This is a genomic window from Streptomyces sp. NPDC058284 (assembly GCF_042881135.1).
Taxonomy (GTDB): Bacteria; Actinomycetota; Actinomycetes; order Streptomycetales; family Streptomycetaceae; genus Streptomyces.
Genome location: NZ_JBHVYE010000020.1, coordinates 1 through 56,431, shown reverse-complemented (window position 1 = coordinate 56,431; position 56,431 = coordinate 1). Strand labels below are relative to the sequence as shown.

The 56,431-nt window shown below is 70.8% G+C and carries 54 protein-coding genes and 4 pseudogenes (1 of these 58 cut by a window edge); 41 read left to right on the top strand and 17 right to left on the bottom strand.

The window, feature by feature from the left end; genetic code table 11:
• Both ACFVYR_RS25865 and ACFVYR_RS25860 read left to right on the top strand, forming a co-directional pair.
• Positions 1-156, top strand: partial view of a hypothetical protein gene (locus tag ACFVYR_RS25865; RefSeq protein WP_384254217.1) — the end only. 450 nt of this gene lie to the left of the window's left edge; the window shows 156 of its 606 coding nt (coding positions 451-606); its start codon lies beyond the left edge, outside the window; its stop codon occupies positions 154-156.
• A gap of 143 nt (positions 157-299) precedes the next feature.
• Positions 300-1,496 (top strand): NAD(P)-binding domain-containing protein, encoded by a 1,197-nt coding sequence (locus ACFVYR_RS25860; RefSeq protein ID WP_384254215.1) that lies wholly within the window; start codon positions 300-302, stop codon positions 1,494-1,496.
• Positions 1,497-1,541: 45 nt separating this feature from the next.
• Here ACFVYR_RS25860 and ACFVYR_RS25855 read toward each other — a convergent pair whose 3' ends face one another.
• Positions 1,542-2,129, bottom strand: coding sequence for a TetR/AcrR family transcriptional regulator (locus ACFVYR_RS25855; protein WP_384254213.1), 588 nt, complete (start codon positions 2,127-2,129; stop codon positions 1,542-1,544).
• A gap of 134 nt (positions 2,130-2,263) precedes the next feature.
• Here ACFVYR_RS25855 and ACFVYR_RS25850 point away from each other — a divergent pair, with 134 nt between their 5' ends.
• Positions 2,264-3,106, top strand: coding sequence for a class I SAM-dependent methyltransferase (locus ACFVYR_RS25850; RefSeq protein WP_384254211.1), 843 nt, complete (start codon positions 2,264-2,266; stop codon positions 3,104-3,106).
• A gap of 77 nt (positions 3,107-3,183) precedes the next feature.
• Here ACFVYR_RS25850 and ACFVYR_RS25845 read toward each other — a convergent pair whose 3' ends face one another.
• The gene (locus ACFVYR_RS25845; protein WP_384254373.1) at positions 3,184-3,822 is read right to left on the bottom strand and encodes a hypothetical protein; all 639 of its coding nucleotides are present in this window, start codon (positions 3,820-3,822) and stop codon (positions 3,184-3,186) included.
• A gap of 177 nt (positions 3,823-3,999) precedes the next feature.
• Between ACFVYR_RS25845 and ACFVYR_RS25840 the strand changes: the two genes are divergently transcribed.
• From ACFVYR_RS25840 to ACFVYR_RS25830, 3 genes are all read left to right on the top strand, one after another.
• A complete protein-coding gene (locus tag ACFVYR_RS25840; RefSeq protein WP_384254209.1) occupies positions 4,000-4,599 on the top strand; it encodes a DinB family protein in 600 nt (199 codons plus the stop codon).
• 77 nt (positions 4,600-4,676) lie between these two features.
• A complete protein-coding gene (locus ACFVYR_RS25835) occupies positions 4,677-5,081 on the top strand; it encodes a hypothetical protein (protein ID WP_384254206.1) in 405 nt (134 codons plus the stop codon).
• Between the two features lie 246 nt (positions 5,082-5,327).
• Positions 5,328-5,927 carry a DUF3105 domain-containing protein gene (locus ACFVYR_RS25830; RefSeq protein WP_384254371.1) on the top strand — a complete coding sequence of 200 codons (600 nt, stop codon included), beginning with the start codon at positions 5,328-5,330 and terminating at the stop codon, positions 5,925-5,927.
• A 97-nt stretch (positions 5,928-6,024) separates the two neighbouring features.
• On the opposite strand, the gene ACFVYR_RS25825 is transcribed toward ACFVYR_RS25830, so the two are convergent.
• Complete coding sequence (locus tag ACFVYR_RS25825) at positions 6,025-6,297, bottom strand: hypothetical protein (protein ID WP_384254203.1); 273 nt, start codon at positions 6,295-6,297, stop codon at positions 6,025-6,027.
• 145 nt (positions 6,298-6,442) lie between these two features.
• Here ACFVYR_RS25825 and ACFVYR_RS25820 point away from each other — a divergent pair, with 145 nt between their 5' ends.
• Positions 6,443-7,060 carry an ArsR/SmtB family transcription factor gene (locus ACFVYR_RS25820; protein ID WP_384254200.1) on the top strand — a complete coding sequence of 206 codons (618 nt, stop codon included), beginning with the start codon at positions 6,443-6,445 and terminating at the stop codon, positions 7,058-7,060.
• Positions 7,061-7,196: 136 nt separating this feature from the next.
• On the opposite strand, the pseudogene ACFVYR_RS25815 reads toward ACFVYR_RS25820, so the two are convergent.
• The 4 genes and pseudogenes from ACFVYR_RS25815 to ACFVYR_RS25800 form a co-directional block, all read right to left on the bottom strand.
• Positions 7,197-7,298 (bottom strand): annotated as a pseudogene (locus tag ACFVYR_RS25815) (transposase); the annotation flags it as partial.
• 71 nt (positions 7,299-7,369) lie between these two features.
• A complete protein-coding gene (locus tag ACFVYR_RS25810) occupies positions 7,370-9,268 on the bottom strand; it encodes a DUF4157 domain-containing protein (RefSeq protein WP_384254198.1) in 1,899 nt (632 codons plus the stop codon).
• Positions 9,262-9,972 (bottom strand): BTAD domain-containing putative transcriptional regulator, encoded by a 711-nt coding sequence (locus ACFVYR_RS25805; protein WP_384254196.1) that lies wholly within the window; start codon positions 9,970-9,972, stop codon positions 9,262-9,264. Before ACFVYR_RS25805 ends, ACFVYR_RS25810 begins: the two co-directional genes overlap by 7 nt.
• A 200-nt stretch (positions 9,973-10,172) precedes the next feature.
• Positions 10,173-10,376: a hypothetical protein gene (locus ACFVYR_RS25800; RefSeq protein ID WP_384254193.1), complete on the bottom strand. Its 204-nt coding sequence runs from the start codon at positions 10,374-10,376 to the stop codon at positions 10,173-10,175.
• 177 nt (positions 10,377-10,553) lie between these two features.
• Here ACFVYR_RS25800 and ACFVYR_RS25795 point away from each other — a divergent pair, with 177 nt between their 5' ends.
• The 24 genes and pseudogenes from ACFVYR_RS25795 to ACFVYR_RS25680 form a co-directional block, all read left to right on the top strand.
• Positions 10,554-10,850 (top strand): hypothetical protein, encoded by a 297-nt coding sequence (locus tag ACFVYR_RS25795; protein ID WP_384254191.1) that lies wholly within the window; start codon positions 10,554-10,556, stop codon positions 10,848-10,850.
• Positions 10,851-10,914: 64 nt separating this feature from the next.
• Positions 10,915-12,861: a phage tail sheath family protein gene (locus ACFVYR_RS25790; protein ID WP_384254189.1), complete on the top strand. Its 1,947-nt coding sequence runs from the start codon at positions 10,915-10,917 to the stop codon at positions 12,859-12,861.
• Positions 12,862-12,896: 35 nt separating this feature from the next.
• On the top strand, positions 12,897-13,397 hold the full coding sequence (locus ACFVYR_RS25785) for a phage tail protein (RefSeq protein WP_384254186.1): 501 nt from the start codon (positions 12,897-12,899) through the stop codon (positions 13,395-13,397).
• 2 nt (positions 13,398-13,399) lie between these two features.
• Positions 13,400-14,269 carry a hypothetical protein gene (locus ACFVYR_RS25780; RefSeq protein WP_384254184.1) on the top strand — a complete coding sequence of 290 codons (870 nt, stop codon included), beginning with the start codon at positions 13,400-13,402 and terminating at the stop codon, positions 14,267-14,269.
• A 997-nt stretch (positions 14,270-15,266) separates the two neighbouring features.
• Positions 15,267-15,440, top strand: coding sequence for a hypothetical protein (locus ACFVYR_RS25775; RefSeq protein ID WP_384254182.1), 174 nt, complete (start codon positions 15,267-15,269; stop codon positions 15,438-15,440).
• Positions 15,437-16,276: a DUF4255 domain-containing protein gene (locus tag ACFVYR_RS25770; RefSeq protein ID WP_384254180.1), complete on the top strand. Its 840-nt coding sequence runs from the start codon at positions 15,437-15,439 to the stop codon at positions 16,274-16,276. The genes ACFVYR_RS25775 and ACFVYR_RS25770 overlap by 4 nt, the downstream gene beginning before the upstream one ends.
• The gene (locus ACFVYR_RS25765; protein WP_384254178.1) at positions 16,273-18,429 is read left to right on the top strand and encodes an ATP-binding protein; all 2,157 of its coding nucleotides are present in this window, start codon (positions 16,273-16,275) and stop codon (positions 18,427-18,429) included. Before ACFVYR_RS25770 ends, ACFVYR_RS25765 begins: the two co-directional genes overlap by 4 nt.
• Entirely contained in the window at positions 18,423-20,663 is a 2,241-nt protein-coding gene (locus ACFVYR_RS25760) for a DUF4157 domain-containing protein (protein ID WP_384254176.1), read from the top strand. Before ACFVYR_RS25765 ends, ACFVYR_RS25760 begins: the two co-directional genes overlap by 7 nt.
• A 5-nt stretch (positions 20,664-20,668) precedes the next feature.
• Positions 20,669-21,388, top strand: coding sequence for a hypothetical protein (locus ACFVYR_RS25755; protein WP_384254174.1), 720 nt, complete (start codon positions 20,669-20,671; stop codon positions 21,386-21,388).
• A gap of 7 nt (positions 21,389-21,395) precedes the next feature.
• A complete protein-coding gene (locus ACFVYR_RS25750) occupies positions 21,396-21,980 on the top strand; it encodes a hypothetical protein (RefSeq protein WP_384254171.1) in 585 nt (194 codons plus the stop codon).
• A gap of 9 nt (positions 21,981-21,989) precedes the next feature.
• On the top strand, positions 21,990-23,144 hold the full coding sequence (locus ACFVYR_RS25745) for a phage late control D family protein (protein ID WP_384254169.1): 1,155 nt from the start codon (positions 21,990-21,992) through the stop codon (positions 23,142-23,144).
• On the top strand, positions 23,141-23,836 hold the full coding sequence (locus ACFVYR_RS25740; RefSeq protein WP_384254166.1) for a phage baseplate assembly protein V: 696 nt from the start codon (positions 23,141-23,143) through the stop codon (positions 23,834-23,836). The genes ACFVYR_RS25745 and ACFVYR_RS25740 overlap by 4 nt, the downstream gene beginning before the upstream one ends.
• Positions 23,837-23,840: 4 nt before the next feature.
• Entirely contained in the window at positions 23,841-24,329 is a 489-nt protein-coding gene (locus ACFVYR_RS25735) for a hypothetical protein (RefSeq protein WP_384254164.1), read from the top strand.
• Positions 24,330-24,368: 39 nt separating this feature from the next.
• On the top strand, positions 24,369-24,731 hold the full coding sequence (locus ACFVYR_RS25730) for a GPW/gp25 family protein (protein ID WP_384254161.1): 363 nt from the start codon (positions 24,369-24,371) through the stop codon (positions 24,729-24,731).
• A 33-nt stretch (positions 24,732-24,764) separates the two neighbouring features.
• Complete coding sequence (locus tag ACFVYR_RS25725) at positions 24,765-26,339, top strand: baseplate J/gp47 family protein (protein ID WP_384254159.1); 1,575 nt, start codon at positions 24,765-24,767, stop codon at positions 26,337-26,339.
• Positions 26,340-26,345: 6 nt separating this feature from the next.
• On the top strand, positions 26,346-28,385 hold the full coding sequence (locus ACFVYR_RS25720) for a hypothetical protein (protein ID WP_384254157.1): 2,040 nt from the start codon (positions 26,346-26,348) through the stop codon (positions 28,383-28,385).
• A gap of 56 nt (positions 28,386-28,441) precedes the next feature.
• Entirely contained in the window at positions 28,442-29,989 is a 1,548-nt protein-coding gene (locus ACFVYR_RS25715; protein WP_384254155.1) for an IPT/TIG domain-containing protein, read from the top strand.
• 13 nt (positions 29,990-30,002) lie between these two features.
• Complete coding sequence (locus tag ACFVYR_RS25710; protein WP_384254153.1) at positions 30,003-33,215, top strand: hypothetical protein; 3,213 nt, start codon at positions 30,003-30,005, stop codon at positions 33,213-33,215.
• A gap of 1,013 nt (positions 33,216-34,228) precedes the next feature.
• On the top strand, positions 34,229-34,774 hold the full coding sequence (locus ACFVYR_RS25705) for a hypothetical protein (protein ID WP_384254151.1): 546 nt from the start codon (positions 34,229-34,231) through the stop codon (positions 34,772-34,774).
• Positions 34,771-34,974, top strand: a complete 204-nt coding sequence (locus ACFVYR_RS25700) for a hypothetical protein (RefSeq protein ID WP_384254149.1) — start codon at positions 34,771-34,773, stop codon at positions 34,972-34,974. The genes ACFVYR_RS25705 and ACFVYR_RS25700 overlap by 4 nt, the downstream gene beginning before the upstream one ends.
• Positions 34,975-35,023: 49 nt before the next feature.
• A complete protein-coding gene (locus ACFVYR_RS25695) occupies positions 35,024-36,463 on the top strand; it encodes an MFS transporter (RefSeq protein WP_384254147.1) in 1,440 nt (479 codons plus the stop codon).
• Positions 36,460-37,332, top strand: a complete 873-nt coding sequence (locus ACFVYR_RS25690; protein WP_384254144.1) for a sulfotransferase domain-containing protein — start codon at positions 36,460-36,462, stop codon at positions 37,330-37,332. The genes ACFVYR_RS25695 and ACFVYR_RS25690 overlap by 4 nt, the downstream gene beginning before the upstream one ends.
• Before the next feature lie 133 nt (positions 37,333-37,465).
• Entirely contained in the window at positions 37,466-37,603 is a 138-nt protein-coding gene (locus ACFVYR_RS25685; protein ID WP_384254142.1) for a hypothetical protein, read from the top strand.
• Between the two features lie 234 nt (positions 37,604-37,837).
• Positions 37,838-37,969, top strand: a pseudogene (locus ACFVYR_RS25680) (two-component sensor histidine kinase); the annotation flags it as partial.
• Here ACFVYR_RS25680 and ACFVYR_RS25675 read toward each other — a convergent pair.
• On the bottom strand, positions 37,913-38,044 hold the full coding sequence (locus ACFVYR_RS25675; protein WP_384254139.1) for a hypothetical protein: 132 nt from the start codon (positions 38,042-38,044) through the stop codon (positions 37,913-37,915). The pseudogene ACFVYR_RS25680 and the gene ACFVYR_RS25675 overlap by 57 nt on opposite strands.
• 101 nt (positions 38,045-38,145) lie before the next feature.
• On the opposite strand from ACFVYR_RS25675, the gene ACFVYR_RS25670 reads away from it, so the two are divergent.
• Entirely contained in the window at positions 38,146-38,766 is a 621-nt protein-coding gene (locus tag ACFVYR_RS25670; RefSeq protein ID WP_384254137.1) for a sensor histidine kinase, read from the top strand.
• Here the strand turns inward: ACFVYR_RS25670 and ACFVYR_RS25665 are convergent.
• Entirely contained in the window at positions 38,727-39,806 is a 1,080-nt protein-coding gene (locus ACFVYR_RS25665; protein WP_384254134.1) for a sodium-dependent transporter, read from the bottom strand. The two genes, ACFVYR_RS25670 and ACFVYR_RS25665, sit on opposite strands and share 40 nt — an antisense overlap.
• A gap of 169 nt (positions 39,807-39,975) precedes the next feature.
• On the opposite strand from ACFVYR_RS25665, the gene ACFVYR_RS25660 reads away from it, so the two are divergent.
• Positions 39,976-40,806 carry a hypothetical protein gene (locus ACFVYR_RS25660; protein ID WP_384254133.1) on the top strand — a complete coding sequence of 277 codons (831 nt, stop codon included), beginning with the start codon at positions 39,976-39,978 and terminating at the stop codon, positions 40,804-40,806.
• A gap of 153 nt (positions 40,807-40,959) precedes the next feature.
• Positions 40,960-41,859, top strand: coding sequence for a hypothetical protein (locus ACFVYR_RS25655; protein WP_384254130.1), 900 nt, complete (start codon positions 40,960-40,962; stop codon positions 41,857-41,859).
• Here the strand turns inward: ACFVYR_RS25655 and ACFVYR_RS25650 are convergent.
• Genes ACFVYR_RS25650 through ACFVYR_RS25630 form a run of 5 tightly spaced genes read right to left on the bottom strand, consistent with a single transcriptional unit; the run spans position 41,840 to position 45,821 of the window.
• Complete coding sequence (locus ACFVYR_RS25650; RefSeq protein WP_384254128.1) at positions 41,840-43,213, bottom strand: sensor histidine kinase; 1,374 nt, start codon at positions 43,211-43,213, stop codon at positions 41,840-41,842. The genes ACFVYR_RS25655 and ACFVYR_RS25650 overlap by 20 nt on opposite strands.
• Positions 43,210-43,872 (bottom strand): response regulator transcription factor, encoded by a 663-nt coding sequence (locus tag ACFVYR_RS25645; RefSeq protein ID WP_384254126.1) that lies wholly within the window; start codon positions 43,870-43,872, stop codon positions 43,210-43,212. Before ACFVYR_RS25645 ends, ACFVYR_RS25650 begins: the two co-directional genes overlap by 4 nt.
• Entirely contained in the window at positions 43,826-44,554 is a 729-nt protein-coding gene (locus ACFVYR_RS25640) for a phosphatase PAP2 family protein (protein ID WP_384254124.1), read from the bottom strand. Before ACFVYR_RS25640 ends, ACFVYR_RS25645 begins: the two co-directional genes overlap by 47 nt.
• Positions 44,551-45,156: a phosphatase PAP2 family protein gene (locus tag ACFVYR_RS25635; protein WP_384254122.1), complete on the bottom strand. Its 606-nt coding sequence runs from the start codon at positions 45,154-45,156 to the stop codon at positions 44,551-44,553. The genes ACFVYR_RS25640 and ACFVYR_RS25635 overlap by 4 nt, the downstream gene beginning before the upstream one ends.
• Entirely contained in the window at positions 45,153-45,821 is a 669-nt protein-coding gene (locus ACFVYR_RS25630) for a DedA family protein (protein ID WP_384254121.1), read from the bottom strand. Before ACFVYR_RS25630 ends, ACFVYR_RS25635 begins: the two co-directional genes overlap by 4 nt.
• A 116-nt stretch (positions 45,822-45,937) precedes the next feature.
• Here ACFVYR_RS25630 and ACFVYR_RS25625 point away from each other — a divergent pair, with 116 nt between their 5' ends.
• Together ACFVYR_RS25625 and ACFVYR_RS25620 are read left to right on the top strand one after the other, a co-directional pair.
• Entirely contained in the window at positions 45,938-46,306 is a 369-nt protein-coding gene (locus ACFVYR_RS25625; protein ID WP_384254119.1) for a BlaI/MecI/CopY family transcriptional regulator, read from the top strand.
• Complete coding sequence (locus ACFVYR_RS25620) at positions 46,306-47,238, top strand: M48 family metalloprotease (RefSeq protein ID WP_384254118.1); 933 nt, start codon at positions 46,306-46,308, stop codon at positions 47,236-47,238. Before ACFVYR_RS25625 ends, ACFVYR_RS25620 begins: the two co-directional genes overlap by 1 nt.
• Positions 47,239-47,418: 180 nt before the next feature.
• Here the strand turns inward: ACFVYR_RS25620 and ACFVYR_RS25615 are convergent, their stop codons facing one another.
• Positions 47,419-48,831 (bottom strand): ATP-binding protein, encoded by a 1,413-nt coding sequence (locus tag ACFVYR_RS25615; protein WP_384254115.1) that lies wholly within the window; start codon positions 48,829-48,831, stop codon positions 47,419-47,421.
• A gap of 1 nt (position 48,832) precedes the next feature.
• Positions 48,833-49,528: a response regulator transcription factor gene (locus ACFVYR_RS25610; RefSeq protein ID WP_384254113.1), complete on the bottom strand. Its 696-nt coding sequence runs from the start codon at positions 49,526-49,528 to the stop codon at positions 48,833-48,835.
• 167 nt (positions 49,529-49,695) lie between these two features.
• Here ACFVYR_RS25610 and ACFVYR_RS25605 point away from each other — a divergent pair, with 167 nt between their 5' ends.
• The 3 genes and pseudogenes from ACFVYR_RS25605 to ACFVYR_RS25595 all read left to right on the top strand — a co-directional run.
• Positions 49,696-50,949: a glycosyltransferase family 4 protein gene (locus ACFVYR_RS25605; protein WP_384254111.1), complete on the top strand. Its 1,254-nt coding sequence runs from the start codon at positions 49,696-49,698 to the stop codon at positions 50,947-50,949.
• 1,772 nt (positions 50,950-52,721) lie between these two features.
• Positions 52,722-53,035, top strand: a pseudogene (locus ACFVYR_RS25600) (sensor histidine kinase); the annotation flags it as partial.
• Positions 53,032-53,265 (top strand): annotated as a pseudogene (locus tag ACFVYR_RS25595) (response regulator transcription factor); the annotation flags it as partial. The pseudogenes ACFVYR_RS25600 and ACFVYR_RS25595, both read left to right, overlap by 4 nt.
• Positions 53,266-53,546: 281 nt before the next feature.
• On the opposite strand, the gene ACFVYR_RS25590 reads toward ACFVYR_RS25595, so the two are convergent.
• Positions 53,547-54,611, bottom strand: coding sequence for an alpha/beta hydrolase family protein (locus ACFVYR_RS25590; RefSeq protein ID WP_384254108.1), 1,065 nt, complete (start codon positions 54,609-54,611; stop codon positions 53,547-53,549).
• Positions 54,612-54,725: 114 nt separating this feature from the next.
• Here ACFVYR_RS25590 and ACFVYR_RS25585 point away from each other — a divergent pair, with 114 nt between their 5' ends.
• A complete protein-coding gene (locus tag ACFVYR_RS25585) occupies positions 54,726-55,370 on the top strand; it encodes a GNAT family N-acetyltransferase (RefSeq protein ID WP_384254106.1) in 645 nt (214 codons plus the stop codon).
• On the top strand, positions 55,367-56,242 hold the full coding sequence (locus tag ACFVYR_RS25580; RefSeq protein WP_384254104.1) for a PaaX family transcriptional regulator C-terminal domain-containing protein: 876 nt from the start codon (positions 55,367-55,369) through the stop codon (positions 56,240-56,242). The genes ACFVYR_RS25585 and ACFVYR_RS25580 overlap by 4 nt, the downstream gene beginning before the upstream one ends.
• Positions 56,243-56,431: the final 189 nt, after the last annotated feature.

Sequence of the window (56,431 nt, the reverse complement as noted above, 5' to 3'; positions counted from 1 at the left end):
CTGCGCCCGGCCCGCGCACCGCGCGCGGCCGTCCTGCCACGCCCGGCCCGAGCCCCGCACCCCGGGCGGCCGACCCGTGCGACGCCTCTCACCCTCCTCCTCGCGGGCACGGTCGTACGCCGTGGCCCGCCGGCCCGCCCACCGCTCGCCGTCTGACCCTGCCGCGGCGCATGCGCCGCGGCACGGCCGCACGGACGGCAGCAGCCCCGGCAAGCCCGATTCCGCACACTCCCAGCTGAATCCGGCGCGCCCGCTCCAGCCCGCGAGGACGGACGTGGCCGCGCCCAGGAGGGATCCCCATGTCCAAGACCGCCGTCGTCATCGGCGCGGGCCCGTACGGTCTGTCCGCCGCCGCACACCTGCGGGCGCGCGGCCTGACCGTCCGGGTCTTCGGCGCGCCCGTCGCGAGCTGGTCCCGGCGCATGCCGGCCGGCATGCTGCTGCGGACGCCGTCCGCCGCCTCCGCACTGGCGACCCCGCGCGAGGGCTTCACTCTGCACGACTACATCCGCGACGCCGGGGAGCGCAGGATCGGCGCCGACGACCCGGTGCCCGTCGGCCTGTTCCTCCGGTACGGAGGGTGGTTCAGGGAGCGACTGGTGCCGCGCGTCGAGGACGAGCGGGTGGCCATGGTCGACCGGCGCGAGGACGGCTTCCGCGTCAAGCTGTCGTCGGGAGAGGTGGTCCGGGCCGCCGCCGTCATCGTGGCCACCGGCCTCACCGGCTTCGCCCATCTGCCCGCGCCTCTCGCCGCGGCGGCGTCCGGCGGCCCTTCGGCCCTCGGCCTGATCTCGCACAGCTCGCAGCAGACCGATCCGCACGCCTTCGCCGGGCGCACCGTGACCGTCGTCGGAGCCGGGCAGGCCGCCCTGGAGAGCGCCGCCCTGCTGCACGAGGCGGGCGCCGACGTCCAGGTGGTGGCGCGCGGCCCGCGCGTCCGGTTCGACGCGCGGCCGTCGTCCGGCCCGCACTGGCGGCCGGACACCCCGGCGGGCAGGTCATGGTCCCTGTACGGCCTCACCCGCCACCCCGCCGCGTTCCGGAGGCTGCCCGCGGCGGCCCGGCTCCAGCTCGCCGAGGGCACGTCGAGGCCGCGCGGGGCGTGGTGGCTCAGGGAGCGGTTCGAGGGGAGCGTGCCCGTTCTCACCGAGCGGCACATCACGGCGGCGCGGGCGAGCGGGAACGGCGTCGCCCTTCGGACCACGACGCCCGACGGGCGTACGCACACCGTCGAGTCCGACCACGTCCTGGCCGCCACCGGCTACCGGGTCCACGTCGACGCGCTGGACTTCCTCTCCCCCGAACTGCGCGCGGACCTGATACGCGTCGGCGGATTCCCCGTCCTGGACAAGGGGTTCTCCTCCAACGTGCCGGGGCTGCACTTCACCGGGCCGTCGGCCGCCGCGTCCTTCGGTCCCGCGCTGCGCTACGTCAGCGGCACCCGGTTCGCGGGTCCTCGGCTGACGAAGTCCGTGGCCGCGTGCTGTGCCGACTGAGGGCGCCGGGCCCCGGAAGCGGGCGGCCGGGTATGACACAGGCTCTCACCGCGGCAGGAGCAGGGCGATCAGCCGTCCGGTCTGCTCCCGGGGGTCCGGCGCACCGGCCCATCCCCCGGTCATCAGGAGGTGGTGGACGGTCGCGACCAGGGCGAGCGCCGTCGTGGCGGTGTCCGTGCCGTCCGGCAGGCGGCCGAGGCGCAGCTCCGCGTCCAGGTACGCGGTGAGCTCGTCCTGGATCGCGGCGAAGCCCGGCGCGCCCGCGGCCAGCGCCTCGCGGATCCGGCGGGAGGTGGCGTGGCTGCTCATGGCCAGGCCCACGATCCCGGGGTCGAGCGCGTCGAGGAGGCCGAGCGCGACTGCCGCCAGGTTCGCCGCCACGCCGTCCTGTCCCGCCCGTTCGGCGAGCCCCTCGGCCGCCGCCGCGGCGCGCGCGAACCGGTCGAGGACGAGTTCCGCGACGAACTCGTCCACCCCGCCGAAGTGCGTGTGCAGCACCCCTTTGGCGCAGCCCGCCTCGCCGGTGACCGCGCGGCTGGTGAGGCCCGCCGCGCCCTCGCGGGCGACGATCCGCTCGGCGGCGCCGAAGAGCCGCTCGCGCAGGTCAGGGATCGCGACTCCGCGGGGTGACATGGCTTCTCCTCCTGCGCAACGGGGCTCCCTTGCAAGGCCATTGCCAGAAAGGGCGCTCGCCCATACTGTTTGGGCGAGCGCCCATACTAACGGTGTCGGGCGCCCCATCCGCGAGGGCATCAGGGGGGCACGGAGTGCGGGAGATCGTCAACACCGAGCAGGCGCAGGCGTGGAATGGTTACGAAGGGGAGCACTGGGCCGACCACCAGGACCGCTGGGACGCGGTCAACGGCGGCTTCAACTCCGCTCTGCTGACAGCCGCTTCGATCCAGGAGGACGAGCGGGTCCTGGACGTAGGCTGCGGCACCGGGCAGCTGACCAGACTGGCCGCGCGCCGGGCGAGCGCCGGTCACGCCCTGGGCTTCGACCTCTCGAAGCCGATGCTGGCGCGGGCGCGGCACACGGCGGAGCGGGAAGGGCTCGGCAACGTCTCCTTCGAGCAGGGTGACGCCCAGGTCCACCCCTTGGAACCGGCCGCGTACGACGTCGCGGTCAGCCGCTTCGGCGTGATGTTCTTCGCGGACCCGGTGGCGGGATTCGGCAACATCGCCCGGGCGCTGCGTCCGGGCGGCCGGGCGGCGTTCATCTGTGGCGGCCACCCGCAGGAGAACGAGTGGCTGCGGGCCTTCGGTCAGCTGCGTGAGCTCCTGCCGATAGACGGTTTCGGGACGCCCGGCGGGCCCGGCATGTTCTCCCTCGCGCAGGCCGACAAGACCTGCGACATCCTGTCGGCCGCCGGGTTCACGGACGTCGAGGCGGCGCGCGTGGAGACGTACGGGACGTGGGGGCGGGACGCCGCCGACGCCACCGAGTTCCTCCTCGGCTCGGGCCCCGGACGCCACCTCACCGGCCAGGTGTCCCCCGCGACCGCGGAGCTCGCACGCCAGCGGATGACGCAACTCCTGCGCCCGCACGAGGAGGAGAGCGGGCTGCGGCTGCGGGGCGTAGCGCTGCTGGTCACCGCGGCCCGCCCCTGACCGCCGCCCCCGCCCGACGGCTCACCGGGCGGCCCCGATCGCGTACCGCCCCGCACTTCACGTCACTTCACGTCACCTCAGGCCGTCCCGTCCGGCGCGGGTGGCTGCCTGGTCCACAGGGTCAAGTCGCTGCTGGTGGCGACGGCGAGGGTCTGGCCCGACGGGGAGAAGCCGACGGTCCGCAGTTCCGAGTACCTCGAGTGGAAGACGTGCCACCACCGCTCGCCGTGGGGCCCGCGGTGGGGCATGCCGCCGTCGCCGGAGAGCAGGACCCGGTGGTGCGGCCAGTCAGGGGCGACGACTTCGAGGGTCCAGCCGTCGGCGGTGGTCGTGTGCAGGCCTCCGCCGTGCAGCCCCGCGATGTGGACGCGCCGCCCGGCGACCGGGCCGAGTCCGGGGCAGGTGAGGTCGGCCGTCCCGTCCGGGGTGCCGACCTCGGGGGCGGGGTCCCGGTCCCGTGCGATCTTCTCGCCGGTGACGGCGTCGAAGAGCCCGTGACCGTCGCTCGACACGACCATGACCAGGTCGTGGCCGGTGCCGGGGTCGGACGCGAAGCCGATGCCGAGCAGCCCGCCGACGGCGGCACAGGGGTCGATGACCGTACGCCAGGGTGCCGGTGCCGGTACCACCGGCGCGGACAGCATGCGGTCCCGCAGGGCGGCCTGATAGGGCGTGAGCCCATCGGCGGAGCCGGGCCGGGCGGTGGAGGCGGGCATGCCGGGCGGCGCTCCGTCGGCGGGCTTGTCGGTCCGTTCCGTCGTCACCACGCCATGATCCGCCACGCGCGACGGCGGGCCGCACCCGGGGCCGAACGACTCGGCCGACCGCCGCACGCCTCTCCCCCTCAAGAAATGGAGGCGACCGGCGATCATGCGAACGGCAGACTGCCTCTCATGACCGCCGCAGACTTCAAAGCCGACCTCCGCCTCTACCTGCAGGACGCCCGCGACGTCCTGCTCTGGAAACTCGACGGGCTCCCGGAGTACGACGTACGCCGCCCCCTCACACCCACGGGCACCAACCTGCTGGGCCTGGTCAAGCACCTGACCGGCGCCGAAGCGCTGTACTTCGGGGCCACGTTCGGCCGGCCCTTCACCGCGCCCGGGCTCTGGATCACGGGCGACGCCGAGACGAACGCGGATCTGTGGGCGACCGCCGACGAGACGCGGGAGCAGATCGTCGGGCTCTACCGGAAGGTGTGGGAGCACTCCGACGACACCATCGAGACGCTGGGTCTCGACACGGTCGGCCGCCTGCCGGGCGGCGAAGGACCCGGGCTGACGCTGCACCGCGTCCTCGTCCACATGATCGCCGAGACCGACCGGCACGCCGGCCACGCCGATGTCGTACGGGAGTTGATAGACGGTGCCGCCGGGCTCAGGGAGGGCGGCGACAACATGCCGCCCGAACCGGCCTGGCGCGAGGAGCACAGGAACCGGGTGGAGCGTGCCGCACGTACGGCGGAGCGGGGTGCCCGTCAGGGTCCGGCCTGACCGGCGGGCACCCGGCCCGACCGGCGGACCGGGGTGCCCGTCGGCGCCCCGCCCGACGATCGCTACGATGCGCTGCGATGAGACAGACGCGGTGGACCGGAGCCGCCCGGCACGCCTGGTGCCGGGCCGCGTCGGCCGTCGCGTTCGTCTCACTGGTCCTCACGTTGCTCCTGTGCCCCGGCGCCGTCGCGCTCGACGAGGGCCACCGGATCGCCGGACACGCCGCGGCCACCACGGACGCCGTCTCCCTCCACACCGGTACGGCCTCCGTGGACGACGCCGACTGCCCGCCGGCCGACCGGCATTGCGGGCCCACCGCTCATGACGTACAAGCGGTGCTCAACCCGGCCGGCCCCTCGCTGCCCACCCTGCCGAAGCACGCCCCTCCCCCGCGGACGCTCCCGGCTCCCGGCGTCGCGGTCGAGCGCCCCTCGAACCGCGGCTCCCCCGATCTGCACATGCTCCAGGTGCAGCGGATCTAGGCGGACCCAGGCAGCGGGGCACTCCACGTATGCGGCCTGCCCCGCTCGCCCGGAATCCACCGGACCCGCCACCACCGCCGCGCCCCGCGTGCGGCGGGGACAGGAAGAGCCATGGCCAAGGCCAAGTCCCGCAAGCCGGGCAGCAACACGAACGCCGGACCGTCGAACAGCAAGCAGGCCGCGAAGCCCGGCAACAGACCGGGCAAGAAGGCGGCCGACGCCGAGCGCCAGGCCCGCGTCGAGGCGATGCGCCGCGCCGAACAGGCCCGCGAGCGGCGCAGCCGCATCATCACCGTCACGGTGAGCGCCGTCATCGTGGCCGGTCTCATCGGCTTCGGCGCGTACGCCCTCGACAGCGCCGACGACAAGGAGCAGCGCAACTCCGGCGCCGCGAAGAAGCCCGTGCGGGGCGAGAAGACGTGGGACGCGGAGAAGCTGGGCCGTGATCACGTGACCAAGACCGTCGCCTACCCGATGACACCGCCGGTCGGCGGCGACCACCATCAGGCGTGGATGACGTGCGACGCCAGCGTCTACGACAAGGAGATACCGAACGAGAACGCCGTGCACTCCCTCGAACACGGCGCGGTCTGGGTCACGTACAACGACAAGGCGCCCGCGGCCGACGTCAAGAAGCTGGCTGACAACGTCTCAAGGACCACGTACAGCCTGATGAGTCCGCTGGGGAAGCAGCGGAGCCCGATCATGCTGTCGGCCTGGGGCCACCAGCTCACCGTCGACAGCGCGAAGGACCCGCGGGTCGCGGAGTTCTTCAGCAAGTACGTGCAGGGCGCGCAGACTCCCGAACCGGGTGCCGCCTGCACCGGAGGCGTCGACTCCGCGTGATCGGGGGCCGGTCGGTGCGCGGCACACCGCCCGCGCACCGGCCGCGCACCGGCCGGGACCGACTCCGGCGCCCGAAGACGGTGAGGCCCCCAGCCCGTCAACGGCAGCGAGCGACCCGGAACCAGGCGAGGTCGACCACCGCGATCACGCCCCAGATCCAGTACAGGACGGCGCCCCCGGTCGGCGCCAGCGCCGTGGCGAGGGTTCCCGCGCCGACCGTTCCCAGCACCACCCCGGCGCCTCGCCGCGACGCGAGTGCTCCGCGCAGCGGCCCCGGTTCGGCGAGCCGGTCGGCCAGACAGGCGTCGAACGCCTCCGCGACCTGGTCGTCGATCTCGTCCCGCGTCCGGTCATCCAGATTTCCCCGCACGTCGACCCCCGTCTCCACAGGCGCCCGGCGGCGCCGTCCTGCGACCCAACGTAGCCATTGCAGAGAAGTTCTGCAAACAGTCTCTGCAATCTGCCGAAGCGCCGTCCGCGAACTTTGCAGAAAACCTCTGCAGTACGCTGGCGGCATGGTTGAGCGGCCCAAGACGAGAGTGCTCACCGGCCAGGACCTCAAGGCCTTCTACAAGGCACTGTCCAACCCGGTGCGCCGCGACATCCTGAGCTACCTCGGAGAGCACGGCGAGGCGAACTCGACCAGCGTCGCCAAAGCGCTCGGCGAGAGCACCGGCACCACCAGCTACCACCTGCGCAAGCTCGCCGAGCTCAAGCTGATCGCGGAGATCGAGGAGCGATCCACCGGCCGGGAGCGCTGGTGGAGGTCGCTGATGACGGACATCTTCACGCCGCCGGGCCTGGAGATGACGGCGGACGAACGCGAGGCCGCGGTGAAGATCGGCGCCCTCAAGATGACCCACGACCTCAACTTGGTCGTGAGCGCCTACGCCGGGTACGACTCCTCGGCGGGCTGGAACCGGATCCAGCGTGCCGGGCTGCGGATGACGAAGGAGCAGGTCGCCTCGTTCGTCGAGGAATACCACACACTGCTGCGCAAGTACGCGACCGAGCCCGGCGACCATCCGCCCGGCGCACGGCCCATGGCCGTCCGCCTGGTGATGCTGCCCGACGAGGGCCCCCGGCCCACCCTGCCCACCGAGCCGGACGACGAGGGCACCACCGGTGGGTAGTTGTGAAGCTGCGGTCGAAGAATCGGCGCTCAGAGCTTGTCTTCGCGCCTCGCCGCTTGCGTTACGGGACGACAGGTGAGGCGGCGGGTCATCAGGGCACGGTGAAGCCGGGGGTGCGGCGGACCATTTCGAGGTCGATGCCGCCCCTCTCCCAGCGGGCGAAGTACTGGTAGACCGTGTTCCAGTGCGGACAGCCGTGCGGGAGGTAGCGCCAGGGGATGCCGGTGCGGGTCACGTGTCGGCCAGGACCATGTCCGGGGTGGCGAAAGAGCAGGTCCGATTGCACGGGCGCCTCGCTGACCCCGCGCTTCACGGCACGTACTGCACGCTCCCCGGCGCGATCAGCGTCATCGGCCCCATCTGCCAGAGCCGCCCGGGCGGTTCTGGCTGGATCGCGTCGAACTGCGTCGGCCAGGCCCCGCCGGCCGGCAGCCGCGTCTGTTTGAAGGTGTACCGCGTCCGGCCGAAGGTGTAGCCGCGGAACGCGGCCATGGAACGGGTGGGGTCCCAGACGTCACAGATCTTCTCCACGTCCGTCCGGTAGCTCAGGTGGTTGGCCGCGACGTAGAAGCTGATGAGGTTGGACGGCAGGTCCTCCTCGGAGAACGACGAGCCGGTGAGGAAGTCCGTCGAGGCCTGCGTCTCCTCGAACACCGTGGAGACGGCCATGAAGATCGCCAGGGACACGCGCAGCACCTGGTCGGGCGTGAGCGGTTGGAGGATCTTCGCCATCACGCTCGCGGCGTTGACCGTCACCCCGTGGGACGCGCTCCGCTGCGAGGTGACGACGTGCTCCGCGGGCAGCGGGCGGAGGATTTTTATCGCGACGGCACGGTTGCGGCGCCGCCCTTCCTCGTATGTGTTGCTCGCCAGGTACTGCTGCGCGCCGGCGAACGTCGTCGTCGTGAAGCGCTTCTGCAGCTCCTCGGGGAACATCCGGAGCACCGCCAGCGCCCTGGCCGCCCGCAGGTCCACGTTGGCGCGCTCCACGCCCACGCAGTCCGAGAATCCGTAGATCTCCCCCGACGCCTGGGGGTCGGCGGCGAGTTCCGCGGCGATCGGGGAGAGGGCACCCGCGAGCAGCGTGGCGTCGAACTTCCCGACCTCGAAGCCGTACAGGTCGGTCTCCGTGTGGTGCGGGAACTGTGTGCGCTCGAACAGCGGCGCCCGCGGGCGGGCCGAAGCGGCGCGCTCGCCGGGCGCGTACTGCCCCGGGCAGTCCTCGTACACGCCGACTCCCGGCTCGTCGCGCCGTACCGCGTGGTGGCCGGGCTGCCCGGAGCGCCCGGCCTCTTCCGCGCTCAGCACCGCGGACGCCGCCCGCACCTGGCTGATCAGAAGCTCGGCCGCGTCCGGCCGGACGTGGCCCCAGTCGACCCATCCGCAGTGCGTGGAGTAGCTGTAACGGGGCCGGGCTTCCTGGACGCCGTCCGCGGTGACCTTGCGCTGGACGACGGGGGCCGTCGCGCTCGGCCCTCCGGCGGCGGGGGCCATCGCGCTCGGCCCTCCGGCGGCCGGGGAGTCGCTCCCGGCCGGGCCCGTGCCGCCCGTCTGCTGCACCACGTGGGTCAGTTCGTGCGCCAGTAGCCGTTGTCCCTGGCTGGTCTGTGGCGCGTACTGTCCGGCGCCGAAGACCAGGTGGTGGCCGAGGGTGTACGCGTCGGCGTGCACCGCACGTGCCGACGCGGCGGCGCCGGCGTCGGTGTGGACGCGTACACGGCCGAAGTCGTGGCCGAAGCGCGGCTCCATGAACGCGCGGGTGGCGGCCGACAGCGGTTGGCCACCGGTGGCCGGCGCGACGGTGTCGCCCGGCGCGCCCGCGTCCGCCGACACGCGTCGGCGCACGAGGGGCGTCCCCCCTTGCGCACCCGGCGACTCGGTGATGCGCTCGGCGATCCGATCGGCTTCCCGCTCGTACGCGTCACCGGCCGGGCCGACGGTCAGCTTGGGCTGCGCGACCCCACTCGGCCCGCAGTCGCCGCAGCCGCCCCCGCAACCACACGGCGCGGCGGGGCTCATGCCGTCGCCCTCGTCCCAGTCGCCCGTCCCCCAGCCCTCCGCGGCGGCACGCTGTAGGTAGCCGTTGCCGAGGCTGCGCTGAAGGGTCGGGCCACCGCCCCCCGCGTCCGGGACCGGCGCCGCGGACCGCTCCCGCGTCGCGGGCACCGGGTACGGCAGCGACCTCTGGTGGTCCTCGGTGGTCAGCATGGTTTCCCTTCCGGCGGCCGGGGTGGGGATCGCCCCTGCCGGCTGGCGTCCCTCTCGCCCCCGCCACCGCTGCGCGCGTCGCCGCCGTCCCGCAACAGGCCCGTGAGGTCGGGCGCCGGCTCCACCCCGAGCTCCCGCTCCAGGAGGCGCGCGTACATCTCCAGTCCGCGCCGGCCCTCCACCCAGTTCCCGGCGGCCAGATGTGCCAGGAGGAGGGTGCGTTGCGCGCTCTCGCGCAGCGGCTCGGCGCTGACCGCCGCCATCGCGACGTCCACGGCTTCCGCGTGGCAGCCCATGAGCCGCAACTGCTGGCTCTGCGAGTCCAGGGCGTGCAGGAGTCGCTGCCGGACGCGTTCGCGCTCCATCAGGGCCCAGTCGTCGTACCAGCCGGGCAGCAGCTCAAGCGCCTCCAGGCCGGGCGGCGCGGAACGCAACTCGTCCTGCCCCGCGGTGTGTTCGATGACGCGGGTCGCCCACGCGCTGACCGCGTGCAGATCGACGACCACGTCATCGTGCACGATCAGCCCGTGCTTGTCGGCCGACAGCAGGTGGACGTCGACGCGGTTCAGCCGCCACAGCGCTGAGCGCAGGTTGCCGTGCGCCCGGTCCTCGTCGTTGACCGGCCACAACGAGCCCGCGGCGTAGGCCCGGTCCACCCGAAAGGGGCGCAGGGCGACGAAGGCCAGCAGGCGTCGGCAGCTCATCGGAATGTCCACCCGACGTGTTCCCACACTTACGTGGAGTTCGCCGAACAAGTGGAGCACCGGGGGTGGTGCACCCATGTCTCCAGAGGTCGGGAAGTACGGAAAAGCTGATCCCATCAGTCCCCCGTCCGGAATTCACCGGTCGGCGAAATCAGGCGGTGGGTCGCCGTTCAGCCGCCAGGTGCCGGATTTTGGTTGTATCAACTTTCGGGGGTTTCGGCGAGGAAGGATTGCAGGAATTCCCGCATCGTCTGTACGGCGGATTCGACGTCTGCGGTAGATGATTCGGCACCCGTCGAGAATCTGTCGATGTCGGGGTTGATCCGCAGCGTGATCAGCGTTCCGTGGCTCTGCGCCAGGACGCGGACCACGCACACTCCGGTTCTGCCTCTTCCCGACGTCATGATGCCAGCCTGTCGCCGTCTCGTCACCGTGGCGTTGCCGCGGGCGGCGCCGGGTCGGACACCGGCCCGTGGTGACGGACGGGTGACGGCGCAGGGTGATGCTGGCGTCGTGGCTCCGGCGCTGCCGCCACGGGAGGCGGCGTGGCGTGGGGCACACCCGCAGCGAGGAGAGTCGACGTGGCCGTAAGGATCAGAAGTCTCCTCCCCTCCGTGCCGGTCGTGGTGGAGCTGGCCTCGGGGAGCGCGGTACGGCTGTCTCCCGGGGAGGTCTCGCGGGAACTGCCCGACGCGGAGGTCGCCGGCAGCGCCAAAGTGGAGAAGCTGCGGGCGCAGCGGGTGATCGCGGTCGAAGACGTATCGGCGGAGACCACCGAAGAGGTTGCGCAGGAAACCGGGCCGGCCCCGGAGCCCGCCGAATCGCCGGGCCGGAGGGGAAAGGCCGCCGCCAAGCGGTCCGGGGCACAGGACGACTGAGGGAGCCCGAAATCGGCCATGAGCGCACACGCGCCGGGCTGATATATGGCGACAGGAGACGACCATGGCGACTCTGACTTATCCGGGTGTCTACATCGAGGAGATTTCCGGCGGGACGCGCCCGCTCGACGTCGCCAGCACGTCCACGGCGGCCTTCGTCGGTTTCGCCGAGATGGGCCCGGAGGAAGCCACCCGCATCACGAATTGGACGGAATTCCAGCGCCGGTACGGGACGTACACGGACGATGGATATCTCGCGCACAGCGTGTTCCAGTACTTCAACAACGGCGGGCGGCAGTGTTACGTCGTGCGCGTCACCCGCACCGACGCCACGACCGCCGCCGTCACCGTCAACAACCGCGCGACGCCGGTCGCCGGCGGCATGACGTTCTCGGCCCGCAGCAAGGGCGCCTGGGGCAACACGCTGTTCCTCCAGATCGAGGACGGAACGCTCGACCCGGGCAACGAGTTCAAGGTCAGCGTGCGACGCCAGGCCGACCCGGCGGTCGTGCCCGCCAACTTCAAGGACACCGCCCCGCTGGAGGTCTTCGACAACCTCAGCGTCGACCCGACCGCCCCGAACTTCGCGGTCGGCGTCCTGGCGCAGGACTCCACCCTCATCAGCGCCCAACTGCTCTCCGGCAACCTCAGCGTGCAGCGCGGCATCCACCGGGGCGGCTTCGCACCGACCCTGCCGCTGAACGGCAACCTCAGCTTCCAGATCAACCTGGACGCCGACGGGTTCCAGACGGTCACGCTGCTCGCACCGGCCGGCGCCTCGACCGTGCCGGCGGACGTGGCGACGGCGGTGCAGAGCGCGGTGCGCGGCCTGACCCGGAAGAAGACGTCCACCGACGCCACCGCCTTCAACGCTTTCACCTGCGCCGTGGAGACCGTGGCCGGGCAGTCCCGGTTCGTCCTCCAGTCCGGCACCACCACCCTCGCCACCTCGTCCGTACGCGTCCAGCCGGCGGCGACCGCGGACGCCACCGGCCTGCTCAAACTCGGCGCGGGCAACGGCGGGCGGTCCGAGGACGGGGCGGCGGTCCGGCGCCCCGCCAAGGCCGACGTCGTGCAGATCGGCGACGCGGCGGTGACCGCGCCGGTCATCGCGCCGGTGACGCTCGGCAGCGACGGCGTCGCCGCGGTGACGGAGGCGACGTTCAGCTCAGGCTTCCCACGACTGGACAACGTGACGGACTTCAGCCTCCTCGCCGTCCCCGGCGAGGCGACGACGTCGATGCTGGACCTCGGCATGGCCTACTGCGCCAACCGGCCGCTCCAGGACGTGTTCTACATCGGTGAGACGGGCTCCCACGACGACACCGCCGACGAGGCCGCCGCCTTCCGCACCAAGCTCACCGTCGCCAACTCCTACGGCGCGCTGTACTTCCCCTGGGTCAAGGCGCTGGACCCGACCGGCCGGTCCCGGGAGCCCGTCCTGCTGCCGCCCTCGGGGTTCGTCGCGGGACTGTACGCCCGTATCGACGCGAGCCGCGGCGTGTGGAAGGCACCGGCCGGCACGGAGGCGAGCCTCAACGGCGTGGCCGGGCTCGCCGCGGAGCTCGGCGACGTGCAGCACGGCACCCTCAACCCGCTGGGCGTGGACGTCATCAGGCGCTTCGCCGGTGCGGGAGTGGTCGTGTTCGGCGCGCGCACCATCACCTCGGACCCGGCGTGGCGCTACGTGCCCGTCCGCCGTACCGCGATCATGCTGCGGGTCAGCATCTACAACGGCATCCAGTGGGCGGTGTTCGAACCGAACGACGAGCCGCTGTGGTCGCAACTGCGGCTGACCATCGGCTCGTTCATGATGACGCTCTTCCGCCAGGGGGCGTTCCAGGGTGCCACGCCGACGGAGGGCTTCTTCGTCAAGTGCGACGGCGAGACGACGACGCAGACCGACATCGACAACGGGGTGGTGAACGTCCTGGTGGGGTTCGCGCCCCTGAAGCCGGCGGAGTTCGTCGTCGTGAAGATCAGCCAGAAGGCGGGCCTCGCGTCCGGGTGAGTGAGTGACGACCGCCAGCGGAAGGAGAGCGCCCGATGCCCAAGTTCAGCGTCAACGCGACGCGGTTCGACCCGTACCTCGGGTTCAAGTTCAAGATCAAGGTGGATGGCCAGTACGTGGCCGGACTGAGCAAGTGCAGCGCACTCAAACGCACCACGGAAGTCACGCCCTGGTACGAGGGCGGGGATTCGAGCGGGCCGCACCAGATCCCCGGCAGGACGAAGTACGAGGCGCTCACCCTGGAGGCCGGTGTCACGCACGACACGACCTTCGAGGCGTGGGCGAACAAGGTCAACAACTTTCAGGGTGACGCGGCGATGTCCCTGGCGTCCTTCCGCAAGGACATCAGCATCGAGGTCTACAACCACCAGGGGCAGAAGGTGTTGGCGTACAACATCTTCCGCTGCTGGGTCTCGGAGTACCAGGCGCTGCCGCAGCTCGACGCAAGCGGCAACGCCGTGATGATCAGCACCGTCAAGCTGGAGAACGAGGGCTGGGTGCGGGACACCTCGGTGACCGAGGCCAAGGAGACGTAGGGGTGTCCGTGGGGGTACTGCCGGGCGGTTACTGGGACGCCGAGGGGCGGCTGCACCGCGACTTCGAGCTCGCGGTGCTCACCGGGCGCGACGAGGAGTTGCTCGCCGACGCGCGCGCGCCGCGGCCCGCGGCGCTGGTCACCGAGGTCCTCAGTCGCTGCGTGCGCCGGCTCGGCGGCATCTCGCCCGTACCGCCCGAGGTGGCCCGGGGGCTGCTGGTCGCCGACCGGCAGTACCTGCTGCTCCACCTGCGCAGGGCGAGCTTCGGCGACGTGGTCCGCGCACACCTCGTCTGCCCCTGGGCCCAGTGCGGTGAGCGGGTGTCTTTGGAGTTCTCGCTCGCCGACGTGCCGGTGGAGGAGGCCCGCCAGCGGGCCCGCGCCCACACGATGACGCTGACGGCCGAACCCCTGGAGGTCACCTTCCGGCTGCCGAACGGGGCCGATCAGGAAGAGCTCGCGGAACTGTCGACGGGCAACGAGGCCGAGGCTCTGACCTCGCTCCTGGCCCGCTGCGTGCAGCGGCTTGGACCGGACGGCGACCCGCCGGACCAGCGGCGGATGGCCGATCTTTCGGCAACCGCCCGGTCCGAGATCGAGCAGCGGATGCACGAACTCGCCCCGTCCGTCGAGCAGTCGATGGAGGCGCGGTGCGTCCACTGCGGCCGGGTGATCATCGCACCGCTGGACATCCAGCGCTTCTTCCTCGGCGAACTGCGCACCGACAGCGGGTTGCTCTACCGCGAAGTGCACTACCTGGCGTACCACTACCACTGGAGCGAACACGAGATCATGGAGCTGACCCGCGACAAGCGGCGCACCTACATCGAGGTGCTCGCCGACGCGATCGAGGTGCTCAACAGTGGCGCATGAGGGCTACCTGCGGGGTGTCTTGGCCGACGGGCGGCGGCCGTTCCGGCATCGCGCCCGGGTACGCGCGCTGCTCGGGCTCCCTGAGGACACCGGGGTGCGCGTCGCCTTCGTGCCACCGCTGCCGGGCGTCGGGTTCGCATACCTGCGGCCGTGGTACGGCTCGGAGCAACCGTACGGGGGGCCCGGTGGCTCGGGGGCGGTGTACGGGATGCCGAGTGGCCCGGATGTGCCGTACGGGCCGTCCGATGGCGGGAATGTCCTGCCGGCGCGAATCGAGTACGACTTCTTCGACGCATACGCATACGCAGACGCGGACGCAGACGGAGACGGAGACAGAGACACGGGCACAGCCACAGGCACAGACACGGGCGCGGAAGCCGATGCGCAAGCCACCAGGCGTCCCGTGGCTGTGAGCGGCGGCCAGAAGGGCGAGCAGAAACAACCGACGCGGGACACGGCCGTGTCGTCCCCAGAAGACGGTGATGACGAAGCGGCGGCCGTGGTTTCCGTGACGGTTCCGGGGACCACGGCGATGCCGCCGGCGCCTCCGTCACCGTCATCTGGCGGGCAGGAGCACCCCCGACAGGACGCGCCGAACGAAGCCACCACACCGCACCACCCACCGGTCAACGCCCCAGCACCGGCGCCAGCACCGGCACCGGCCCGGAGCGGCGTACCAGGCCACCCGCCGCACGGACCGGCCCCGCAGTCGGCGACCGTTCCGGCCGTACGCACCACCCCGCCGCAAGCCCGCACCACCCCGCGGGAGCAACCCCCCGCACCCCCGTCCACACCGCCCCACCCGACGGCGCGCCCGGCAGCACCACACGGCCCGGAACTCCGCGCACACGCGACGCGACCCGGCCCAGAGCCCACCGCTGCCCAGCACCGCGGCACACCCCCGCCCCCGCCTCCCGACCACCGCCCGCGCCCCCGGCCCCTCCCCACCCAGCCGCTGCGCAGCGTCACCGCGCCCCGCCCCGGGCCCCCGGCGCGGATGCCCTGGCCGGAGGAGACCGCGGCGGCACCAACTGCCGAACCGCCGACCTCCATCCCCCTCCAGCCGGCCCCGCCCGTCATCGTCAGCCCCCCGCCCCCGCCCCTCGACGGCATCGCCGCCTTCTGGGTGCGGCGCCATCTCCCCCGGCTGCGCGGCAGGATCCTGCGGTGAGCGCCGGGACCGCGATCGGCATGGTCAGCGCCTCGCTGCGCAGCCTCCTTGTCGGTGAGATGCGGCTCACCCCGGCCATGGACGTGACCGTCCTCGCCCCCGACGAGGCGGGCGGCGGCCGGCGCATCAATCTCTTCCTCTACAAGATCACCGAGAATCCGTACCTCAAGAACCAGGACTGGGCACTCCGGCCGGGCACCACCGACCAACTCCTCGACGCCCCCCTGTCCCTGTACCTCTTCTACCTGCTTACGCCCTACGCGCCCAACGACCCGCTGAGCGGCAACGTGACCGCGCACCAGAGCGTGGGCGAGGCCATGCGGGTCCTCCACGAGAACCCGGTCGTCCCCCGCACCTACCTCGACCCCGGTCTCCTCGACGCCCGCGAGCGGCTGCAGATCGCGATCGCCCCGCTGGACCACGAGGAGCTGAGCCGGATCTGGAGCACCTTCGCCCAGCCGTTCCGGCTCTCCGTGCTCTACCAGGTGTCCACCGTCCAGCTCGACCGGCTGCCGGGCGCGGCCCGCCCGCTGCCGAAGCGGGTGCGCCGGGTCGGCATTCCCGATGTACGGGCGCCCCTCAGCCCGCCCGAGGTCACCGCGATGTCGCCGGCCGCGGGGCGGGCGGGCTCGCAGCTCACGTTCACCGGTACGCACCTGGCCGGGTGGCTCGCCGACGTGCGTCTCGGTGGCGAGCCGGTCGGGGCCGCGGTGCCGCTGAGCGGTGACGCGTTCACGGTGACGCTCGCCGCGGGCCTGAAGGCCGGGTTCTACGAGGTGCGCGTGGACGTCTCGCACCTGTTCCGCCGCACGTTCGTTTTCGAGGTCACGCCATGACCCACCGCGCGTACCGGGACAACGGCGAGCACCTCGCGGACGAGTTGCGCCGCCTCGACCTGCTGATCGAGCGCCGGCTCGCGGCGGTCAGCCTGCAGAACGAGGCTGCCCCGCAGCAGCAGGCGGCCCGCACCGTCTACATCACCCGGCAGGAAGTCGACTGGCTGCTCACCCACCAACCCCAGGAACCGCCCTCCCCCGCCACCGAACTCGACCGGCTGGACGCGGAGATCGACGCGCGCGTGCGGCGCAGCGCCGCCAACGGCGTCACGCTGGCGCTCCCCGCGCTCGGTGCGCTCTTCGCGTTGAGCCCGTGGGAGCTACGGGCCGTCACCGTGTGCCTCGGCCCGGAACTGCGGCGCAAGTACGACCGGCTGTACGCCTACCTCCAGGACGACATCACCCGCAAGCGCCCCAGCGTCGATCTCGTCCTCGACCTGCTCTGCCCGGGTGAGCGGCAGCGCTGGGCCGCACTCGGCGCGTTCCAGGAGACGGCGCCGCTGCTGCGCACCGGCATCCTGCGGAAGATCGACGACCCGCAGAGCCCCTCGGGGTCCACCGGCCTCGCCCAGTTCCTGGCGCTGGACCCGCGGATCTGCCGCTTCCTGCTGGACGCGGACGCCCCCGACGCACGGCTGTACCGCGCGGACGGCGCCACCGAAAGCGACATCGATGCCGAAGACGCCGACGCGGATCTCGTGCAGGGCCTGCGCCGCCTCGCCGAACACCACCTCAAACAGGACGGCGACGCCCGCCCGCTGGTGTTCTACCTTTACGGCCCCCCTGGCACGGGCAAGCGCGAGCTGGCCCGCCGTACCTGTCGCGACCTGGGCATGGGGCTGCTCACCATCGGCGACCAGCCGGCGTACGGCACCGACCTGAGGGAGGCGCGGCTGCGCCGGGCCGCCGTCCACCTGCCACACGCCGACGCACTCCGCCACGACGACGCCGCACCGCTGCGCGCGGCCCTGGCAACGGCCGTCGCCGACTTCGGCGGCCTGGTGTTCCTGACCGGCGAATCGGCCTGGGACGGCGAGGAGAGCTTCGCCGGCGCCCTGTTCCAGCCCGTCCCCGTGCCGCTGCCCGACGTGACCCGCGGCACCGCACTGTGGCGGCGGCTGATCGCCGAGCACACCGCCGAGCCCGGCGCGTGGGCCGCCGAGTTGGCGACGCTCTTCCGGCTGTCGCCCGGCGGGATGCGGGCCGCGATCCGGTACGCCCGCAACCGGCGAGTGATGGAGCCGCTGCCGCGCGCCATGACCCTGGCCGACCTGTCCGCCGCCTGCCGTGCGCTGTCCCGCCGGCGGCTCGGCGACCTGGCCGTCGAAGTGCGGCCCCGCGCCGGCTGGGACGACCTCGTGCTGCCCACCGACCGGATGGAGCAACTGCGGGAGGTCCGCGACCAGCTCCGCCACCGCCACCAGGTGTACGACCGTTGGGGGTTCGGCGGTGACACCCACCGCGGCAAGGGGCTGAGCGTGCTGTTCAGCGGGGTCCCGGGGACGGGCAAGACGATGGCGGCGGAGGTGCTGGCGCACGACCTCGGGCTCGGCCTGTACGCCGTGGACCTCTCCGGGGTCGTCAGCAAATACATCGGCGAGACCGAGAAGAACCTGGCCCGCGTCTTCACCGAGGCGCGCACCAGCAACGCCATCCTCTTCTTCGACGAGGCCGACGCGCTGTTCGGCAAGCGCACCGAGGTGTCGGACGCGCACGACAGGTACGCCAACATCGAGACGAGCTACCTCCTGCAGAAAATGGAGGAGTACGAGGGCGTGGTGGTCCTGGCGACGAACCTGCGGCAGAACCTGGACGACGCGTTCACCCGCCGCGTCCGCTTCATCATCGAGTTCCCGTTCCCCGAGGCCGACAGCAGGCTGCGGATCTGGCAGGGGCTCTTCCCGCCGCAGGCGCCGGTCGCGGCGGACGTCGACTTCGCCGCGCTGGCCCGGGAGTTCCCGGTGGCCGGCGGCAGCATCAAGAACATCGTGCTGAACGCGGCGTTCCTGGCCGCGGCCGACGGCGGGCCCATCGGCCGACGGCACATCCTGCGGGGAGTCCGGCGGGAGTTCGAGAAGATCGGCAAGCTCTGGACGGAGCCGGCCCCGGCCGGTGACCCCGTCGGGGCCGCCAAAGGGGCTGGGCCATGCTGACGATGCCGCACGAAACCACCCACGCCCCAGGCACGTACGGGCCGCGCCCGGCACCGCCTCAGGCACCCCGGGCGAGGGCCGCGACCGACCTGGCGTTGCAGCGCAGCCTCGGCAGCGACTACCTTCAGCGCCTCGCCGAAGACGGCGACGGCGAGCACGACGGCCCCTCGGGGTGCGGCTGTTCGGGAGGCTGTTCCGGCTGCGGTCCCGTGCAGGCCAGCGCGCTCGTCGGGCCCGCCGGCGACCGGTACGAGCAGGAGGCCGAACGGGTCGCCGAACGGATCGTCGCGACCCCCGGCCCCGCACCCTCCGGCCCCGCACCCGCCGCCCCGCGCCTCACCATCCAGCGGCTGCCGGCCGGGCACGGCGGCACCGGCGGCACGCCGGCCGCCTCCCCGCCCACCAGCGGCGGACGCCCGCTGACGCCCGCGTCCCGCGCGTTCATGGAGCCCCGCTTCGGCCAGGACTTCACACACGTGCAGCTGCACACCGACACCGCGTCCCACCAGTACGCGGCCGGCATCCGGGCCCGCGCCTTCACCCACGGCCACCACATCCACCTGGCGCGGAACGAAAGCGAGCACGACCACCGGCTGCTCGCCCACGAACTGACCCACGTGGTGCAGCAGCGCGGTGGCGCGGCTCCGGCGGCCGAGACCGTACAGCGGGCGATCAGCCCCGGACTCGAGCAGATCGAGGACTACCTCGGCTACGGGCTGTTCGACTGGGCCATCACCGACCAGGACGCCACCCGTTCGCTGGACCTCCTCAAGTCGCTGCCCCGCCTCCAGCAGGCGGTGTTCTTCAACGACGCGACCCACGCGCGGCGGCTGCGGGAGAACCTCCCCGACGGGCGGCTCCCCGAGTACGACCGGCTCGCCGCCGACGTCGCGGGGCTGCAACCGCCCGCCAACACGCTGGAGACCATCGAGGACCGCCTCTCGTACGGGCTCTTCGACTGGGCCGTCACCGACCAGGACGCGGTGGTCGCCCTCGACCTGCTGAAACAGCTCTCGGGGAACCAACTCGCGACCGCCATGGCCGCCATCGACTACGACCGGCTCCTTGACAACCTGCCGGACGCCCGCAAACCCGAGCTCACCGTGCTCTACGACCGGGCCCTCGGCACGGGCGGCACCCGGCAGACCGAGGAGGGCAGCCACCCCGGCACGCTCCTCAGCTCCGTCACCTTCCGGTCCGACCACGGACTGATGAAGAACAACGAGGACGACTGGGAGAGCGACGGCGGCGTGTACGGCGAACCGGAGTGGATCTCCGACAAGGGGCTCGCGAAGAGCCGCCCGATCAGCCAGGCCATGGGCACCGGCGTCCGCGCCGACGTCAACCTCAACATCAGCCCGCTCAACGCGCCGGCCGCGCCCGTCCGGCTGACCGGCCGCAGCACCGAACCCGCGCTGAACTTCGAGTTCTCCGGCACCCTGCACGGCGGAACGGCCCAGACGGTGCCGCTCGTCGGCACCACCGCGCTGCCCGACACCGTCACCTCGCTGGAGAACCGGCAGATCGTGTGGGACCTGGAGTGGCAGCAGTGGAAGCGTGAGATCGCCCGGACCCGGCACAGCGTGTACGTCACCGCAGGACCGCCCCGCGCACCGGCGGAGGTCACGCTCCGGCGCATGCGGACGTCGACGCGGATCGTCGGCGAAGCCGCCCGGGAGGCGGGCTCGCTCGACCCGCACGCGCTGGTGACGAGCGTCATGAAGCGCTGGAACAGCTACAACCTGTTCGTCCGGCTCGACAACGCGTGGAAGCTGGCGGACGACCTGGCCACCGGAGCGCAGTGCATCGACATCGTGCGCTTCGTCCAAGGGGTGCTCCTGCAGGTGGGCCTGGCCGGCAGCACCGCGGCCGTCGTCGTCTGGGCCAAGCCCAGCAGCCCCGATCACGCCGAGGAGACCTTCGGCGGCGGCCTGTCCGGCACCAGGCACCCCGACAACCCGTGGTACGCCGCCCTGATCGACGCCAACGGGTGCGGCAACAACTTCGAGGCGGCGCTGCGCTTCGCGCACGGCGGCGTGACCCGCTACTACCCGGGCGGCGCCGACCCGAACCAGGTCTACTCCACCCCCACGGACGTCCTGCACGTCTTCCAGTGCCTCGCCTGGGTGGAACCCCTCGGCCCGCGCCGCATGAACGTACGACAGATCCTGACCACCTATCCGCACGGCCACTGCACCACCGGAGAACTGACCTGCGAGGGCGGGGAGGACTAGGCGACATGACCGACGGCTTTCCCAACAAGCCACGCATTCTGCGCGGCGCATTCGTGGAGTACGGGCTGAGCCTGCCGCCGCTGCTTGTGGTGTTCCAGTTCAACCCCGTGCAGCTCACCCGTAACCGATCGCTGTCCTACACCTTCGCCGGCGCCCCCGCGGCGGCAGCGGCGGCGCAGAAGTCGGGCGCACCGCCGCGCACCCTGCGCGCCGAGCACGGCCGGCGCTCCAGCCTGCTGGACGTCCAGCGGGAGCAATTGGTGACCGTGGAGGAGCAGAAGCTCGGCTTCGACATCCGCCTCGACGCCACCGACCGGCTGGACGAGGGCGACACGGTCACCGAACAGTTCGGCATCGGCCCGCAGATCGCGACGCTGGAGCTGATGACACAGCCGAAGCGGGAGAGCGTGCTCGGTGGTCTCGCCGCCCGGCTGCTGCAGAAGCCCGACGGGTTCAGCTTCACCCGCAGCGCCAACCCGCCGCTGATCCTGTTCATCTTCGGCCGCAAACGGGTGCTGCCGGTGAACATCAACTCTCTCAACATCACCGAGACGGAGTTCAGCGCCGATCTGAACCCCGTCCGGGCCACCGTCTCGGTCTCCCTCACGGTCATCGAGGGCAGCAGCATCCCCTACCGGTACACGCAGACCATGACGGAGGTCATGTCGACCGTGGGGCTCGCCACCGCCGTCACCGATGCAGCCAACGTCGTCGTCCCAGGGTGAGTGACACATGTTCAGCAAGCTGTCCCGCTACCGCACCGTCCCCGACGTGGTGTCGCCCGACGCCCGCGGCCGAATCCTGGCCGCCAAGGGCGTCCGGCCGCTGCCCGGCACGCCCGGCGCGCTTGAGCACACCGTGGACTCCGGCGACCGGCTGGACCAGCTCGCCGCCTCCTACTACGGGCAGCCCCTGCACTACTGGCACATCTGCGACGCCAACCCGCTGTTCCTCTCCCCCCTGGAACTCCTCGGCCAGGAGCCCGTGACGTCCACCCACTTCCCGCTCACCACGGCGGCGAAGGACCCGCCGTGGGCCGCGCTGATCGCCGCGCTGTCGGCGGTGAACGGGGTGCGCGACGTGACCGTGGCGGAAGACGTGGAGCTCGTCCCGCAGACGCAGACGGTGAGCGGGCAGCAGGTCACCGTGATCGTCGAGCGTTTCACCCGCGCCGTCGTCGTCACGTACCACCGCATCGACGTCCAAGCGCAGGACCTGACCGCCCTGATCGCGGCGCGCGGCTTCGACGTCGGGCCGCCGGTCGACCGCGGGCGGCTCGGTCAGCCCATCGCGATCCCCGCGGCAGTGAGCGGATAGGGGGCCGGCGTGCGCCACGACGACCTGCGCATCGACATCGACGGCGTGGAGGCCGCGGACCTCTACGCGGACCTGCTGAACCTGGAGGTCGAGCTCGACGAGGAACTGGCCGGGATGTTCCGGATGACGCTGGCGCTGCTGCTGCGCCCCGACGGGTCGTGGACGTACCTGGACGACGAGCGGCTCATGGTGTGGCGGCGGGTGCGGGTCACCGCGGGCTTGCAGGACGACGCGCAGCCACTGCTGACCGGCTACATCACGCACGTCCGCCCGGACTTCGGCCCCGGGCTCGACGCCTGCCGGCTCCAGGTGTGGGGTACGGACGCCAGCGTCCTGATGGACCGCGTGGAGCGGCTCAAGGACTGGCCGAACAAGAAGGACAGCGACATCGCGACCGAGACGTTCCAGGCGTACGGGCTGACGCCGCAGGTGACCGACACGGGGATCGTCCACGACGAGGCGGTGTCGACCGTCATCCAGCGCGAGACCGACATCCAGTTGCTCAGGCGGCTGGCCGTGCGCAACGGTTTCGAGTGCTTCGTGGACGGCGACAGGGGCTGCTTCCGTCCGCCGGCCGTCGACGACACGCCGCAGCCGGTGCTCGCGGTGCACTTCGGGGACGAGACGAACGTCAACCGGTTCAGCCTGGAGGTCGACGCGCTGGCCCCCACGGACGTCGCGATGTTCCAGATCGACCACATCGCCGGCGACGTGCTGGAGGCGCACGCGGTCCCCGGCTCCCAGACCGCCCTGGGCGCGGTGCCGGCCGCCGGTGTCCTCGGCCCCGGCATGGAGCCCGGGCTCGTGCACGTGGCGCAGAGCGTGGCCACCGGCGTGCCGGAGATGACCGAGATCTGCCAGAGCGTCCACGACCAGGCCGAGTGGCTGGTGACCGGCGAGGGCGAGGTCGCCGCCAACGAGTACGGCAGCATCCTGCGGCCCCGCACCACCGTCACCGTCAAGGGCGTCGGGGCGACGCACAGCGGCGTCTACTACGTCGCGCACGTCACCCACAGGTTCACCCTCGACGGCTACCTCCAGACGTTCCGCATCAAGCGCAACGCGCTGGTGCCCAAGGGCGACGAGGACTTCTCGATCGGCGGGGCCGACGCAGCGGCCGGACTCCTTGCCGCGGGCGCCCTGGCCGCGGAGGTGTCGCCGTGACGCTGGAACGCATCGTCGCCGGCCTGGTGGAGGACACCGGGCGGCGCTGCTACGGCAAGTACCGGGGCACGGTGGTCGACAACGACGACCCTTCGCGCCTGGGCCGGCTGCGGCTCACCGTCGCGGACGTGCTTGGCCCGGAGGTCGTCACCGGCTGGGCCACGCCCTGCGTCCCGTACGGAGGGGCCGCGGGGCAGGGGTTGCTGTTCATTCCGGAGCGCGAGGCCGGGGTGTGGGTCGAGTTCGAGCGGGGGGACACGGAGTTCCCCATCTGGGTCGGTACGTACTGGAGCAGGCCGGGCGACGAGAGCCAGGTGCCGAAGCCGCGCTCCGACGCCGGCACCGAGGACGCACAAGCGGTGCAGTCGCCCCCGACCTCGAAGATCCTCGCCACTCTCAAGGGCCACACCATCCAGTTGGAGGACGCCGACGGCAAGGAACGGGTCCTCGTCCGCGAGGGCAGCCGTGGCCATCTGCTGACGATGGATCAGTCCGGTGTGACGGTCACCGACGCGGGCGGCAACACCGTCTCGCTCACCGACGACGGCATCCGCATCACCGACGCCACCGGCAACTCTCTCCAGATGTCCGCCGACGCCGTCACCCTCACCGCGAAGACGCCCCTCACCATCAACGCCGCCGGCCAGAGCGTGACGGTGGTCGCCGACAGTATCGACCTGAAGAAGGGCTGAGTCGATGGCCAAGAGCATCGCCGTCAAGGGCGACAGCGTGCGGGGCACCGACACGCACAAGGTCTCGGGCACCCTCGAAAACGGCACGACGCCCTACGTGGGACTCGGGAAGTACGCCTACCAGGGCTCCATCACGGAAGGGCTCAGCGACTTCGTACGGATCAACGGCGTGCCGGTGGCCCTGGTCACCAGCGGCAGCACCCTCGACGCGGGCCAGACCGCGCCGGGCCCGCCACCCGGCGGCCATGCCGGTCCCGCCGGCAGCGACTTCGTGCCCGCCGCGCCGAAACCCCTCGCCACCTCGCTGTCGATCCTCGACGCACCGCTCGGCGGCGGCACCCCAGGCGCCGGTGCGGGCAGTGGGCTGCTGACCATCGGCGGCGTCAAGGTACTGCTCGACAAGGACGTGATCGACACGTGCAGCGGCCTGCCCACACCCGGCGAGTCGAAGGTCAGCGCACAGCAGCAGTCGCTGGTGGCCTGCTCCCAGTGACCGGCGTACGAGCGGCGAAGCGAGAGGGAGGGGGCGAGCGTGGCGACAGGGTTCGGATTCCCGTTCGGCGTCAACGCGGCCGGTGCCATCGTGCCGGAGCCCGACGAAAGCGCGGAATTGCGCGGCAAGGTCATCCAGGTGCTGTTCACGGCACCCGGGGAGCGGATCAACCAACCGGAGTTCGGGTGCGGCCTTTTCAACCTGGTCTTCGACCCCGCCAACACGATCCTGGCCGCGGCCGTCGAGTTCACCGTCGGGCAGGCGCTGACCCGGTGGCTGGGCGACGACCTCGTGGTCGGCGGAGTGGACGTACAGGCGCAGGAAGAGACGCTGTCCGTCGAGGTGGCCTACGTACGGCGCCGGGACCTCGCCCGGCAGGCGGTCAGGGTGCAGTTCCGGTGAGCGGCAACGGGAACGGACGAGCGGGGACGCGGCATGGCTGAGATCAAGAGGACGGACGACCGGCCGGTCATCGACTACATGGCCCGCGACTACGAGAGCCTGCTCGCGTCCATGCGCGAGCTGATCCCGCAGAAACTGCCGGAGTGGAAGGACTTCGCGGGCGAGGCCGACTTCGGCAACGTACTGCTGCAACTGTTCGCGCACCTCGGCGACATCCTCAGCTACTACCAGGACCGGGTGGCCAACGAGAGTTTCCTCGGCACGGCCCGCACCCGGCGCAGTGTCATCGAACACCTGCGGCTCATCGGCTACGAACTGGGCACCGCGGCCCCCGCGGCGGCCTCGCTGAGCCTGACCGTGCCCGCCGCCGTCACCGCGACGGTCACCGTGGCGCGGGGGGACGCGTTCGCGACCAAGAGCCGGCGCGACAAGCCGAGCGTCAGGTTCGAGTACACCCGCGAGGCGCCGCTCGTCATCGACTTCTCGAAGCTGACGGCCGACCCGGCGACCGGCCGGAAGGTGTTCGGTCCTGCCCAGGGCGGCATCCCGGTCGAGGAGGGCCGGCTGATCAGGGACGAGTTGCTCGGCACGTCGGACAACTCGCCGAACCAGCGCTTCCCCCTCGCCCACCCCGGGCTGATCCTGCGGCCGGCGGGCCCTGCCGCGCAGGTGGGCCGGGACGTGGTGGTGGAGAGCCGGCTCGCGTCGGTGCCCTCCGCGTGGACGCTGCGGGAGAGCCTGGCGTTCAGCCAGGCGGGGCAGCGCGACTACCGGGTGGAGATCGACGACGCCGACCGGGCCACCGTCGTCTTCGGTGACGGCACGTTCGGCGCGGTCCCCCCGCAGGGCGCGGCGATCCGGGCCACGTACCGCGTCGGAGGCGGCTCGGCGGGCAACGTGCCCGCGGGCGCGGTGACGACCATCGTCGGTGCGCCCCAGCTCGCGCTGCTCGGCGCGACAGTCGGCAACCCGGCCCCCGCGACCGGCGGCGCGGAGCGCGAGGACATCGCGCACGCCGTGCAGCACGCCCCCGCCGTGTTCCGCTCCCTGCGCCGCGCGGTGACCGCCGCCGACTACGAGGCGCTCGCCCTCAGCTTCAAAGGCGTCGGCAAGGTCCGCGCCGAGGCCACCGGCTGGAACCAGGTGACGCTGCACGTCGCGCCGCAGGGCGGCGGCAAGGTCAGCGACGTGCTGGAGGCCGACCTCAAGGGCTTCTTCGAGGACAAGCGGATGCTCAGCCAGCTCATCGAGGTCTCCGACGTCGACTACGTCCCGATCCGCGTGACGGCCGAGCTGGCGGTGATGAGCTTCTACGTACGGGAAGACGTCGTCGCCCAGGTCCAGCAGGCCGCCGCCCGCCTGCTGGACTTCGAGCGGGTCGACTTCAACCAGACGGTGTACCTCAGCAAGTTCTACGAAGAGACGCAGGACGTTCCCGGCGTCGTCTTCGTGAACATCACCGAGTTCCGGCGCGGGGACCGGACGGGCGCGCCGGTCGAGCCGCACGGCACCCTCGTGCTCGGCTCGAACGAGGTGCCCGTCGTCCCGCCGGAGCCCGATTACCGCCTCGGCCTGAAGGTCATCGTCCTCGAACAGGGAAGGAGGTGACGGACGGTGCGGCTGACGGACATCACGGCCACCGCCCACCCCTTTGGCAACAGGATCGACCTGAGCTGGCACAACCCCGATCCGGGGCGCGCGCCCGGGTTCCGCGTGGTGCGCCGCGAGGGCACCCACCCGACCGGCCCGGACGACGGTCGCCTCATCACCCACACGGTCGGCCCCGACACGCGCACCGTCGACACCGGCCTGAGGGGCGGGACGGTCTACTACTACACGCTGTTCCCGTTCAGCGGCTCCCCGGTGCCCACGTACGACCCCGACCCGCACAACCACGCGTCCGCCATGGCCACGTCGCGGTACGACTTCGCGGGTCTCCTCTACGGCATGCTCCCGGCGATCTACCGCCGCTACGACGCCGACCGCACCCCGCCGGCGGGCAGCGGCCTGCCGGCCGACCGCGACAAGGGGCAGCTCCGCCGCTTCCTGGACCTGCCCGGCGGCGAACTCGACCGGATCTACAGCCTCGTACGCGCCGGCCTCGACCTCGGCGACCTCGACCGGGTCGACGGCCGGCTGCTGCCGCTCCTCGCGCAGTGGATCGGCTGGCAGACCGATTTCGGGCTGCCGGTGGACGCGCAGCGCAACGAGGTCAGGTTCGCGCCGCGCATCTACCGGACCATCGGCGGGGTGCCCACGCTGGACGCCACCGTGGCCCGCGTCACCGGCTGGACCAGCCGTACCAAGGAGTACGTCCACAACGTGGCACGCACCAACCAGCCGGAGCGGCTGAACCTGTGGTCCGCGCTGCGCGATGCCTCCGGCGTCTTCGCGCCCGCGGCGCTCGCGTCCGTCAATTTCGCCCATGACGGGCGGCCGGTGGCGCTGCGCGAGGCGGACGGTTCGTCGCTGTTCTTCTTCCACACCCGCCGGCCGCACGGCTGGGACATCTGGATGAAACGGTTCGCGGGCGGGTTGTGGGAGCCCAGTGCCCCGCGCGTGGACCGGCCGGGCATCGACAAACACCCTTCGGTGGCCGTGCAGGGCGCCGGCATCGTGTGGCTGTTCTGGCAGGGGTACGACCCGGAGCAGCCGCCCGCGGACCGCAAGTGGCGGATCTGGTTCAGCGTGCGGACGGGCGGCGTCACCTGGTCGGCGCCCGCCGTTTTCGGGGACACCGCCACCGAGCGGCGGATGCCCACCACGGTCGCGGACAACGCCGGCGGGCTGTGGCTGTTCTGGCTGGAGGCGGTGGGCGACGGCTGGGAGCTGCGCTACAACCGCAACGTCGGCGGTGCCTGGCTGCCCACGCCGCTGACCCTGCCGGCGGACGGCGGCCGGCCGCCGCGGGTGGAGGACGACCTGTTCGTCCTGTTCCATCCGACGAGCACGACCCAGCGGCTGTGGCTGTTCTGGGCGCGGCACGAGAGCGGCGGCCCGCCGGGCCAGTCCCGCTGGAGCATCGTGCACCGGGTCAAGGCGGGGCTCGACCCGGCGGTCTCGGACTGGTCCCCGATCCGTGCGCTGCCGAAGGCCAGTGCCGACTACCACGACCGGCAGCCCGCCGCGCTGCTGACCGCCGACGGCAACATCGAGTTGTTCTGGAGTTCGACGCAGAACGGCGGCTGGTCCCTGAGCCGCAACGTACTCGCCGTGACCCCGCTCACCTGGGGGGCCAACCAGCGGATCGGCGGCGGGCCGTACGCGCGGCGCGGGCCGTACGCCGTGGACACACCGTCCGGCACCCTGTTGGTGCACCGCTCCAACGAGAGTCTGGAGTACGCGAGCGCGGACTACGGTGCGACTCGCACCGTGGACCACCGGTACGCGGGGACGACCACCGCCGACGCCACGGGCGCGGCCAAGCTGGGGCTCCGCGGCCGGTTCGAGGACTTCCAGACGTATACGTACGACGCCGGGGCCGGCGGCGTGCGCACCAACGACGACCGCATCGGGCGGGACACCGTCGGCCTGTTCCTCGCGCCGCCGGGCACCGCCGATCCGGACCAGGTCAAGGCGATGGTCTCCCGGCTGGCCGGCGTCCTCGCCGACGCCATGCCGGTCACCGCGCGCCCCGTCTTCATCACTCCGTAGCCATCGAGCAGAGCCATCACGCCGTACCGGAGCAACGCCGCAGAAGGAGGGGGACCGTGGCGGACTATTCGCAGTCACCGCTGGAACTGCTGCTGGCCAACCAGCAGAAGGGGTACGTGGGCATCCACGTCGAGCAGGGTGTGCCGGTCCTGGACCGGGACCTGAACCTGTTGCAGGACCTGATCTCGGCGACGGTCCGCGCGGTCATCAGCCGCTACGTCGGTAACGGGGCCGCGGCCGGGGCCAACGGCTTCGCCGTGCAGGCGCTGCCCACCGGGCAGAACGGCCAGGACTTCCTCATCGCGGCCGGCGATGCCGGGGGACCCGGCAGCGCGCTGGTCGGCGGCGTCGAGGTGGTCGTCCCGGCGGCGGTGACGTACAAGAGCCAGCCGGGCCTGCCCGCGCTCACGGCGCCCACGGCGGCGCAGCCCGATCCGCGGACGGACACCGTGTACCTGGACGTGTCGCTGGCCGAGGTGGACGGCACGGTGGACGCGGAGCTGAACAACAGCCGCGACGTCGGCGTCCAGACGTCCGTACGGCTCAAGCCGGTGTGGGTGGTGCGGGTCAGTGAGGGGGACGCGGTGCCGGCGCCGCCGTCCGGGCACAGCTTCTACCCGCTGGCTTCCCTCCAGCGGCCCCGGGGGGTGACGACCATCGAAGCGGCCATGATCGGCGATCTGCGGCAGCGCAGGCTGACCGTCTCCGACATGGAGCGCAGGATGAGCCTGATGGAGCGGACGCTGCTGCTGCCCGCGTTCACGGCCCCGGCGCCCGGGCAGCCGCAGTTCGTGCCCAAGAGCGGCGTCATCGGGCAGCCGATCACCCTGAACGGCAGCAACTTCGCCGTCGCCCCGGTGACCGTGCGCTTCGGCGACCTGCCCGCGAAGATCGTGGGCGGGGCGTCGTCGACGCAGGTCGTGGCCCGGGTGCCGGGCGGGCTGACCCCGGGGGGTGTCTCCGCGACCGTCAGGATCACCGTCAGCAACCTGGGCGGCGCGGTCATCAGCGACGACACGTTCACGGCGGACCCCGCGCCGGCGTTCACCGAACCGACCACCCAGTTCAGCCCGGGCAACGGCACCCCGGGCACGCAGGTGACGCTCAACGGGTTCAACTTCAACGCCGCCGGCACGCAGGTGCGCTTCGCGGCCGTGGCCGCCACGGTGGTCGGCGTACCGACCGCCACCCGCATGGTCGTCCAGGTGCCGGCGGGCCTGGTGCCCGCGGGCAGCACCAACGCCGACGTCAAGATCACCGTGACCAACCCGGCGGGCAGCATCGTCAGCGACGACCCGTTCCGGGCCGAGCTGAACATCCCCGCCCCGGCCTTCTCCACCACGCCGCCCCAGTTCAGTCCGAAGTCCGGGGTGGCCGGCCAGCAGCCCATCATCCTCAACGGCAACAACTTCAACTTCACCCCGGTCACGGTCAAGTTCGACACCTTCACCGCGGTGATCATCGGCACGCCCTCCGCCACCCAGATCTCCGTACGGGTGCCCGCAGGGATGACGCCGCCCGGCACCACCAAGGACATGAAGCTCTCGGTCACCACCTCTGGCGGCACCGCCACCAGCACGGACATATTCACGATCAACGGCTAGGAAGGGAATGCTCATGGCGTTCCACGTCTATCCCGATCCGCAGACCGCCGCGCTCACCGTCAACACCGGGCTCCCGGTCTTCGTCGGCATCGACCAGTTGGCCGGGCCGCGCGACCAGGGCGGCTACCCGAAGATGATGTACGTCCGGGTGTGCGCGACGGGCGCCGTCGAACCCCCGACGCTGTTCATCCGGGCGGGACACCCCGACACCCCGGCCACCCCCGGCGACACCGAGGGACCCGCGGTGGAGATCACCGGATTCACCGGCGGGGTGTTCAACAAGACCACGTACCTGGGCGACGTGAAACGCGACGTCGAGGCCGACAACGTGGCCATCATCCGCATGGGGTTCGACCAGGCGGGCACCGTGGAGACCTGGCGGCTGGGTTTCCAGAACAACAACGTGGGCGGCGCGCCCGTCGAGTTCACCTGGGTGGTGGCCGACGCGGCCACCGACACGGCCAAACCCTGGCTCGACATCTCGCCGGGCACGGTGTCCAACTTCCTCTCCCTCGTCAACAAGTCCGACTCGGACAGCGTGCAGGTGTCCAACAAGGGCACCGCCCCGCTGACCATCGCCACGGCGGGCTCCCTTCCGGCCGGCGGCTTCACGGTCACCTCGCCCCTGCCGCTGACCGTACGCCCCTCCCGCACGGAGACCCTCTCGCTCCGGTTCACCGCGCCCGCCGCGCCCCCGCCGGACAACAAGACCACCCTGACCACGAACATCGTCGTGACACCACCGGACCCCACGGTAGGCACCTCCGCCGGCCACAACCAGCAACTCGCGTTGACCGCCGTCACGCAGAAGCTGGAGGTCGTCCTCCTGCTCGACTCCTCGGGCAGCATGGGCGGCAACCCACTCGGTGGTCCCCCCGCCACCGTCGCGGAGTCCCGCTGGGGGGAGCTGACCACGGCGACCAAGGGGTTCCTGCACCTCCTCGGCCTCTTCGCCGACAACGGTGGCCGGTTCGGCATCGCCCGCTTCCCCTCAGTGGGCGGCGGCCCCGCCGGCTTCGACATCGTCCCGATGAAGCAGATCGCGGCCTCCGAGATGGCCGACGCGGGCGCCGCCGTCGAGGCCATCGTGCCCACCGGAAGCACCCCGATGGGCGACGGCCTCGACCACGTCCTCGCGCCCGCCACCAGCTACTTCGGCACCGACCCGCTCAGCGTCAACACCAGCCGCCGCTGGCTGATCATGATGAGCGACGGGGCACACAACTCGGGCACGCACAACCCCAAGGAGTTCACCGCACCACCCAACGGCACGGCCCCCACCGGCACCTCGCTCGCCGAGAAGAAGATCACGATGTACGGCATCGGGTACGGCGTCGAGGGGCACACCGACGTCGACCACATCCTGATCAAGACCCTCGCCGACGGCTCGTTCGGCGGCGTCTCGCACAGCGTCACGGAAGCGGGGTTCACCCCCACCCAACTCGGCGCGGTCCTGCGCAACGCCCTCAAGGAGGGCCTGACCGACGCCTCCTCCCCCGCCGACCCGCCGGGCGTGTTCGTCTTCGGCGAGCGGGAGATCCGCCACGAGACGGTCATCACCCCGTACGACGACAAGGCCGCCTTCGTCCTGGACTGGAACACCCCCGACGCCGGCAGGCTGCGGCTGGAACTGCTGACCCCGAACTGCGAACTGATCACGCCGGAGAACGCGGGCCAGGGCAGGTTCTCCCAGGTCACCTTCCACGGCGGGACCCGCTCGAACATGTACCTGATCCCCCGGGACTTCCTGCGGGGCGACAGCGGCTCCGAGGGGGCCACCGGCACGTCCGGTACCCGGGGGCGCGACGGCACCTGGCGGCTGCTCGTCAGCTCCGGCGGCGGAGTCATCGGCGCCACGGACACGACGGGCACGACGAGCGCGACGGGCACGACGACCGCGACGACCGCGACGAGCGAGGGCGACCCCGACCCCGACGTCGAGCACTACGTCTACGACGTGCTCACCGACTCGACGCTGCGCCTGGAGGTCAGCCAGGACAAGGCCACCTACTTCGCCGGGGACCCGATCACCGTCACCGGCCGCCTCACCGCCGAAGGCCGGCCGGTGACCGGCGCCGCCGTATCACTGTCCACCACCGCGCCGGTGCGGTCGACGGACAACCAGATCGCCGCGCTGCGCGTACCCGCCGAGGCGCTGAAACGCGCCGAGGAGCTGCTCGCCGGCAAGGACGCCACCCCGCTGCTCGTCAGGCAGTTGGGGGCCCAGCTGGCCGGGCTGAACATCGACGGCAGCCGCCGTGAGCACGTCCAGGCGATGAGCGACACGGACGGCACCGGCAACTACCGGGCCACCGTCACGGACACGTCGGTCCCGAAGCAGTACGTCTTCTACCTGTCCGCCACCGGCATCACCGCCGACGGCACCAGCTTCCACCGCGAGAGCAAGCAGGAGACGCTCGTCATGGTGCGGCCCGAGCCGCAGCACACCCGGATCGACCTCAACCAGACCGGGCCCGGCCAGATCGACGCGACCGTCATCCCGCGGGACCGGTTCGGCAATGTCCTGCTGATCAACCCCGACACGGCCGGCGGCTTCGGTCTCACCGCGCTCGGCGGCAAGCCCGGCGCGCTGACCAGCCGGCTCGACGGCTCGTACACCGGCACGGTGACGTTCGACCCGAAGGTCAACCCCGCCATCGGCCTGCAGTTCGGCGGCGAGGACGTGCTCGTACCGAAGCACACGCCGCCGGTCGGCGACCTGCGGTACGTCAACCGCGTCATCAAGTTCGAGGCAGGCGCGATCAAGGGCGCCAACCAGCACGCCGACGCGCGCGCGGTGCTCGGCACCGTCGTCGACAAGCCCGCGGGAACGTTCGTCTCGCTCGGCGCGGCGGGCCGGCTGGAGGTCGGCATCACCCGCCTGGTCATCCTGGCCGCCGGCGGCGACGACGACGTCACGGTGTTCGTCCGGCCGGACACGGACCTGCGCGCGTACCGGGTGGAGGCGTACGCGGTGGAGCGCCGCGCATGGGTGGAGCTCGGCGAGTCGATCGGCGTCACCCAGTCGTTCGGGCTGCGCCCGGCCCACCTGAAGTTCACCATCGCCCTGCGCATCACCGACATCAGCGGCCGTACCCGCGACGACGCGTTCGTGGCGCTGACCACACCGGGGGTGAGCCTGCGCGGCGTCGGGGCGCTCAAGACGTCCAAGGACCTGCCGTGCCGATCGGACCAGTTGCCCAACTGGTTCCCCTGGGCACGGTAGGCACGGACCGCCCGCCCCTCGAGGGGCGGGCGGTTCTCCGTCGCGGTGTTACGAAGCTGCGAGTCCCTTGATGGTCCGCCGCGGCTCCGGCGCCTGTCGCAGACCCACTAGGAGGCACCCATGAGGATGCTCATCAACGTCCCGTAGTTTGGCTCGGCCGCAGGTCACAACCATGCTTGGGAGCCTTTGGTCAGCAAACTCCCAGCATGGGTCAGGAGACATGTACTTGGCGACCCAGCTCGTCCGCGGAATGGGCAGCTTCTTCAAGAGTTGCACCTGCGCCCGCCAGAACCGCTGCGCCCACCCTTACGTCATTCGCTACCGCGATGCCGCCGGGCGGCAACGCGAGGAGACCGGGTACTCGACGCAGCAGGCGGCACTCGACCGACTGACTGTCGCTGCGGTATTGGATCTCGCGGAGGATCAGCGAACTCCACCTCACCGGCGCCCGCGTGCCCGCGCGCACCCTGCCCCAGGGCCAGGACGCCGCCGCCTACGTGGCCGACGCCCTGGCCGCCGGACCAGGCACCCGCCGTGCCGAACTGATCGTGCACGCACCGATCGAACGTGCGACTCAGCTCGTACCGGCGTCACCCGGCGTCCTGGAACACCTCGACACGCACCGCCGCCGGGAGCGCGCGGCGGCCGCGGCCTGTACGACGGATCGCAGCACTGTGACAGGTTCTGCCCGAGTGGCTGGTTCGCTTCACCTCCCGTACACCAGGAAAAAACCCCGTGTATCCCTCACGTTTGAACACCTGGGGCAGCGGTACGCGTCTGATCACGTCTGTTCGGCATGGGGGTGTTGATGTTAGACAGGGTGGGTTCTCACCGCGGCGCGGTCCGGTTCGGCACGAAGGCCGAGACTCTGTCCCGGCTGATACCGAGACTGTGCGACGCCGCGGTGCTGCCGCTGCAACTGGTCGGAGGGGGCCGACACCACTCTGGTGACCGCTGGGCAGCCGGGCGTTCGGTCGTGGTACTTCCTGCCGGACGAGGGCAGCCACTGCCCCATGGGGTACCTGGCCGGCCTGCCACGCCTGGCTGCGGAACTCGAACACCTGCCGGGGAAGGCTCCATTCGAGTTCGAGTTCGAGTTCGCCGTACGGCAAGACGCCTCTCTTGTGCTATTTCAGGCCCGGCCGCTGGCCGCGCCAGCCATGGCACTGTCCAAGAGCCGGCATCGAGCGGCCGTGCACCAGTGCCAGCGGAAGTTCCGCGCTCTGTTACGGGATCAGCCTCCAGCAGTCGGGGCTGATACGTGCTTAGGGGTAATGCCTGACTGGAACCCGGCCGAAATGATCGGTCTGCGGCCCCGCCCGCTGGCGCTTTCCCTGTACCGGCGCCTGATCACCGACGAGACCTGGGCAGAATCCCGTCACCGTTACGGGTACCGCGATGTACGAGGTGTTCCGCTCCTCGTCGACCTGGGCGGGCTGCCGTACATCAACATCCGGGCCAGCTTCTCCTCGCTGATGCCGCAGAACATAGAACTGGTTGGCGCCGCATTCAAGCAGCGCTCCGCACAGCTGACAGCACCGGCTCACGGCGCGATATGACCGCCATCCTTGCCGCCCTGATCACGCAACAGCACGCCCGCATCCCCGCCGTCGCCAACCAAGGCCCCTGGTACGAGTTCGACTCACCGACCGACCTTGAGCCGGGCACCGCATCGCTCGCTGAACTCGACCGGCTGCTGCACCTGGAAACACATGGCACTCACGGAACTTCCCCGTCACCGGCCCGCGGGCGTTCTTGAGCAGCCGCCCCGCCCCGCCTTCTTCGTTCCACCCCGCAGGAGCCGTTTCGTGTCAGCTGCCCCCTCGCCCCTCGCCCGTCTGCGCGTCCTCCTCGTCCCTGTGGTGCTCTCGGCCACCAACTTTCTCGCCGTGTTCGACGGCCTGGTCGTCACCGTCGCCCTGCCCGCCATTCAGCACGATCTCCACATCGGCCAACTCGACGCGCAGTGGCTGATCACCGGCTACACACTGCCGCTGGCCGGCCTCCTGCTGTTCGGCGGCCGGTGCGGAGACCGGTTCGGCCGCCGTCAGATCCTCACAGCCGGGCTGATCCTCTTCACCGTCGGTCTGGTCCTCGCGGGGCTGTCCTCCACGCTGTGGCTCATCATCGTCGCGCGCGTACTGCAAGGAGCGGGCGCCGCCCTCGCGGTACCCAACTCCTTCGCCGTGATCAGCGCGATGCCCGACCCGCGCCGCCGCAACTGGCTGTTCTCGGCAGTCGCTGTCGCCGGTGGCCTGGGGGCAGCGGGCGGAGCCATTGCCGGCGGTCTGATCACCCAAGGGCTGGGATGGCGCTACGTCTTCCTTCTCACTGCCCCCGTAGCGGTCCTGGCAGCGCTGGCCGCTGCCAGGACCCTGGCCCCAGGAAAAGCGGCGGAGCGACCGGGCCGGCTCAACGCTGTCTCTGCGGTACTGGCTGTAGCAGGGCTGATACTGCTGGTGTTCTCGATCACCAGCATCGAACGAACCGGGCCCGCGTCCTCCTCCACCCTCGTCTCCTTCGTCGCCTCAGCAGCGGCTCTGACGGGCTACTGCGCACACGAGCGGCGCAGCTCAGCACGCCTGGTACGGCCGCAACTCCTGCAAGACCGGCAGTTCCGCACCGCTGTCATCGGCACACCGAGCCAAGTCCTGGCGTATGACGGAATGGTCTTCATCTGCCTGCTGTATCTCCAGCACGTACGGGGCTACGAGCCCCTGACAGCAGGCCTCGCCTTCAGCCCGCTCGGCCTGGCAGTACTCCTGGGCTCACCAGTAGCCAACCGGCTGCTGCGTACATGGCACTGGACCGCCGTGGTGCTGGGAGCTCAGGTCGTCTGCGCCATCGGGCTGACCATCTTGGCGGCGGCGCCTCGCGAGGGAGCGTACCTATTGTTCTTCCTGCCCAGCTTCGTCCTGCTGGGCCTGGGCAGCACAGTGTCAGTCATCGCGTTCAACGCAGCGGCAGGAAAATCCGTCCCCCCGGAGGACCAAGGCGCTGCCTACGGCCTCTACGAGACGTCGAAATACCTGTCCACGGCTCTCGTCGTCGCTGTACTCGCGACCGTCTCCGCCGCTCGAATCCGGGCCGAAACAGACACTCCCACTCCCTCCGCGTACGCAGCTGGTTATCAACTCACATTCACTATCGCGGCCATCGGGGCTCTTGCAGGCGGTCTGCTCACCGCTTATCTGGGCCACCACAACCGCAAATCCGCCGACCGAACGAACGACAGGATGGACGTATGACGTCGGAAAATCTGCACGGATTACGTGACCGCATCAGCCCGCTCCACGAAGCCAACATCAGCGTGCTGGGCGACAAAGACGTTCCCATCGCCAGCTTCGGCGGCGCAGGCCAGTCACTGCTCGGCAATGTACTTCTCGAACTCGGCCTTAACTATGCCGACGCTTACACCGAGCGGCTCCTGCCCGACGGCACGAGTCAGCCAGCCGAGGAACACAACGAGTGGCGCCAACGCCTGGCTGCCAGCCACATAAAAGACTCCGAACAGGCACCGTGCTCCAGCCATCGCCACTGGCCACGGTTTGTGAAAACCCACCTGACCCCCGAATACTTCACCACCCGCCCCCTGCTCGCAGCATGGGTACTCATACGCGATCCCCGGGACGCGCTCTACTCCCGGTACCGTTTCCGCGTCGAATACGCCCAGGACCCTGCGGATATCGCAGCTGGAAGTTTCGAAAACTGGCTCCGTCTGCCGGGACCGGCCGGCCTCAACCCAGTAGACGACTGGAACCATTTCTACGACTCCTGGCTCGTCAACCCCTTCGGTAATCCCTCGCATGCGGTTTCACGTTTCGAAGATTTAAAGGCGGAACCTTCGGAGACACTCCGCCTAGCCCTTCAGGAATTCGACATAACACCGAATCCTGGCGACATCCTGGCGGCATTCGAACGCAGCTCTTTCTCTGCCATGCGCACACACGAGGAACGCAACAGCGGACCGCAAACCAGCCACAGGCCGAAACGGCGAATCATGCGCAAAGGGAAGCCCGGCGAATGGCGCGAATGGATCACTCCAGAGTTGATGGCGCTCTTCGCACCTACCCAAACAGTGGCTGGCCGATACGGCTACCGCATCACAGACACATAGGGGGATGACTCCGCAGTACGGCAACTAGCCGGTCGGGCAGCGTAACGCCCCGGCCAAGAGCGGGGCCAGCGAGAACGTTCTCAGCATCATCGCGATCGCGCTGGGCGCGATCGGCTTGCTTTTCCTGCCGATCGTGTTCGGACTGGGCGGGCTGATCCTGGCCCTCATCGCCAAATTCGCTGGACATGAAAGGCTCTCCACCATCGCCCTGATAGTCGGTGCCCTCGGACTGATCGGTGGCATGATCCTCGGCGCCATCGTCGCCAGCTAGGACCTGTCCGTCGGACATCGGCGGCCTTCCTGGGTGACATTGGCCGGTGGTGCGCTCATGGGTCTCGGCCCGGTCACTGCACTGATCGGTCGGCAGGTGGCGAGGTCCGCGGAAGAGATTGCAGGCTGTCCCCACGCCTGCCCTACGCTCCGCAGCCAGCTGAAATGACCAGGGCGTGTCGCCTGACGGTTCCAGTGGTTCCGCTGGCCGGGCCGCGGATCGTACGGTGTCGTCGTGCTGGCGCTGACCGTGGCGGTCCTTGTGGCCCGCCGGCAGGCGCGGGCACTCGCCGCTCCCCTGGAGGACCTCTCACGGCACTGCCGGGCCGTCACCGGCGGCGACCTGACCGTGCGGGCCGCGCCCAGCACCATCGCCGAGATCGACCAGGTCGCCCGCACGCACAACGAGATGCTGGACAGCCTGGCCGAACTCCTGCGCCACGGACGGGACTTCACCGCCAATGCCTCCCACCAGCTGCGCACCCCGCTGACCGGCCTCCAGCTCACCCTGGAGCCGGACTCGCGCAGGACGGCACCCGTCCCGTGCTGGAGGAGGCGCTGGACGCCACTCGCAGGCTGCACCACACCGTGGAGGAGGTTCTTCGGCTGTCCGGCTCCGCGGGACCGCCCCAGCCGGCCGCGCCGGACCGGCCGGTCGCGGGGCTGCTGCGGGAGACCGAGGAGCGGTGGCACGGGCTGTTCGCCCGCGACGGCAGACGCCTGGAGTGCGATACGGGCGAGGCGCCGGACGGCGTACGCGTCCCGGGCGGACCCGTCACCGAGATCCTCGGCGTGCTGCTCGACAACGCCCGAGTCCACGGACACGGCACGGTGCGCGTCACGGTCCGCGACCTCCACGACGCCCTCGCCCTCGACATCGCCGACGAGGGCACGTCAGACGGCGATTCCGCGCGCCTGTTCGAGCGCGGACACACCGAAGGCGGGGCGGGCACGGGCATCGGCCTCGCGCTCGCCCGCGACCTCGCTGTCTCCCTCGGAGGGCGGCTCTCCCTGGCCAACCACGCGCCGACCATGTTCACGCTGCTGCTCCCGGTACGGGCCGCGGAAGGACACGGGGTGGATAGCCGGGACATGTCGGATGGTTGCCGGAGCGATGCGGATCCTCAGGACGAGGCGGGGCAGGGCGGTCCGGGCGGAAGCTGAGGGCGAGCCATCCGTACGACCCTGTTCGCGGCCGTCTTCTGCAACAGCCCGTACGCGAGGACCGGCAGGAGCAGGTGCGGCTTGTCGGGCAGGGTCGTGGTGATCAGGACCGCACCCGCGCTGCTGTTGTTCATTCCGCAGGCGAGGGTGAGAGAGGAGGCGGCCGGGGCGTCCAGACGAAGGACGCGCGCCGCGAGCCGCCCCACCGCGAAGGACAGCGCACAGACGACCGCCGCCACGACTGGTGCCGCGATCAGCAGTAGCGGGCGGGGATGCGCCAGGAAGGTCCCCAGGGCGCCGCTCGCGTTGACGTACGTCAGGACCACCGAGCCGGTCAGCGCCACGGGCACGACCCAGCGCAACGCACCCTCCAGCAGACGCGCCGGCAGGGCGAGACGGCACGCGAGACCCGCCGCGCACGGCAGTACCACTCCCGTGAACGCGAACCCGCTGTTCATGGCCCGCCCGACCGTGCCCAGCACGTCCGCGTAGCCTCCGCTGAGCAGCGGAGCCAGCGCGCCCACCGTCACGGGGATGGTGAGCGGGCTGATCAGTGTGGAGGCGAGCACGAGACCCACCATGGTCGGCTGGTCGCCGTGCCCCTTGCCGGTCCAGACCGTCGCCCCCGCGGCCACTGGCATCGCGACGATCAGGATCATCGCGGTGACCAGACCGCTGCCGCCGTCGGCATCGGGCGAGTGGCGCAGCAGGTATGCGACCAGCGGGATGATCAACAGCGGCGCCGCGAGATGCAGCACCAGCCCTGCCAGCAGGGCCCGGGGCCGCCGCAGCAGCTGTCCCAGCGCGCGGACCGGGACCTGCAGTCCGGCCGAGAACAGGACCAGCGAGAGCAGCAACGAGGCTGTGTGCAGGGGAAGTTCAGTTCCCGTCAGGGTATGCGGGTGGCGCAGCCACTGGCCCGGGCCGGGCAGCAGTACGGCGGCGAGGTACGCGAGCGCGACGGTCCGTCCGAGGCGGCGCCGCAGCCAGTCCGTCGCGTGTTCGGCATAGGCGCGGTTATGGGAGTGGGGGATGGTCATGGCGGCGCGCTTCCGTCGTGGGGGCTGGGCTGGGGCGGAGTGCCGGTATGACCGAGTGGGCCGTGTCGCTGTGCATGGCAGACATGTTCCCCGCGCGGGTCGGCGAGGGTGGGTGTTGCCGCGCGGCAGTCAGGATGCGTTCAGGTTCCCGGTGGCACGGTCGGGCCTCATGACATCCGAAACGTCTGAGACAGCGGCGGTCCACAGTTCCGCTCCGACCGCCCCCGGCCACCGTCTGCGCTGGAACAAGGTGCCTGAAGTCACCGTGTATTTCTGGGTGATCAAGGTGCTGTGCACGACGGTCGGTGAGACCGCGGCCGACCTGCTGAACGAGAAGGCCGGACTGGGCCTGACCGGTGTGTCGCTGCTGATGAGCGTGCTCCTGGCGGTGGTCCTGGTCGTCCAGTTCCGCACGACCGCCTACCGCGCCGGTGTGTACTGGACGGCCGTGGTCCTGATCAGTGTCGTGGGCACCCTGATCAGCGACAACCTCACCGACAACATGGGCGTACCGCTCACGACCAGCACCGCGGTGTTCGCCGTCGCGCTCGCGATCGTGTTCGCCGCCTGGTACCGCAGCGAGCGGACACTGTCCATCCACAGCATCGACACCCTGCGCCGGGAGTCCTTCTACTGGCTGGCGGTGCTGTTCACCTTCGCGCTGGGCACCGCGGCCGGCGACCTGGTCGCCGAGCGCATGGCGCTGGGCTACTGGGTCTCGGCGGTCCTGTTCGCCCTCGCCATCGCCGCGGTCGCGGTAGCCCGCTTCGCGCTCGGGGCGAACGCGGTGTGGAGCTTCTGGATCGCCTACGTCCTGACCCGCCCGCTCGGCGCCTCGATGGGCGACTACCTGTCCCAGCCGGCCGGTGACGGCGGCCTGGGCCTGGGCAGCGTGGTGACCAGCGTGCTGTTCCTCGCGGTCATCCTCGGCCTGGTGGTGTTCCTGGCGGTGACGCGAAAGGACGTCACCGAGTCGGAGCGCCTTGCCCGTACGGCGTGAGCGTCTCGCCGGCGTTCGGGATGCGTCCGGATCAGCACCGACAGGGTCGGACACCGACCAACCGCCGCGCCGCGCGCGGTCGGCCCCACCGTCTCGCGGGGCGCTCGCCTTTGATGTGCGCCCCGCGCCCTGCACGAACGGGAGCACTCCCTCATGGAGAAGTCAGAACCTCTCACCGACCTGGACGTCGCCAGTACGACCAGGTCGGTGATGAAGAAGCTGCCCGAGGTCACCCTGGCCTTCTGGATCATGAAGATCGCCGCCACGACCCTGGGCGAGACCGCCGGTGATCTGTTCGCCCAGACCCTGAAACTCGGCTACTTCCTCACCACGATCGTCCTGTTCCTGATCTTCGTAGTGACCTTGGTGATCCAACTCAGGTCCCGCCGCTACAACCCGTACTTCTACTGGACCGTCATCCTGTCCACCAGCATGGCGGGCACGACGATGTCCGACTTCATGAACCGCGACGCCAGCGCCAAGTTCCTCTCGAACAGCGCCACGTCGCTCGGCTGGGGCCCGCAGGGCCTGGGCCTCGGCTATCCCACCGGCGCCGCGATCTTGATCTCCATCCTGATCACCGTCTTCGCGGTGTGGAGGCTGACCGCGATGACGTTCGTCATCCGTGACATCGTCAGCTTCCGCGGCGAGGCCCTCTTCTGGACGGCGATCCTCGTCTCCAACACCCTCGGCACATCCATGGGCGACTTCCTCTCCGACAGCTCCGGCCTCGGCTACGCGGGCGGCGCACTGCTCGTCTCCGGGACGCTCGCGGTGCTTCTCGCCCTGATGAAGGCGCCCGCGGTCCCGAACGTGCTGCTGTTCTGGTTCGCCTTCGTGCTGACCCGTCCCTTGGGCGCCACCGCGGGTGACTTCCTCACCAAGCCGGTCGCCAAGGGCGGCCTCGACCTCGGCACGGCGGGCTCGTCGGCTGTCCTGCTGGCCGTCCTGGTGGGCCTGATGGCCTATGCCCACGCGAAGGAGCGCCGGACCGCCGCCTGGGGTCCGCGGACGATCGAGCAGCCGGAGGCCGTCACCCGGCCGGCAGTCTGACGGTGAACCGCGCCCCGGGCCTGTGTCCGGGGTCGTACGTCACCTCACCGCCGACGGAGCGGGCCAGGCGTCGCGCCAGCGGCAGCCCCAGGCCCGCTCCGCCATGTCCGTCGTCGGGGTCCGCCCGCCGGCCGGGCTGGAAGAGCTGCGCGGCGAACGACTCGGGCACCCCGGGACCGTCGTCGCCGACGTCGATGCGTACGGCGCCGGATTCCCGGCGCGCGGTGACCGTGACATGTGAGGCGGCGTACCGGACGGCGTTGGCGAGCAGCGGGCTGACGATGCGTTCGAGGAGGGCGGCCTGGACGCCGGCCTGGACGCCGGGCTCCAGCGGGAGGCCGGCACCGTGCGCGTCGACCGTCACATGGACCGGTGTCTCCAGGCTTGCGGCGAGGCGGTGCAGTGTCGCCAGGACCTCGGCCGTGCCGGGGGCGGTGGTCGTGCCCTGGCGGGCGTCGTCGAGCAGGGTGTCGCAGATGCTGCGCATGGACCGGGCGGCGTCGGCGATCACCTCATGGGTGGCCTCGGTGTCGGCGGCCGAGCGGGGACGGGCCCGCCACCAGTCGAGTTCGGCGACGATCCGGCTGAGCGGGGTGCGAAGCTCGTGCGACAGCTCGCCGGTCAGCTGCTGCTCACGGCGCAGAACGGCGCGGATGCGGTCCAGCAGTGCGTCCAACGAAGCGCCCAGGCGGGCGAGTTCGGTCGGACGTCGAATGGCACCGAAGCGTTCCTCGGAGGCGACGGCACTCCACTGGGCGGCCTGGCCGGTCATGGTGCCCACGGGACGCAGCGCGCGTCCGACCGCGAGACGTGTCAGCAGATAGGTGCAGGCGAGCATGATGGCGTCGAGACACAGCGATGCCAGGAGCAGGGTGGTGGCCGAACTCCGGTAGGGGGAGAGGTCCAGCGCGGTGACGACGGTCGCGGTGCTCCGACTGCCGGATACGGGCAGGCTGCACAGCCGGGCGGGGGCAGGTCCGTCGGCGGTCAGACAGTGTGTGCCGCCCTGCCGTACGAGTGTGGCGGCGGCGCGGGCGAGGGCGCTGTGGGCTGTGGTGGACGGCGGCTGTTCGAGCAGCCGAGTGCCTGTGTAGATCCAGACGTTCGTGTCCAGGAGCCGGTCATTGGCGGTCTCCAGGACGCGCACCTCGGGGCCGCTCGCGTCGATGGTGGTGGCGACGGCGGCGGCCCGGGTGTGCAGCTCGTCGTCGGCCTGGTGTTGCAGGCGGTGGCGGATGACGGTGTTGAAGGCGACGGTGAGAACCACCATCAGGAGGGTGGCGGCGGTCAGGGCCACCAGAGAGAGGCGGCCACGCAGGGTGTGCGGCACCAGGCGGGAGAACACGGAGCTCATGACAGGCGGTGGCCGATCCCTCGGGCGGTGGTGATCGTCAGGTCACTGCCCGCCTCGCGCAGCTTGCGGCGCAGGCGGGTCACGTACTGGTCGAGGGTGTTGTCGCTGACCTGGGCCCCCTCGGGCCAGCCTGCTCTGAGCAGTTCGCGTCGGCGCACGATGTTCCCGGCGCCGGTCATGAGCGCCGCCAAGAGGCGGAATTCCGTCGGTGTGAGGTCGACCTGGGTGCCGCGCACGCTGACGCTGTGCCGGACGGCGTCCAGGACCAGGTCACCGACCGTGGCCGCGGGCAGCGGCGCGGCGCGTTTGACGGCCGCTCGCAGTCTGGCGGCGAGTTCGGCGAGGTGGAACGGCTTGGGCAGATAGTCGTCACCTCCGGCGGAGAACCCGGACAGCCGGTCGGTGAGCCGGTGACGGGCGGTCAGGAAGATGACCGGGGACAGGAATCCGTTCGCCCGCATCGCCTGGCACACGTCCCGCCCGTCCGCGTCGGGCAGCCCGACGTCCAGGACGGCCGCGGCGATGTCACCGCCGGCCAGCCGCAGGGCGGATGCCCCGTCCGGGGCGGGCACGGGGTCGAAGTCCTCCTCGCGCAGGCCGCGCAGCAGGACGTCACGCAGGGCGTGATCGTCCTCGACGACCAGGATCTTGTGGCGCATGGCCCTCCGTCGGCTTGGGGTCGGTGTCCGTCGTACCGGAGATGAACCCTTCGGGGAGCCACCAGGTGACGGCGCACAGGCACAGCCCCAGCCAGCCGATGGCGAACAGCCAGCCGCCGACGACGTCGGTGAACCAGTGCACCCCGAGGTAGACGCGGGTCAGCCCGACCAGCGCGGCCCAGCAGCCGATCACGAGGGCGAGCAGGTTCCTGCCGCGTGGGGCGCGCGCGTACACGGCGATGACGAGCAGTCCGGCGGTGAGGGCGGCCGTGGTGGTGTGGCCGGAGGGGAAGGCCCAACCCGAGGCATGCGTCGCCCAGTTTGTGTGGGCAGGGCGGGGCCGGGCGACGAGTGCCATCACGCCATACCGCGTCGCCTGACCCGCCCCGAGGCAGACGAGACAGAGCGCGACGGCGACGGCCCGTTGGCGCGGAGTACGACCGGCGATGGTCCCTGCCAGCACCGCGAGGACGTACGGGATGACCCCGGTGCCGCTGGCGGTCAGACCACGGGCCAAGTCCACCGCCACGTCCGGGCGGTGACCGACGGACCAGGACAGCAGGCCCCCGTCCCCGTACAGCGGCTTCTCAGCGCCGATCACGAACATGGACAGCACGCCCAACGCCGTCCACGCGCCAACACCGATGCTGCCCGCCAGGTCGCGCAGGTCGCCGCGGGTCATGACGCCGACAGGAGGGGACGCAGCCGCGTGCCGGTAATCCACCGGACCAGGGGATCCGGATGGCGGCGCACCGCGACCATCGCGCAGACCGCGACGAGGACACCCACAACGACTCCGGCTGCGACGTCGTGCGGATAGTGCGCACCGACCCAGACCCGGGAGATCGCCATCGCGCAGGCGGCCGCGACCGCGACGGCGCCCAGGCGGCGGGAGACGAACCACAGGGCCATGGCGGCCGCGGCGGCGATGGCCGCGTGATTGCTGGGAAAGGACCAGTCGCCCGGAGCCGGGCACGCCTCCAGCGTGATCACGCGCAGGCTCTGGCAGGGCCGGTCCTCGCGTAGCAGCAGCTTCAGCACGTCGTTCACCCCGTATGCGGCGACGACGCTCACCGGAACGGCGAGCGCGCTCACCGCGGCAGCCGGGCTCACCCGCCGGGCCCGCCACCAGGTCACGGCCATCAGCATGGCGAACACCGCAAGGCCGTAGGTCGACCAGGCCGCCACGACGTCGTCCAGCCAGCCGGGCGAGCGGTGGGCGAGGTCCACCACATCGGTGTACGCGGAACCGTCGATCGAGGAACCATCGAAAGCGAGGATCATCCACGCGCCTCCTTCGCCTTGGCCGCGCGGCGGGAGCGGTACAACTCGGCGGCGAGCGGAATCAAGGACACGACCACGATCACGGCGACCATGGGCAGCAGATAGCGGTCCACATTGGGGATGGAGGAGCCCAGCGCGTACCCGCCAAGGGTCAGCCCCAGGCTCCACACGAGTCCGCCGACGACCTGCCACACGGTGAATGTCCGCGCCGGCACGCCCAGCGCGCCCGCCATCGGATTGAGCACCGTGCGTACCACCGGCACGAACCGGGCCAGCACGATCGCCCTGGCGTGCCCGTACCACTCCAGCAACTCCTCGGCCCGGTGCGCGCCTTCACGCAGGCGGACCGAGCGGCTGCGCGCCAGGAGGGCTCCGCCCGCCTTCCGGCCGAGCACATAGCCGCACTGCGCACCGGCAAGGGCGCCCACGACCGCGGCCACCAGTAGCGGAGCGAGTGACAGCTTGACCCCGTGCCGGCCGCTGCCGGTGCACAGCAGTCCCGCGGTGAACAGCAGCGAGTCGCCCGGCAGGAAGAAGCCGATCAGCAGCCCGGTTTCCGCGAACATCACGACGCCGACTCCCAGCACGCCGAAGGCGGCCAGCAGGGACTGCGCGCTCAGGACGTTCACCGCGAGCTGTGAGCCTGCGAACAAGGGTGCGGTCATCGACGCTGTCCCTCTCATACTGGATGGGTGGGGGCGCGCGAGGCGTCACCCGAGTGACTACAATTCTGTAGACGGTCTACTGCACTGTAGACGAAGATGGGGTGAGGATCGTTCCCATGACCGACGCCAAGGACGAGCGCCGGCCGGCCGGCGAGCTGGAAGCCGCCGTCATGGCCGCCCTCTGGGCCGCCGAAACGCCCCTGACTCCGGGGAAGGTGCAGGCCGAACTCGCCTCCGACCTGGCCCGCACGACCGTGACGACGATCCTTTCCCGCCTGCACGACAAGGGTGTCGTCGACCGCCGCCCGCAGGGGCGCGGCTATGCCTACTACCCCGTGCAGGACGCCCAGGGGCTCACCGCCCGGCGTATGCATACCGAGCTCGACCGCGACGCTGACAGGGAGACCGTCCTGGCCCGCTTCGTCGCCCAACTCCATCCGGACGACGAAGAGCTTCTGCGCCAGCTGCTGGAGGGCGACGATTGATGACCGCCCTGCTGCTGATTCCGCTCCTGCTGCCCTTCGTGATGCCGCTGCTCGTCCGGCGAGCCCTCGACCGACTGGCCCCCGTCGTCGCGCTGTGGGCGCTCACCGCAGTTGCCCTGGTACTGGCGGGGGCCTGTGTGGCCGCCTTGGGCGCCCTCGTCCTGACCGGACTGCTCAAACTGCCGGCGTTGGCGGCGCTCGGTGAACTCGTCCACCCCCTGCGCACGCCGTCGGGCTACCTGGTCCTCCCCGCGGCCGCGATCGCCACCGGCCTGCTCACCCTCGGCGCCTGGGCCCTCGCCCGCTCGGCCCTGCGCCAGACACGCGCCTTCCGCACCGCCCGCGCCGAGGCCGACCGGCGGCCCGCCGCAGGCGACCTGTGCGTGGTCGACTCGCCGCACCCGGATGCGTACGCCCTGCCCGGCCGCCCGCACCGCATCGTCGTCACCACCGCCATGCTGCGCAGCCTCGGCCCGGCCGAGCGTGACGCCCTCTTCTCCCACGAGCGCGCCCACAACCAGGGCGGCCATCACTACTTCCTGGCCGCCGCCGAGCTCGCCGCCCACTGCCACCCCGCACTGCGCCCGGTCCGCACCGCCATCCGGCTGGCCGCGGAACGCGCCGCCGACGAAACCGCGGCCGCCGCCCTGGGCGACCGCCGCCTGCTGGCCCGTGCCATCGCCCGCGCCGCACTCGCCGGGCAGACCGCGCGCTCCACCCGCCCGGACTTCGCCCCCGCCGCGACCACCGGCCCTGTTCCCCGGCGCGTAGCGGCGCTCCTCTCCGCTCCCGCGGGCCACACTCGGCGGTCGATGTGCGGGATCGCCCTCCTCCTCGCCGCCTGCGCGGCCCTGTCCGCCACCGCCGCGACGACCGGCGCCGTCGCCTTCCACCATGAGGTCGAGGTCGCTCAGGGCGAAGAGCCCCGCTGACGGCTTCCCTCTGTGGAGCAGTGCGATGGCCTCGATACGGTCGCGGCCCATCGCTTCGTCGTAGCGCTTTCGGCGGCAGCGCGGGCGGCGGGACCTTGGCCTCGGTATGTCTGCCGGTACAAACGGGCCCGGGCTCGGTTCCAGCTCGAGTACGATCTGCACCCTTCCGAGAGGACGGTCCTACCTACGCTCGCGCGACCCATCACGGCCGTGGTCATGACCACTGGTGTCCACAGTGAACCCGATGGCCGTACCGCCCCCCGGGCGTTCTTCGACAAAGACCGTCCCGCCGTGCGCGTCGGCCACCTTGCGCACGATGGACAGACCCAATCCGGAGCCGGGCAGGCCACGAGCGGCCGCAGCCCGGTAGAAGCGGTCGAAGACGCGGCTGCGGTCCTCGGCAGTGATGCCGGGGCCCCGGTCGAGGACCGTGATGCGCCCGCGAAGGACGTTGATTTCGATAGGGCCGGTGCCGCCGGTGTCGAACTTGGCGGCGTTGTCCACCAGATTGGATACCGCCCGTTGCAGCGCCCCCGGGCGTCCCACGACGAGCGCGCTCTCCGCCTCGACCGTGATGGTGCGCGCGGTACGCCGACGGGCGATCACCGCGACGTCCTCGGCGATGTCGGCGAGATCGACCTCCGCGAACGGTTCGTCGTCCTGTGCCCCGGCCGCCAGCTCCACCAGCTCGTTGACGAGGTCGGTGAGCTCACGTGCCTCACCGGACAGATCGGCGAACAGCTCCTCGCGTGCGGTGGAAGGCAGCTCCTCGATACGTGTGAGGAGAGCGATGTTCGTACGCAGTGAAGTGAGCGGGGTGCGCAGTTCGTGTCCGGCGTCCTGTACCAGGCGGCGTTGGTCCTCCACCGACTCGGCAAGACGGTCGAGCATGCGGTCGAAGGAGTGGCCAAGGCGAGCCACCTCATCCCGCCCCGCGACGGGAACCACAGCCTGGAGGTTGCCGGTCTCGGCCACGCTCTGTGCGGCGGCGGTCAACCGCACCAGGCGCCTGGTGATCCGACGCGCCAGCCACCAGCCTGCGAGCCCGGCTGCCCCGATCACCGCCGCGGCCAGCAGCGCGGCGCGCCGCTGCAATTCCTCCAAGAGGTCTTCGGTGTCGCTGAATTCCTGCGCGACCTGGACGGCGCCGCGTCCGCCACCGAGCGAGACGGTCGCCAGACGGTACTGGCCATCCCCCAGCCCGACGCTCCTTCGGGCCACCGCCCCCGCTTCCCGCAAGGAAGCCACCCGCTGCTCGGCGCCCTGGACCGGCAGAGCCGGGCTGCCGCGGTCGGTGATCCTGCCCGTGGAATCCAGGACTTGCACGTCGGTGCGGGTGCTGCGGATGAGCTTGTCGCGCGGGCCGTCGTGGTCCGGGTCCACCGAGGCGTAGTCGGACACTGACAGATCTCGCCGGCCGACCTGGTCTTGCAGGTTATGGACGACTTCGTCGAACACCTCCTGCTCCTCCACCCGCACCAAGCGGGCGGCGGCGTCATAACTGAGGAACCCCACCGTGAGGGTCACCACCACGGCCACGGCCGCGAACAGCGCGGCGAAGGTGGTGCGCAGACTGGCGGGGACGAAGCGCACCTCACTCCTCTCTCAGGACGTAGCCGACGCCCCGCACGGTGTGGATCAAGGCGGTCCTGTCCGGTGTGTCGATCTTGCGGCGCAGATAGCCGACATACACGGCGAGATTCTTGGACCCGGGGCCGAAGTCGTAACCCCAGATCCGGTCGTAGATCGTCGAATGGTCGAGGACGATGCCGCTGTTGCGGGCCAGGAGTTCCAGCAGGTCGAACTCGGTACGGGTCAGTTCCACTTCACGGCCTGCGCTCCAGACCCTCCGCGCGCGCACGTCGATCCGCAGGTCCGCCACCTTGAGTGGTTCCCCTGCCGAAGGCTCACCGTCCGGCCGGGGGCCCGCCCGGCGCAGCAGGGCCCGTAGGCGGGCGAAGACCTCCTCGACGTCAAAGGGCTTGGCCACATAGTCGTCGGCGCCGGCGTCCAGGCCCGCGATGCGGTCCGCGGTCTCCACTCGGGCGGTGAGCATGAGGATCGGCGTACGGTCGCCCTCCGCGCGCAGCACCCGGCATACCTGCAGGCCGTCGATGCCCGGCATCATCACATCGAGGACCAGCACGTCAGGGCGGAGCAGATGGCCTTGGGCCAGTGCCTGAACGCCGTCGTCCACGGCAGTCACTTCGTAGCCCTCCAGAGTCAGCGCGCGCTGAAGGGCTTGGCGGATGGCTCGGTCGTCCTCGGCGAGCAGCAGGGTGTGGGCCACGTCAGGAAGTGTGCCAATAGCGGGGAGCGAACGGTCGGGCGCGGACCGCACCAGCCGGGGATTCTTACCCCCCTCTCACCTGGGCCAGGAAACACCCTTACCCCGTTCCGCCAGCGTGACGGCATCGGTAGTGGCCCATCCGGTGCCGCTGAGGGGGAAGGGCCCGAATGAAAATCGCGTTCCTGCTGCACAACGCCTATGCCATCGGCGGAACCATCCGCACCACGCTCAACCTTGCCTCCGCGCTCGCCGACCGCCACGACGTGGAGATCACCTCGTCCATGCGCCACCGGGAGAGGCCTCGCTTCGCCGTAGACCCAAGGGTGCGGCTGGTGCCGTTGGTCGACACCCGGATCGGCAGCGACGACGCGCAGTACCCGGCATATGCCGAACCCGCCTGCGATTTTCCCCTGGCTGACCGCCGCCACCACCAGTACACCCGCCTGCACGACGTGCGGATGCGCGACTACCTGGCAGCCAGTGACGCCGACGTGATCATCGGCACCCGTCCCGGACTCAACGTCTATCTCGCACTCTTCGGACCGCGCCGTGCCCTGCGTATCGCTCAGGAGCATCTACGGCACGACGCGCACAGCAAGAAGCTGCGCCAGGTACTCGCCCGCCACTACCGCGCACTCGACGCGGTCATCACCACCACCCAGGCCGACGCCGAGACCTACCGTGCACGGATGGTGCTTCCGGGCGTCCGTGTCCTGTCCATCCCCAACGTCGTTCCTGTCCCTGCCGTTGCACCCGCCGACCACACGGCCACAGTTGTCGCCGCAGCCGGGCGCCTCGTCCGCGGTAAACGATTCGACCTGCTCATCGACGCCTTCGCCGACATCGCCCCCAAGCACCCCGACTGGCGGCTGCGCATCTACGGCGGTGGCACGGAGAAGGAACCACTGCAGAAACTCATCCACGACCACGGACTGGGCGAGTACGTCGCGCTGATGGGGCCGCGGGCCCCGATCGAGGCGGAATTCGCCCAGGCGTCGATCGTCGCCTCCGCGTCCGACGCCGAATCCTTCGGCATGACCCTGGTCGAAGCGATGCGTTGCGGCGTGGCGGTGGTCAGCACCGACTGCCCCCTGGGTCCCGCCGAGATCATCCGCGACGGCGTCGACGGACGCCTCGTACCCACCGGCGACGCCAAGGCCCTGGCCGACACCCTCATGGAACTGATCGACGACGGGCCACGCCGCCGCGCCCTGGGCGCGGCCGCCGTGGAAAGCGCCCACCGATTCGACCCCGACCGCATCGTGCGCCGCTACGAACTGCTGGTCACCGAACTGGCCGCAACCCGTCACCGACGCGCCTGGCAGCGGACTCACGCACAAGGAGTCGCCCGCGTCCGAGGGCTGGCCCGCCGCTTCAAAAGGATCCGCCGTCGAGACGTCCGCACGCCCGCGGTCGGCTGACCACCACCCGGCCGAACCGGGGATCACCATCAGCAGGGGGGATCATGACCGTAACTGTCGTGCTGGAGCGGCACCCGGCTGTACCGGCCGACACGGTCCGTCGTCGGCCGGCGCCCTGGCTCGCTCTCGTGGCCTGCGCCTATGCCGCCATCCAACTCACCCTGGTCGTACCGCACACCGGCCACGCGCTCGGCTGGGACGAGACCGTCTACGTCTCCCAGTTCGACCCGCGCACTCCGGCCGCCTACTTCAGCGCCCCACGCTCGCAGGGCATCAGTCTGCTCACCGCACCGGTCGTGGCCGCCACCGGCTCGGTCCTCGCTCTCCGGCTCGTCCTCGTCGTGCTGTCGACCGCAGCTCTCTACACTGCTTTCCGCACCTGGCGGCCCTTGCTGGGGCACGCCACCACAGCCCTGGCCGCCCTGCTCTTCGCCGGACTGTGGACCTCCCAACTCGCGGGCTCTCAGGCCATGCCCAACCTGTGGGTCGCCTTCGGCGCCGTCGCCGCAGTCGGCTGGTTCCTGCGTGCCCCTGTCGAACGCCACGCCTGTTGGTGGCTCGCGGCCATTCTCGTCGCCACTGCCCTGGTTCGTCTGCCCGACACGGGCTGGCTTGCTCTGCCCCTGCTGATCATTGCCCTAAGTGTCCGTGCCCATCGGCATGTAGTGCCATTCCTGCTGGGTGGTCTCGCACTCGGCGCCACGCAGTGGACCGCTGAGGCGTACGCGCGCTTCGGCGGCATCCTCGATCGTCTGCACCGCTCCAGCAGCACGGAGGGCGGTATGGCCTTCCACATCAACACCGGCAACGCCTGGCGCAGTCTCAACGGGCCACAGTTGTGCCGCCCCTGCCACGTCCCGTTGACTCACCCCGAACTCGCCCTGTGGTGGCTCGCGTTGCCCATCCTCGGGGCCATCGCACTCATTCTCGCGGTGCATGACCGAAGGGCGCGCCCCTGTGCCCTCACCACCCTGCCCCTTATCTGCGCCTTCACGCTCTGCTTCCCGTATCTCTTCCTGCTCACTTACTCCGCACCGCGATTCCTGCTGCCGACGTACGCCTTGCTGAGCCTCCCCATAGCCGCACTCGCCACCCGCGCCATATCCGCCAGCCGGCACAGGGCGCCCGTCATCACCGCGATCGGACTCGCTGTGTGTCTGCAACTCGCCTGCCAGTCAGGGCTGTTGTCCGGCCTCAGTGCCCGAACCGCCGTCGTCTCCCAGCGGTATGAGGCGGCCGCCCACGCCCTCAACTCCCTCGGACTGAGCCCGCCCTGCCTGATCACCGGGCCACACGCCCTGCCGGTCGCCTACGACGCGGGCTGTGCCTCGGCCGAACTGCACGGAAACAACCGCTCCATCACCAGCAAGCCCTTGCTCGACCAGGCCGGTCATGAGCCCTTCGCCGTGCTCGTCCCCAATGGACAGCGGCTGCCGCAGTACGCGCGCGGCTGGAGCCCGCATCCGCTGGCAGGCACCCACTGGCTGGCTTACACGCCCCGGCCGACGCCGAGCCGTGACGGTCGTCTCGGCAAAGACGTGGCAACATCTTGTCCTGGCAGCACCCACGGTGACGGTGCGGTTCTCTCCGGCTCCAGGCCCATATTGTCGGCGTATGGGCATCGTCCTGTGTCAGCGGCTGGCGTGGCAGCTCTGGATCCTCTCCGCGGTCGCTGTGGCGGCTGTCCTTTATCCCACAGTCTCTGGCACAGGGGCGCAGCACCCTGGAAGATCCGAGAGACCACGGGTGCAGGCCGATTGTGGGCGAGGGGTGATGGACAGCGACACGAGGTGTCTGCCGCGGTGGGCCGGGCCGTCTACCGGATCGTTCAGGAATCGCTCACCAACATCACCCGTCATGCGGATGCAGCCACAGCGTCGGTCCGCATCGTCTACCGTCCCGACGCCCTGACCGTAGGAGTCGATGACACGGCAAGGCCACACAGGGCACCACGCCGACGCCCGGAATCGGACTGCTCGGCATGCGCGAACGCGTCACTGCCCTCGGCGGTCACCTGCACGCGCGGCCGCGCAGCGAGGTCGGCTTCACCGTCTACCCTGAACTCCCCGCGCAAGGAACATCGTGATCCGCGTCCTGCTGGTCGACGACCAGCCACTCCTGCGCAGCGGATTCCGCGCGCTCCTCGATCTGGAAGACGACATCGAGGTAGTGGCCGAGGCCGGACGTGAGGGTCTGGCTCTGGCCAGGGAGCACCAGCCCGACACCGCGCTCGCCGACATCCAGATGCCGGCCATCGATGGCATCGAGCCAACCCGACTCATCGCCGCTGACCCGACTCTGACCGGGGCGCACGTCTACGAACAACCACTGCCGTTCACAACGGCCGGGCGCGTGCCGAGGACATCAACGCGACTCGACGGGTCCTGCGCCATCTGCAACATGTGGACGAGAGAATTCAGGGCCTGGCTCGGACGCTTCACCTGCCCGTCCGCGATGACTCGTAACGCAGACATCAGCAGGTCAGCAACTCCTCACCCACCGAGTTGAACTGCGCCAGGTGTCGGCGTTCGCTGCAAAGCGCACCGGGCGTTACACGCGAACGTGCACCGCGCGCCGTGGCCGACTTTGCGGGAGTGTCATGGCGTGGGGTTGTTGCCGTGGGCGAGGTTTTCGAGGAACTGCCGTTGGTCGTCCAGGAATCCGTCCGCGAAGAGTGAACGGGGGAAGAAGAGCGCGGTGAGCGTGGTCTTGAGGTCCGACTGCTCGATGGACCGTTTGAGCAGTGAATGGGTCGCGTCCGGGTATCGCTTGACCGTCAACGCACCGCCTCCGTCCAGCGCACTGCGGTAGCCGCGCTCCGTGTCGGCGGTGTCCACGTTGATGTCGTGGCCTGCGAGGGTGAGCAGTACGGGTACGCCGCGCAGAGCGCGGAGATCCTGCGTGGCGTCCGCGGTGTAGTTCTTGGAGATGAAGGCCCAGCGGTCGGCGGTCATGCCGTCCGTGTCGCCGCCCATCGCCCTGACGTACTCCTCGAAGGTCGCGTGGCGTTCCAGCAGTCGGCGGGTCGTCTCGCTCCTGGTGGTCTCTGCCTCGGTGCGGGCCTTCGACGCTCCGTCGGCGCGCAGCTGGGCGAGAAGGTTGTAGCGGCCCTGCTGGAGCCAGTTGATCGCGGGTGAGACGGCGATGACGAAGCTCACGGGCGTCTTGGCGGCGATCTTCGGCACGACCCAGCCCGCCTGGCTGGCGCCCCAGAGCCCGATCCGGTCGCCGTCGATGTCCGGGCGGGCGCGCGCCCAGGCGATGGCGGCGGCGGCCTCGTCGGCTCGGTCGTCCATGGACTGGTCGAGCCAGTTGCCGGGTGCGCCCGCGACTCCGGGCTTGTCCCAGGACAGGGAGGCGTACCCGGCCTTGGCATTCGCTTCCCACATGGGCTTGTAACCGTCGTCGTGGGTGGCGCTGATGGGTCCGTCGCCGTGGACATACACGACCAGGCCGTGCTGCTTGCGGCCGTCTTTGGGAGTGGCGAGTACTCCGTTGAGGGTGTGGCCGCCGTGGCGTATCGACACCCGTTGCTCCTCCATGTCGTAGGTGTTCTGCCACAGCACCACGCCGAGCAGACCAGCGGCCACGACCAGGACCGCGACGAAGGACCACACGGCGATGCGGAGCCCGCGCCGTCGGGGCTGGATCTTTGCGTCCATGAGAGCTGACCGCCTCTGTTCGATTCACGCGACATGAAACTATCACTGCTGGAACGGTCGTTCGTTGAGTGATAGTTTCAGGTGGAGGTTACAGCCACACCAGGGGGACATCGCATGGGATTCGACGCGACGGATACCGGCACCGGGCCGGTGACAGTCCGGCGGGGGATACCGGAAGGAGCCGAGCGGCGGGCAGCCGAGCTGTATTGGGACGCCTTCGGCCGCAAACTCGGCCCCGCCCTGAACCCTCCGGACAAGGCGGTGCCCTTCCTCACCGCCCACCTGAACGCCGACCGCGCGGTGTGCGCGTTCCTCGACGGGCAGCTCGTCGGCCTCGCCGGCTACCAGCTCGGCGGGCGGGCCCTCACCGGAGGCTCGGCGGCCGCCGTGCTGCGCGCGTACGGGCACCTGCGGGGACTGCACCGCCTCTTGCTCCTCGCCCTGTTCGAACGCCACCCGGCCCCCGGGCAGCTCGTCATGGACGGCATCGCCGTGGACGCGGGCCTACGGGGCCGCGGTGTCGGGAGCCTGCTCATCGAAGAAGTGGCCGCAGTCGCCGCTGAGCAGGACTGCCGGGAGATCCGACTGGACGTGATCGACACCAACCCGCGCGCCAGGGCCCTGTACGAGCGGCGCGGCTTCACGGCCGTACGGATCGAGCACACGCCCTGGCTTCGCGGGCTCCTGGGCTTCGGCGCGGTGACCACCATGCACCGCCCGGTCGGGGCGAACGGGCCGAGAGGACTGAGCACACCATGACCGAACACATCGAGATCCCCACCCGCATGCTCGTCCACGCGCTGATCCGCGAGGACGGCACCGTCCGCGCGGACGAGCTCTACACCGTCGCCAACACCCTGGGCATGAGTGACCAGCAGGTGCGGCTGTGCGTCAAACGCCTCGTGGCCGAAGCCCGGTTCACCCACGAGGGCCGAGGCCGCAAGGCCGAGCTGCACGCCACCGCGGACACCATGCGTGCCCTCGCCCCCAACGCGGACTTCCTGCGGCACGCGTTCCAGCAGGACGCCGGGCTCGCGCCCTGGGACGGCGTGTGGCACCTCGCCGCCTTCGCGGTGCCCGAATCGGCGCGCACCGCCCGGGACTCCCTGCGCGAGACCCTCGTCCACCTCGGCGGCGCACCGCTGCAGGGCGGACTGTACGTCTGCGCCAACACGTGGGAACCGTACGTCGAAGAAGCGGCCCGCCGCCTGGGCGCCCATGACGCGCTCACCCTCCTCACCACGACGGACCTGCGCAGGGGCGCCACCCAGGAGCCCGCCGAACTCGCCCGCCAGCTGTGGCCCCTGCAGGAGATCGCCGAGCGCTACCACCGCCTCAGCCGCCTCGCCCAGCCCCGCCTCGCCGGGCTCACCGGCCCCGATCGGCTCTCCCCCTCCGCACTCCTCACCATCGCGGTCGAACTAGCCGCCGAACTCACGCGCGCCATGGAACCCGACCCGCTCCTGCCGCCTCAACTCCTGCCCCAGCCATGGCCCGGCACCCAGGCCCGGCAACTCATCACCCGGTGCTGGGCCGCCCTGCACCAACGAGAACACGGCGAAGCCCGCCCGGTCCTCTTCCGCCTCTACGCCGACATCACCCAAGAGGCAGCCGACGGTGCCGCGCACTGAAAATGAGTGAGACATCGCGCGAACCCCCTTCCGCGCAGACAGGCATCAGATCAACGTCATGCGCTTTGATGCGTACCGACTGGTGCAAGTTCAGGGCCCTGGCAAGATTTTCGTGAAGCGGGGGTGTGCTCCCGTGCGCCGGTGACGCTCCGTCACCGATAGCGGCGTCGGAGATGGGCTATGAGGATC

Bases quoted from the DNA above. Each gene is read 5' to 3' on its own strand.
- ACFVYR_RS25860 (WP_384254215.1), top strand. From the start codon at position 300: ATGTCCAAGACCGCCGTCGTCATCGGCGCGGGCCCGTACGGTCTGTCC.
- ACFVYR_RS25855 (WP_384254213.1), bottom strand. From the start codon at position 2,129: ATGTCACCCCGCGGAGTCGCGATCCCTGACCTGCGCGAGCGGCTCTTC.
- ACFVYR_RS25845 (WP_384254373.1), bottom strand. From the start codon at position 3,822: ATGCCCGCCTCCACCGCCCGGCCCGGCTCCGCCGATGGGCTCACGCCC.
- ACFVYR_RS25840 (WP_384254209.1), top strand. From the start codon at position 4,000: ATGACCGCCGCAGACTTCAAAGCCGACCTCCGCCTCTACCTGCAGGAC.
- ACFVYR_RS25835 (WP_384254206.1), top strand. From the start codon at position 4,677: ATGAGACAGACGCGGTGGACCGGAGCCGCCCGGCACGCCTGGTGCCGG.
- ACFVYR_RS25830 (WP_384254371.1), top strand. From the start codon at position 5,328: ATGCGCCGCGCCGAACAGGCCCGCGAGCGGCGCAGCCGCATCATCACC.
- ACFVYR_RS25820 (WP_384254200.1), top strand. From the start codon at position 6,443: ATGGTTGAGCGGCCCAAGACGAGAGTGCTCACCGGCCAGGACCTCAAG.
- ACFVYR_RS25810 (WP_384254198.1), bottom strand. From the start codon at position 9,268: ATGCTGACCACCGAGGACCACCAGAGGTCGCTGCCGTACCCGGTGCCC.
- ACFVYR_RS25805 (WP_384254196.1), bottom strand. From the start codon at position 9,972: ATGAGCTGCCGACGCCTGCTGGCCTTCGTCGCCCTGCGCCCCTTTCGG.
- ACFVYR_RS25800 (WP_384254193.1), bottom strand. From the start codon at position 10,376: ATGACGTCGGGAAGAGGCAGAACCGGAGTGTGCGTGGTCCGCGTCCTG.
- ACFVYR_RS25790 (WP_384254189.1), top strand. From the start codon at position 10,915: ATGGCGACTCTGACTTATCCGGGTGTCTACATCGAGGAGATTTCCGGC.
- ACFVYR_RS25785 (WP_384254186.1), top strand. From the start codon at position 12,897: ATGCCCAAGTTCAGCGTCAACGCGACGCGGTTCGACCCGTACCTCGGG.
- ACFVYR_RS25775 (WP_384254182.1), top strand. From the start codon at position 15,267: ATGCCCTGGCCGGAGGAGACCGCGGCGGCACCAACTGCCGAACCGCCG.
- ACFVYR_RS25765 (WP_384254178.1), top strand. From the start codon at position 16,273: ATGACCCACCGCGCGTACCGGGACAACGGCGAGCACCTCGCGGACGAG.
- ACFVYR_RS25760 (WP_384254176.1), top strand. From the start codon at position 18,423: ATGCTGACGATGCCGCACGAAACCACCCACGCCCCAGGCACGTACGGG.
- ACFVYR_RS25755 (WP_384254174.1), top strand. From the start codon at position 20,669: ATGACCGACGGCTTTCCCAACAAGCCACGCATTCTGCGCGGCGCATTC.
- ACFVYR_RS25750 (WP_384254171.1), top strand. From the start codon at position 21,396: ATGTTCAGCAAGCTGTCCCGCTACCGCACCGTCCCCGACGTGGTGTCG.
- ACFVYR_RS25735 (WP_384254164.1), top strand. From the start codon at position 23,841: ATGGCCAAGAGCATCGCCGTCAAGGGCGACAGCGTGCGGGGCACCGAC.
- ACFVYR_RS25725 (WP_384254159.1), top strand. From the start codon at position 24,765: ATGGCTGAGATCAAGAGGACGGACGACCGGCCGGTCATCGACTACATG.
- ACFVYR_RS25710 (WP_384254153.1), top strand. From the start codon at position 30,003: ATGGCGTTCCACGTCTATCCCGATCCGCAGACCGCCGCGCTCACCGTC.
- ACFVYR_RS25705 (WP_384254151.1), top strand. From the start codon at position 34,229: ATGGGGTACCTGGCCGGCCTGCCACGCCTGGCTGCGGAACTCGAACAC.
- ACFVYR_RS25700 (WP_384254149.1), top strand. From the start codon at position 34,771: ATGACCGCCATCCTTGCCGCCCTGATCACGCAACAGCACGCCCGCATC.
- ACFVYR_RS25690 (WP_384254144.1), top strand. From the start codon at position 36,460: ATGACGTCGGAAAATCTGCACGGATTACGTGACCGCATCAGCCCGCTC.
- ACFVYR_RS25665 (WP_384254134.1), bottom strand. From the start codon at position 39,806: ATGACCATCCCCCACTCCCATAACCGCGCCTATGCCGAACACGCGACG.
- ACFVYR_RS25660 (WP_384254133.1), top strand. From the start codon at position 39,976: ATGACATCCGAAACGTCTGAGACAGCGGCGGTCCACAGTTCCGCTCCG.
- ACFVYR_RS25655 (WP_384254130.1), top strand. From the start codon at position 40,960: ATGGAGAAGTCAGAACCTCTCACCGACCTGGACGTCGCCAGTACGACC.
- ACFVYR_RS25650 (WP_384254128.1), bottom strand. From the start codon at position 43,213: ATGAGCTCCGTGTTCTCCCGCCTGGTGCCGCACACCCTGCGTGGCCGC.
- ACFVYR_RS25645 (WP_384254126.1), bottom strand. From the start codon at position 43,872: ATGCGCCACAAGATCCTGGTCGTCGAGGACGATCACGCCCTGCGTGAC.
- ACFVYR_RS25640 (WP_384254124.1), bottom strand. From the start codon at position 44,554: ATGACCCGCGGCGACCTGCGCGACCTGGCGGGCAGCATCGGTGTTGGC.
- ACFVYR_RS25635 (WP_384254122.1), bottom strand. From the start codon at position 45,156: ATGATCCTCGCTTTCGATGGTTCCTCGATCGACGGTTCCGCGTACACC.
- ACFVYR_RS25630 (WP_384254121.1), bottom strand. From the start codon at position 45,821: ATGACCGCACCCTTGTTCGCAGGCTCACAGCTCGCGGTGAACGTCCTG.
- ACFVYR_RS25625 (WP_384254119.1), top strand. From the start codon at position 45,938: ATGACCGACGCCAAGGACGAGCGCCGGCCGGCCGGCGAGCTGGAAGCC.
- ACFVYR_RS25620 (WP_384254118.1), top strand. From the start codon at position 46,306: ATGACCGCCCTGCTGCTGATTCCGCTCCTGCTGCCCTTCGTGATGCCG.
- ACFVYR_RS25605 (WP_384254111.1), top strand. From the start codon at position 49,696: ATGAAAATCGCGTTCCTGCTGCACAACGCCTATGCCATCGGCGGAACC.
- ACFVYR_RS25590 (WP_384254108.1), bottom strand. From the start codon at position 54,611: ATGGACGCAAAGATCCAGCCCCGACGGCGCGGGCTCCGCATCGCCGTG.
- ACFVYR_RS25585 (WP_384254106.1), top strand. From the start codon at position 54,726: ATGGGATTCGACGCGACGGATACCGGCACCGGGCCGGTGACAGTCCGG.
- ACFVYR_RS25580 (WP_384254104.1), top strand. From the start codon at position 55,367: ATGACCGAACACATCGAGATCCCCACCCGCATGCTCGTCCACGCGCTG.